At 67.9% G+C, this 55,442-nt stretch carries 54 protein-coding genes, 4 tRNA genes and 1 riboswitch; of the genes, 35 read left to right on the forward strand and 23 right to left on the reverse strand.

Annotated elements, in window-relative coordinates; all coding sequences use genetic code 11:
• Positions 1–46: 46 nt before the first annotated feature.
• Complete coding sequence (gene acnA / locus VI08_RS05635) at positions 47–2,791, reverse strand: aconitate hydratase AcnA (protein WP_045828588.1); 2,745 nt, start codon at positions 2,789–2,791, stop codon at positions 47–49.
• Positions 2,792–2,997: 206 nt separating this feature from the next.
• Here acnA and VI08_RS05640 point away from each other — a divergent pair, with 206 nt between their 5' ends.
• Complete coding sequence (locus VI08_RS05640; RefSeq protein ID WP_084621296.1) at positions 2,998–3,924, forward strand: LysR family transcriptional regulator; 927 nt, start codon at positions 2,998–3,000, stop codon at positions 3,922–3,924.
• A gap of 87 nt (positions 3,925–4,011) precedes the next feature.
• Here the strand turns inward: VI08_RS05640 and hflD are convergent, their stop codons facing one another.
• From hflD to VI08_RS05655, 3 genes are all read right to left on the reverse strand, one after another.
• On the reverse strand, positions 4,012–4,638 hold the full coding sequence (hflD, locus tag VI08_RS05645; RefSeq protein ID WP_045828590.1) for a high frequency lysogenization protein HflD: 627 nt from the start codon (positions 4,636–4,638) through the stop codon (positions 4,012–4,014).
• A 64-nt stretch (positions 4,639–4,702) separates the two neighbouring features.
• Positions 4,703–5,797, reverse strand: a complete 1,095-nt coding sequence (gene mnmA, locus VI08_RS05650) for a tRNA 2-thiouridine(34) synthase MnmA (RefSeq protein WP_045828591.1) — start codon at positions 5,795–5,797, stop codon at positions 4,703–4,705.
• Entirely contained in the window at positions 5,794–6,282 is a 489-nt protein-coding gene (locus tag VI08_RS05655) for an NUDIX hydrolase (RefSeq protein ID WP_045828592.1), read from the reverse strand. The genes mnmA and VI08_RS05655 overlap by 4 nt, the downstream gene beginning before the upstream one ends.
• A 123-nt stretch (positions 6,283–6,405) precedes the next feature.
• On the opposite strand from VI08_RS05655, the gene clpS reads away from it, so the two are divergent.
• The 3 genes from clpS to VI08_RS05670 all read left to right on the forward strand — a co-directional run bounded on the left by clpS (position 6,406) and on the right by VI08_RS05670 (position 9,760).
• Positions 6,406–6,738, forward strand: a complete 333-nt coding sequence (gene clpS / locus VI08_RS05660) for an ATP-dependent Clp protease adapter ClpS (RefSeq protein WP_045828593.1) — start codon at positions 6,406–6,408, stop codon at positions 6,736–6,738.
• Between the two features lie 78 nt (positions 6,739–6,816).
• Positions 6,817–9,084: an ATP-dependent Clp protease ATP-binding subunit ClpA gene (gene clpA / locus VI08_RS05665; protein WP_045828594.1), complete on the forward strand. Its 2,268-nt coding sequence runs from the start codon at positions 6,817–6,819 to the stop codon at positions 9,082–9,084.
• 76 nt (positions 9,085–9,160) lie between these two features.
• Positions 9,161–9,760, forward strand: coding sequence for an ATP-dependent Clp protease proteolytic subunit (locus tag VI08_RS05670; RefSeq protein ID WP_045828595.1), 600 nt, complete (start codon positions 9,161–9,163; stop codon positions 9,758–9,760).
• 71 nt (positions 9,761–9,831) lie between these two features.
• On the opposite strand, the gene infA is transcribed toward VI08_RS05670, so the two are convergent.
• Positions 9,832–10,050: a translation initiation factor IF-1 gene (infA, locus tag VI08_RS05675; protein ID WP_019466733.1), complete on the reverse strand. Its 219-nt coding sequence runs from the start codon at positions 10,048–10,050 to the stop codon at positions 9,832–9,834.
• A gap of 122 nt (positions 10,051–10,172) precedes the next feature.
• Positions 10,173–10,448, reverse strand: a complete 276-nt coding sequence (locus VI08_RS05680) for a polyhydroxyalkanoic acid system family protein (RefSeq protein WP_045828596.1) — start codon at positions 10,446–10,448, stop codon at positions 10,173–10,175.
• Between the two features lie 123 nt (positions 10,449–10,571).
• On the opposite strand from VI08_RS05680, the gene VI08_RS05685 reads away from it, so the two are divergent.
• From VI08_RS05685 to VI08_RS05735, 11 genes are all read left to right on the forward strand, one after another.
• Complete coding sequence (locus VI08_RS05685; RefSeq protein WP_045828597.1) at positions 10,572–11,342, forward strand: FHA domain-containing protein; 771 nt, start codon at positions 10,572–10,574, stop codon at positions 11,340–11,342.
• Positions 11,343–11,403: 61 nt separating this feature from the next.
• Positions 11,404–12,489 (forward strand): 3-phosphoserine/phosphohydroxythreonine transaminase, encoded by a 1,086-nt coding sequence (gene serC / locus VI08_RS05690; protein WP_045828598.1) that lies wholly within the window; start codon positions 11,404–11,406, stop codon positions 12,487–12,489.
• Between the two features lie 79 nt (positions 12,490–12,568).
• A complete protein-coding gene (gene pheA, locus VI08_RS05695) occupies positions 12,569–13,672 on the forward strand; it encodes a prephenate dehydratase (protein ID WP_045828599.1) in 1,104 nt (367 codons plus the stop codon).
• On the forward strand, positions 13,669–14,781 hold the full coding sequence (gene hisC / locus VI08_RS05700) for a histidinol-phosphate transaminase (protein ID WP_045828600.1): 1,113 nt from the start codon (positions 13,669–13,671) through the stop codon (positions 14,779–14,781). The genes pheA and hisC overlap by 4 nt, the downstream gene beginning before the upstream one ends.
• On the forward strand, positions 14,778–16,091 hold the full coding sequence (gene aroA, locus VI08_RS05705; protein WP_045828601.1) for a 3-phosphoshikimate 1-carboxyvinyltransferase: 1,314 nt from the start codon (positions 14,778–14,780) through the stop codon (positions 16,089–16,091). Before hisC ends, aroA begins: the two co-directional genes overlap by 4 nt.
• A gap of 32 nt (positions 16,092–16,123) precedes the next feature.
• Entirely contained in the window at positions 16,124–16,915 is a 792-nt protein-coding gene (gene kdsB, locus VI08_RS05710; protein WP_045828602.1) for a 3-deoxy-manno-octulosonate cytidylyltransferase, read from the forward strand.
• A gap of 315 nt (positions 16,916–17,230) precedes the next feature.
• Positions 17,231–19,054: an excinuclease ABC subunit UvrC gene (gene uvrC / locus VI08_RS05715; RefSeq protein ID WP_045828603.1), complete on the forward strand. Its 1,824-nt coding sequence runs from the start codon at positions 17,231–17,233 to the stop codon at positions 19,052–19,054.
• Positions 19,055–19,070: 16 nt separating this feature from the next.
• On the forward strand, positions 19,071–19,655 hold the full coding sequence (gene pgsA / locus VI08_RS05720) for a CDP-diacylglycerol--glycerol-3-phosphate 3-phosphatidyltransferase (RefSeq protein WP_045828604.1): 585 nt from the start codon (positions 19,071–19,073) through the stop codon (positions 19,653–19,655).
• 46 nt (positions 19,656–19,701) lie between these two features.
• Positions 19,702–19,777 (forward strand) — tRNA-Gly (locus tag VI08_RS05725).
• 77 nt (positions 19,778–19,854) lie between these two features.
• A tRNA-Cys gene (locus VI08_RS05730) sits at positions 19,855–19,928 on the forward strand.
• A gap of 50 nt (positions 19,929–19,978) precedes the next feature.
• Positions 19,979–20,065, forward strand: a tRNA-Leu gene (locus VI08_RS05735).
• A gap of 272 nt (positions 20,066–20,337) precedes the next feature.
• Here the strand turns inward: VI08_RS05735 and VI08_RS05740 are convergent.
• The 6 genes from VI08_RS05740 to VI08_RS05765 form a co-directional block, all read right to left on the reverse strand.
• The gene (locus tag VI08_RS05740) at positions 20,338–20,766 is read right to left on the reverse strand and encodes a hypothetical protein (protein WP_045828605.1); all 429 of its coding nucleotides are present in this window, start codon (positions 20,764–20,766) and stop codon (positions 20,338–20,340) included.
• A 356-nt stretch (positions 20,767–21,122) separates the two neighbouring features.
• A complete protein-coding gene (locus tag VI08_RS05745) occupies positions 21,123–21,884 on the reverse strand; it encodes a DUF3800 domain-containing protein (RefSeq protein WP_045828606.1) in 762 nt (253 codons plus the stop codon).
• 113 nt (positions 21,885–21,997) lie between these two features.
• Positions 21,998–22,627, reverse strand: a complete 630-nt coding sequence (locus VI08_RS05750) for a phosphatase PAP2 family protein (protein WP_045828607.1) — start codon at positions 22,625–22,627, stop codon at positions 21,998–22,000.
• A gap of 84 nt (positions 22,628–22,711) precedes the next feature.
• Positions 22,712–22,942: a hypothetical protein gene (locus VI08_RS05755; protein ID WP_045828608.1), complete on the reverse strand. Its 231-nt coding sequence runs from the start codon at positions 22,940–22,942 to the stop codon at positions 22,712–22,714.
• A 52-nt stretch (positions 22,943–22,994) separates the two neighbouring features.
• Positions 22,995–23,999 carry an alpha/beta hydrolase gene (locus VI08_RS05760; RefSeq protein WP_084621289.1) on the reverse strand — a complete coding sequence of 335 codons (1,005 nt, stop codon included), beginning with the start codon at positions 23,997–23,999 and terminating at the stop codon, positions 22,995–22,997.
• 79 nt (positions 24,000–24,078) lie between these two features.
• Positions 24,079–24,366, reverse strand: coding sequence for a hypothetical protein (locus VI08_RS05765; protein WP_045828609.1), 288 nt, complete (start codon positions 24,364–24,366; stop codon positions 24,079–24,081).
• A 227-nt stretch (positions 24,367–24,593) separates the two neighbouring features.
• Between VI08_RS05765 and VI08_RS05770 the strand changes: the two genes are divergently transcribed.
• The 5 genes from VI08_RS05770 to VI08_RS05790 all read left to right on the forward strand — a co-directional run bounded on the left by VI08_RS05770 (position 24,594) and on the right by VI08_RS05790 (position 31,154).
• Positions 24,594–24,896 (forward strand): hypothetical protein, encoded by a 303-nt coding sequence (locus tag VI08_RS05770; RefSeq protein WP_045828610.1) that lies wholly within the window; start codon positions 24,594–24,596, stop codon positions 24,894–24,896.
• Between the two features lie 155 nt (positions 24,897–25,051).
• Positions 25,052–25,738, forward strand: coding sequence for a FadR/GntR family transcriptional regulator (locus VI08_RS05775; protein ID WP_232309476.1), 687 nt, complete (start codon positions 25,052–25,054; stop codon positions 25,736–25,738).
• Positions 25,739–25,843: 105 nt separating this feature from the next.
• Positions 25,844–26,746, forward strand: a complete 903-nt coding sequence (locus tag VI08_RS05780; protein ID WP_052697709.1) for an aldose 1-epimerase — start codon at positions 25,844–25,846, stop codon at positions 26,744–26,746.
• The gene (locus VI08_RS05785; RefSeq protein WP_232309477.1) at positions 26,743–28,971 is read left to right on the forward strand and encodes an alpha-galactosidase; all 2,229 of its coding nucleotides are present in this window, start codon (positions 26,743–26,745) and stop codon (positions 28,969–28,971) included. Before VI08_RS05780 ends, VI08_RS05785 begins: the two co-directional genes overlap by 4 nt.
• 23 nt (positions 28,972–28,994) lie before the next feature.
• Positions 28,995–31,154 carry an alpha-galactosidase D gene (locus tag VI08_RS05790; RefSeq protein ID WP_045828612.1) on the forward strand — a complete coding sequence of 720 codons (2,160 nt, stop codon included), beginning with the start codon at positions 28,995–28,997 and terminating at the stop codon, positions 31,152–31,154.
• A gap of 99 nt (positions 31,155–31,253) precedes the next feature.
• On the opposite strand, the gene VI08_RS05795 is transcribed toward VI08_RS05790, so the two are convergent.
• Positions 31,254–32,027 carry an SDR family NAD(P)-dependent oxidoreductase gene (locus VI08_RS05795; RefSeq protein WP_045828613.1) on the reverse strand — a complete coding sequence of 258 codons (774 nt, stop codon included), beginning with the start codon at positions 32,025–32,027 and terminating at the stop codon, positions 31,254–31,256.
• Between the two features lie 160 nt (positions 32,028–32,187).
• Between VI08_RS05795 and VI08_RS05800 the strand changes: the two genes are divergently transcribed.
• The 5 genes from VI08_RS05800 (at position 32,188) to VI08_RS05820 (ending at position 35,284) form a co-directional block, all read left to right on the forward strand.
• The gene (locus tag VI08_RS05800) at positions 32,188–33,081 is read left to right on the forward strand and encodes an AraC family transcriptional regulator (RefSeq protein WP_045828614.1); all 894 of its coding nucleotides are present in this window, start codon (positions 32,188–32,190) and stop codon (positions 33,079–33,081) included.
• Positions 33,082–33,128: 47 nt separating this feature from the next.
• Positions 33,129–34,283, forward strand: a complete 1,155-nt coding sequence (locus tag VI08_RS05805; RefSeq protein ID WP_045828615.1) for a threonine aldolase family protein — start codon at positions 33,129–33,131, stop codon at positions 34,281–34,283.
• 34 nt (positions 34,284–34,317) lie between these two features.
• Positions 34,318–34,378: riboswitch (Fluoride riboswitch) on the forward strand.
• 75 nt (positions 34,379–34,453) lie between these two features.
• Positions 34,454–34,828 carry a fluoride efflux transporter CrcB gene (gene crcB / locus VI08_RS05810; RefSeq protein ID WP_084621298.1) on the forward strand — a complete coding sequence of 125 codons (375 nt, stop codon included), beginning with the start codon at positions 34,454–34,456 and terminating at the stop codon, positions 34,826–34,828.
• Positions 34,829–34,877: 49 nt separating this feature from the next.
• Positions 34,878–34,953, forward strand: a tRNA-Gly gene (locus VI08_RS05815).
• Positions 34,954–35,086: 133 nt separating this feature from the next.
• Positions 35,087–35,284, forward strand: a complete 198-nt coding sequence (locus VI08_RS05820) for a hypothetical protein (protein WP_045828616.1) — start codon at positions 35,087–35,089, stop codon at positions 35,282–35,284.
• A gap of 17 nt (positions 35,285–35,301) precedes the next feature.
• Here VI08_RS05820 and VI08_RS05825 read toward each other — a convergent pair whose 3' ends face one another.
• The gene (locus VI08_RS05825) at positions 35,302–35,562 is read right to left on the reverse strand and encodes a hypothetical protein (RefSeq protein WP_045828617.1); all 261 of its coding nucleotides are present in this window, start codon (positions 35,560–35,562) and stop codon (positions 35,302–35,304) included.
• A gap of 218 nt (positions 35,563–35,780) precedes the next feature.
• Between VI08_RS05825 and VI08_RS05830 the strand changes: the two genes are divergently transcribed.
• Complete coding sequence (locus tag VI08_RS05830; RefSeq protein WP_045828618.1) at positions 35,781–36,434, forward strand: response regulator; 654 nt, start codon at positions 35,781–35,783, stop codon at positions 36,432–36,434.
• A 54-nt stretch (positions 36,435–36,488) separates the two neighbouring features.
• Here VI08_RS05830 and VI08_RS05835 read toward each other — a convergent pair whose 3' ends face one another.
• Positions 36,489–39,749 carry an Rne/Rng family ribonuclease gene (locus tag VI08_RS05835; protein WP_084621290.1) on the reverse strand — a complete coding sequence of 1,087 codons (3,261 nt, stop codon included), beginning with the start codon at positions 39,747–39,749 and terminating at the stop codon, positions 36,489–36,491.
• Between the two features lie 349 nt (positions 39,750–40,098).
• On the opposite strand from VI08_RS05835, the gene VI08_RS05840 reads away from it, so the two are divergent.
• A complete protein-coding gene (locus tag VI08_RS05840) occupies positions 40,099–41,046 on the forward strand; it encodes an RluA family pseudouridine synthase (protein ID WP_084621292.1) in 948 nt (315 codons plus the stop codon).
• Positions 41,047–41,079: 33 nt separating this feature from the next.
• Here the strand turns inward: VI08_RS05840 and VI08_RS05845 are convergent, their stop codons facing one another.
• Positions 41,080–42,477, reverse strand: coding sequence for a CPBP family glutamic-type intramembrane protease (locus tag VI08_RS05845; RefSeq protein WP_045828619.1), 1,398 nt, complete (start codon positions 42,475–42,477; stop codon positions 41,080–41,082).
• Position 42,478: 1 nt separating this feature from the next.
• Positions 42,479–42,820, reverse strand: coding sequence for a 4a-hydroxytetrahydrobiopterin dehydratase (locus tag VI08_RS05850; RefSeq protein ID WP_045828620.1), 342 nt, complete (start codon positions 42,818–42,820; stop codon positions 42,479–42,481).
• A gap of 144 nt (positions 42,821–42,964) precedes the next feature.
• Here VI08_RS05850 and VI08_RS05855 point away from each other — a divergent pair, with 144 nt between their 5' ends.
• Positions 42,965–43,558 carry an NfuA family Fe-S biogenesis protein gene (locus tag VI08_RS05855; protein ID WP_045828621.1) on the forward strand — a complete coding sequence of 198 codons (594 nt, stop codon included), beginning with the start codon at positions 42,965–42,967 and terminating at the stop codon, positions 43,556–43,558.
• A 71-nt stretch (positions 43,559–43,629) separates the two neighbouring features.
• Here the strand turns inward: VI08_RS05855 and VI08_RS05860 are convergent, their stop codons facing one another.
• From VI08_RS05860 to VI08_RS05885, 6 genes are all read right to left on the reverse strand, one after another.
• Complete coding sequence (locus VI08_RS05860) at positions 43,630–43,980, reverse strand: c-type cytochrome (RefSeq protein WP_045828622.1); 351 nt, start codon at positions 43,978–43,980, stop codon at positions 43,630–43,632.
• Between the two features lie 17 nt (positions 43,981–43,997).
• A complete protein-coding gene (locus VI08_RS05865; protein ID WP_084621293.1) occupies positions 43,998–44,333 on the reverse strand; it encodes a c-type cytochrome in 336 nt (111 codons plus the stop codon).
• 155 nt (positions 44,334–44,488) lie between these two features.
• Complete coding sequence (locus tag VI08_RS05870) at positions 44,489–45,724, reverse strand: TraB/GumN family protein (protein ID WP_045828624.1); 1,236 nt, start codon at positions 45,722–45,724, stop codon at positions 44,489–44,491.
• 21 nt (positions 45,725–45,745) lie between these two features.
• Positions 45,746–46,636 (reverse strand): carbon-nitrogen hydrolase, encoded by an 891-nt coding sequence (locus VI08_RS05875; protein WP_045828625.1) that lies wholly within the window; start codon positions 46,634–46,636, stop codon positions 45,746–45,748.
• Positions 46,637–46,654: 18 nt separating this feature from the next.
• On the reverse strand, positions 46,655–47,692 hold the full coding sequence (locus VI08_RS05880; RefSeq protein ID WP_045828662.1) for an agmatine deiminase family protein: 1,038 nt from the start codon (positions 47,690–47,692) through the stop codon (positions 46,655–46,657).
• A gap of 66 nt (positions 47,693–47,758) precedes the next feature.
• Entirely contained in the window at positions 47,759–48,100 is a 342-nt protein-coding gene (locus VI08_RS05885; RefSeq protein ID WP_045828626.1) for a hypothetical protein, read from the reverse strand.
• Between the two features lie 176 nt (positions 48,101–48,276).
• Between VI08_RS05885 and VI08_RS05890 the strand changes: the two genes are divergently transcribed.
• The 7 genes from VI08_RS05890 (at position 48,277) to VI08_RS05920 (ending at position 55,377) form a co-directional block, all read left to right on the forward strand.
• The gene (locus VI08_RS05890) at positions 48,277–50,166 is read left to right on the forward strand and encodes an ABC-F family ATP-binding cassette domain-containing protein (protein WP_045828627.1); all 1,890 of its coding nucleotides are present in this window, start codon (positions 48,277–48,279) and stop codon (positions 50,164–50,166) included.
• A gap of 4 nt (positions 50,167–50,170) precedes the next feature.
• Entirely contained in the window at positions 50,171–51,112 is a 942-nt protein-coding gene (locus tag VI08_RS05895; RefSeq protein WP_052697711.1) for a hypothetical protein, read from the forward strand.
• The gene (recJ, locus tag VI08_RS05900; protein ID WP_045828628.1) at positions 51,109–52,815 is read left to right on the forward strand and encodes a single-stranded-DNA-specific exonuclease RecJ; all 1,707 of its coding nucleotides are present in this window, start codon (positions 51,109–51,111) and stop codon (positions 52,813–52,815) included. The genes VI08_RS05895 and recJ overlap by 4 nt, the downstream gene beginning before the upstream one ends.
• Positions 52,816–52,827: 12 nt before the next feature.
• Complete coding sequence (locus VI08_RS05905; protein WP_045828629.1) at positions 52,828–53,334, forward strand: hypothetical protein; 507 nt, start codon at positions 52,828–52,830, stop codon at positions 53,332–53,334.
• A complete protein-coding gene (locus VI08_RS21645; protein WP_157006364.1) occupies positions 53,312–54,055 on the forward strand; it encodes a hypothetical protein in 744 nt (247 codons plus the stop codon). The genes VI08_RS05905 and VI08_RS21645 overlap by 23 nt, the downstream gene beginning before the upstream one ends.
• A gap of 11 nt (positions 54,056–54,066) precedes the next feature.
• Positions 54,067–54,942, forward strand: coding sequence for a bestrophin family protein (locus VI08_RS05915; RefSeq protein WP_045828631.1), 876 nt, complete (start codon positions 54,067–54,069; stop codon positions 54,940–54,942).
• A gap of 87 nt (positions 54,943–55,029) precedes the next feature.
• Positions 55,030–55,377: a hypothetical protein gene (locus VI08_RS05920; protein WP_045828632.1), complete on the forward strand. Its 348-nt coding sequence runs from the start codon at positions 55,030–55,032 to the stop codon at positions 55,375–55,377.
• Positions 55,378–55,442: the final 65 nt, after the last annotated feature.

Consider the following 55,442-nt stretch of genomic DNA (forward strand, 5'->3'; position numbering starts at 1 on the left):
CCGCGAAGAACCAAAAAAAAGCCCCGGGTTACCCCGGGGCTTGTTCTTATGCGGCCTTCGCCAGCTGGCGAAGCACGTACTGCAGGATGCCGCCGTGGCGGAAGAACTCGCGTTCCTTCGGGGTGAGCAGCAGCACCTTGACGGTGAACTCCTTCACCGAGCCATCGGGGCGCGTGGCCTTCACCTGCGCGGTCTTCGACTCGCCGCCGTTGAGGCCGGTGATGTCGAACACTTCGTCGCCCTTCAGGCCGAGCGTCTGCGCGTTCTCGCCGTCCTGGAACTGGCAGGGCAGCACGCCCATGCCGACCAGGTTGGAGCGGTGGATGCGCTCGAAGCTCTCGGTGATGACGGCCTTGACGCCCAGCAGCAGGGTGCCCTTGGCGGCCCAGTCACGCGACGAACCGGTGCCGTACTCCTTGCCACCCAGCACGACCAGCGGGGTGCCGTCGGCCTTGTACTTCATGGCGGCGTCGTAGATCGCCATCTGCTCGCCGGTCGGGATGTACTTGGTGTAGCCACCCTCGACGCCATCGAGCATCAGGTTCTTGATACGGATGTTGGCGAACGTGCCGCGGACCATCACGTCGTCGTTGCCGCGACGCGAGCCGTAGGAGTTGAAGTCCTTCGGTTCGACGCCACGCGAGATGAGGAAGCGGCCCGCCGGGCTGTCCTTCTTGATCGAGCCGGCCGGCGAGATGTGGTCGGTGGTGATCGAGTCACCGAAGATGCCCATGGCGCGCGCACCGTGGATGTCTTCGATGGTGCCGGCCTCGGCGGCCATGCCGTCGAAGTAGGGCGGGTTCTTGATGTAGGTGGAATCATCCCACGCGTAGGTCTGGCCATCCGGCGAGGCGATCTGGTTCCAGCGGCTGTCGCCCTTGAACACGTCGGCGTAGCTGGCCTTGAACATCTCGGGGCTGATGGCGCCGGCGATGAGGTCGGAGATTTCCTGGTTGCTCGGCCAGATGTCCTTCAGGTACACCGGCTGGCCATCGCTGCCCGTGCCGATCGCATCCTTGGTCAGGTCGATGTTGAGCGTGCCGGCCAGGGCGTAGGCGACCACCAGCGGCGGCGAGGCCAGGTAGTTCATCTTCACCTCGGGGTGCACGCGGCCTTCGAAGTTGCGGTTGCCCGAGAGCACCGACGCCACGGCCAGGTCGCCTTCGGCGATGCCCTTGCTGATCTCGGCCGGCAGCGGGCCGGAGTTACCGATGCAGGTGGTGCAGCCGTAGCCGACCACGTAGAAGTTCACCTTCTCGAGTTCCTCGAGCAGGCCGGTCTTCTTCAGGTAATCGGTGACCACGAGCGAACCCGGGCCGAGCGAGGGCTTGACCCACGGCTTGGCGGTGAGGCCGCGCGCGGCGGCCTTCTTCGCCACCAGGCCGGCGGCGAGCATGACGGCCGGGTTCGAGGTGTTGGTGCACGAGGTGATGGCGGCGATGACCACCGAGCCATCGTTGATGCGGAAATCCTTGCCGTCCTTGTGGACGTGCACGCCCTCCTCGTTGATGCCGTTGGCTTCGTTGCCGATGGCGGTGCCGCCGCCTTCATTGCTGAAGCGCGAGGTGTCGCCGTTCTTGGTCTTGCGGTTGGCGGTGAGCGGGCCGACCACGTCGAGGAAGCTCTGCTGCACGCCTTCGAGCAGCACGCGATCCTGCGGGCGCTTGGGGCCGGCCAGCGACGGCTTGACGTCGGCCATGTCCAGCTCGAGCACCGTGGTGAACTCGGCTTCAGGCGTGTTCGCGTCGTGCCACAGGTTCTGGGCCTTCGCGTAGGTTTCCACCAGCTTGATCTGGCCCTCGTCGCGACCCGACAGGCGCATGTAGTTCAGCGCCTCCTGGTCGATCGGGAAGATGCCGCAGGTGGCGCCGTATTCCGGGGCCATGTTGGCGATGGTGGCGCGGTCGGCCAGGGGCAGGTTCTGCAGGCCCGGGCCGAAGAACTCGACGAACTTGCCGACGACGCCGAGCTTGCGCAGCATCTGGGTGACGGTGAGCACGAGGTCGGTGGCGGTGACGCCTTCGCCCAGCTTGCCCTTGAGGCGGAAACCGACGACCTGCGGGATGAGCATCGACGAGGGCTGGCCGAGCATGGCCGCTTCGGCTTCGATGCCGCCCACGCCCCAGCCCAGCACGCCGATGCCGTTGATCATCGTGGTGTGCGAGTCGGTGCCGAACACGGTATCGGGGTAGGCGAACGACTCGCCGTCCACGTCATTGGTGAAGACGACGCGGGCGAGGTTTTCCAGGTTCACCTGGTGGACGATGCCCGTGCGCGGCGGCACGACCTTGAAGTTGTTGAAGGCCTTCTGGCCCCAGCGCAGGAACGAGTAACGCTCCTGGTTGCGCTCGAACTCGATCTCGACGTTCTGCTCCAGCGCGTTGTCCGAACCGAACGCGTCGACCTGCACCGAGTGGTCGATGACCAGTTCGGCGGGCGCCAGCGGGTTGATCTTGTCGGGGTTGCCGCCGAGCTTCTTCACGGCGTCGCGCATGGCGGCGAGGTCGACCACGCACGGCACGCCGGTGAAGTCCTGCAGGACCACGCGGGCGGGCATGAACGAAATCTCGGTATCCGGCTCGGCCTTGGCGTCCCACTTGGCCACGGCTTCGATTTCCTTCGCCGTGACGTTCACGCCGTCTTCCTGGCGGAGCAGGTTCTCGAGCAGGATTTTCATCGAGAAGGGCAGGCGCTTCAGGTCGAACTGCTGGCCCAGCTTGGCCAGGCTGGCGATCTTGTGGCGCTTGCCGTTGACTTCGATATGGTCTGCGACTGAGAACGAGTCTTTCATGCTGTACTCCTGGCGTGGCTATCTTTAGCTGGGGAGGCCTGGCGGCCCCGGGCGGGGCGCGCCAAAGCGTCGATTATCGCGCAGTCCGTGGCTGGTATGCGACCGCCGTGAGACGTGGGGTCCGTTACAATGCGCGAAATTCGGCGGCAAAAGGATGAGGGCGGGGGCGGATGGGTGCAAACGCATTTGATGGCACGCAGCGTTCGATGATTTCGATGGCCCTGTCATCGGTCTCCCTGCGCGACCTGGCCCTGGTGCAGGCCGTGGCCCGCGAGGGCAGTTTCAACAGCGCCGCCCGCGCCATGTACATCAGCCCCTCGGGCCTCTCCCACCAGGTGCAGAAGGTGGAACAGGCGCTGGGCATGCCCCTGTTCGAGCGCGGCGGGCGCCGCATCGTGCCCACCACCGCGGGCCAGCGGCTGCTGGGCTACATCGAGGCCGTGCTGAACGCCGCCGAGCACCTGGAACACGCGGCCCGTGCCGGCGATATCGCCTTTGGCGGCGAGCTGCGCGTTGGCGTGCCGTCCACGCTCGGGCCCTATTTCCTGCCGCACGTGATCGAGCCGTTCCCGCAGCGGTTCCCCGGCGCGCGGCTCACCATTTCCGAAGGCAAGCCCCGCGGGCTGCTGCGCCGGCTCGGCGAGGGCGAGCTCGACGCCGTGCTGGCGCCGCCCAGCGCCACCATCACCGGGCTGGATTCCACGGCGCTGTTCTTCGAACCGTACGAGCTGATGCTGCACAAGGGCCACCCCCTGGCGGGGCAGGCCGAGGTGGCGCTCACCGAACTGGACGCCTCGGATGCCACGCTCATGGCCGAAAGCCACGGCAACGGGGTGTCCGATCTCGGCATGCCTGGGGCGGCGCGGCCCGAGCGCATCCAGGATCTTTCGATCGAAAGCCTGGCCACCCTGGTGGCCCTGCGCGGCGGCTACACCCTGGTGCCCGTCCTGGCGCACGAGCGGCTGCAGTCGATCCCGAACGTGGTGCTGGCCGGCGTGGCTGGCGCGCGGCCCGGCCGGCATATCGCCCTCTACTGGCGCAGCGCCTCGCCCTGGCGCGACGACCTGCTGGGTTTCGCCGCGCTGCTGAAGCAGCTGGCCGTGACCATCCCGGGCCTCGACGCCGCGACGTAACGCTTAATGTAGGAGCCCACCCCTGTGGGCGAAGGCTCCTCGCGAAAAGCTGTCGCCCACGGTGTGGGCTCCTACATGGGCGTGTTTTCAGAACCCGTTGTCGAGGGTGGAGCCGGTCAACAAGCCCCGCGCCAGCATCGCCGTCTGCTTGCCCTGGAACAGCATGTGCCACTGCCTGCCACCCAGCTGGTGCCACAGCACCGCGGAGCGGACGGCTGCCAGCAGGCTGGCGCGCACCCGGTCGACGTTGGCCTTCTGCTGCAGGTGGGTGGGGTTGCCCGTGACCATGACCCGCGGCTTGAGGGTCGAAAGGGTGTTGGCGTAGACCTCGGCCAGGCGCGCGGCCACGTTGGGGTGCGTGATGCCGAAATGCTCCACCTGCCGCTGCGTGGCCACGATGCCATCGTGCAGGCTGTCGAGCAGGGCGCGGTGGCGCGACAGCGAGCGCTCGAGGCGCAGCACCGTGACGCCCATGCGCATGACGGCCACGTCGCGCGTCTGTTCCTCGAACTGGTTCACCAGCGTGCGCAGGCCACGGCGCACGCCGGCCACGTTGCCGTACACGCCCGCCACCGTATCGGAATCGATGCGGAAGACGCTGGCGATGCTGGCTTCATACGCGGCCTCGTCGCAGCGGCCCTCGGTGGCCATCTGCTGGGCGAGGGCCGCGCCCTGGAATACGCCGGCCAGGGCCAGGACGCGCTCTTCATTCATGCGGAACAGCTCTTGTAGGAGCGCGCTTGCGCGCGATCGGGGGTGGTGCGATGGGTGGGGCGCGTCATGCGAGGCCGCCATACGCGGCATCGGTGGACGCGATGACGGCGCCGCCCAGGCAGGCCTCGCCGTCGTACAGCACCACCGACTGGCCGGGCGTGACGGCGCGCTGCGGGTCGTCGAAGGTGACGTGAAGGGTGTCGCCGCGGACGTCGACGCTGCAGGCCTGGTCGGCCTGGCGGTAGCGCGTCTTCGCGGTGCAGCGGAAGGATAGCCCCGGCGGCTCGCCCGCCACCCACGTGGCGTCGGTGGCGAACAGGCGGGTGGATTGCAGCCAGTGGTTCTCGCCGCCTTGCGCCACGATGAGGGTGTTGCCGGGCACGTCCTTGCCCACGACATACCAGGGTTCGTTGGGCGCATCGGCGCGGCCACCGATGCCCAGGCCGTTGCGCTGGCCCAGCGTGTAATACATGACGCCCTGGTGCTCGCCGACGGCGCGGCCAGCGGGGTCGACCATGGCGCCGGGCTTCGCGGGCAGGTACTGCGCCAGGAACGCGCGGAAATCGCGCTCGCCGATGAAGCAGATGCCGGTGGAATCCTTCTTCGCGGCCGTGGGCAGCCCCGCGTCGCGGGCCATCTCGCGGACTAGCGGTTTCTCGATCTCGCCCACCGGGAACAGCGTGGCCGAGAGCTGGCGCTGGCCCAGGGCGTGGAGGAAGTAGGTCTGGTCCTTCGCGGCGTCGACCGCGCGGAGCAGGCGGTAGCGGCCGGCCTGGAGGTCGACCCGCGCGTAGTGGCCCGTCGCGATCTTCTCCGCGCCGAGGGCCTGGGCATGCTCCAGGAAGGTCTTGAACTTGATCTCGCGGTTGCAGAGCACGTCGGGGTTGGGCGTGCGGCCGGCCGCGTACTCCGCCAGGAAATGCGCGAACACGCCGTCCCAGTACTCGCTGGCGAAGTTGCGGGCGTGGAAGGGGATGCCCAGCCGGCCGCAGACGGCAACGGCGTCGCGGCGGTCGTCGTCGGTGGTGCAGGGGCCGCTGCGGTCGTCCTCCTCCCAGTTCTGCATGAACATGCCCTCCACGTCGTGGCCGGCCTGTTGCAGCAGGATGGCGGCGACGGAGGAATCCACGCCGCCAGAGACGCCGAGAATCACCTTCACGGCCGCGCCCCCGGCAGGAGGCTGGCCACGGTATCGAGCGGCAGCCGGCGCCCGGCCAGCCAGGCATCGATGGTGTCGAGGATGAGGGGGCTGCGCAGGCGCGGCCCGAGGGCCGCGATCTCGTCGCGGCGGAGCCACAGCGCGCGGCGGATGCCGGTGTCGAGGGCCCGTGCCGGGTCGTGGGCCACCGCGCGGCCACTGAACGCGAAGCGCAGCACCTGCTCGCCGTGCTCGGGGCTTAGCCACTGCCAGGCGCCCAGGAAGGCCTCCAGCACCACGGTGTGGCCGGTTTCCTCCAAGGCCTCGCGCACGGTGGCGGCCTGCAGGGTCTCGCCCGGGTCGAGATGGCCGGCGGGCTGGTTGTAGGCGACCTCGCCAAACACCTCTTCTTCCACCATCAGGTAGCGGTCGCCGCGCGCGACGACGCACGCCACGGTCACACGCGGGCACCACACGTTTTCGGCCGGGGATGCGGTCTGGGTCATCTGACGAATGGGAGGGGTGGCTCTGGAAAAAGACATATTGTGCCATCACCTGTGGAAATCGACCCCGAAAGGGGGCGAAGTCCGGTGTATATAATCGAATCGCGTACCGAAGGTTCTCAATTAATGTCCCAGGAACACGAACACGATCAGGAAAGCGAACGCGGCACCGGCCTGGCCATTGAGACGTCTCGCCCCGAGACGGCCAAGCCGCCCCTGTTCCAGGTCGTCCTGCTGAACGACGACTTCACGCCCATGGATTTCGTGGTCGAGGTGCTGCGGAGCTTCTTCGGGATGGACCAGGAGCGGGCGGTGCAGGTCATGCTGCATGTCCACACCCGCGGCAAGGGCGTGTGCGGCGTGTTCACCCGCGAGGTGGCAGAAACGAAGGTGACCCAGGTCAACGAGTACTCACGGTCCCATCAACACCCGCTGTTGTGCACTATGGAAAAGATGTAGCAGATCCCCCATCTGGAGTTCATGCGGCACTCACAAGGGCTAAGAACCCGCCGCCCACAGCTATCGGAGACGGTCCGTATGTTCAGCAAGGATCTCGAAGTCACCATCGGGCACTGCTACAAGCAGGCCCGGGAGCAGCGCCACGAGTTCATGACCGTGGAGCACCTCCTGCTCGCCCTCACCGAAAACACCTCCGCCCTGGCCGCCCTGCGCGCCTGTGGCGTCGATCTCCCGCGTCTTGCGGCCGATCTGCAGCGCATCATCGCCGAAACCGTCCCGGTCCTCCCCGCTGGCGACGAGCGCGATACCCAGCCCACGCTGGGCTTCCAGCGCGTGCTCCAGCGCGCCGTGTACCACGTGCAATCGTCGGGCCGTAAGGAAGTCACCGGGGCCAACGTCCTGGTCGCCATCTTCGGCGAAAAGGACAGCCACGCCGTCTATTTCCTGCACCAGCAGGAAATCACGCGCCTCGACGTGGTGAATTACATCTCGCACGGCATCGCCAAGATCAGCGATGAATCCGCCGCGGCGCCCTCCAGCGCCGAGCGCGACGGCGAGGAAGGCGGCGAGGGCAAGGGCAACCCGCTCAGCGAGTACGCCAGCAACCTCAACGAACTGGCCATCCAGGGCAAGATCGACCCGCTCATCGGCCGCCAGGACGAGGTGGAGCGCACCATCCAGGTGCTCTGCCGCCGGCGCAAGAACAACCCGCTCTACGTCGGCGAGGCCGGCGTGGGCAAGACCGCGCTGGCCGAGGGCCTGGCCAAGCGCATCGTCGAAGGGCAGGTGCCCGAAGTGCTCGAGGACTGCACCATCTGGTCGCTCGACCTCGGCGCGCTGGTGGCCGGCACCAAGTACCGCGGCGATTTTGAGAAGCGCCTCAAGGCCGTCATCGGCCAGCTGAAGAAGCAGCCGAACGCCATTCTCTTCATCGACGAGATCCACACCATCATCGGCGCCGGCTCGGCGTCGGGTGGCACCATGGATGCCTCGAACCTCATCAAGCCCATGCTGGCCTCGGGCGAGCTGCGCTGCATCGGCTCCACCACGTTCCAGGAATTCCGCGGCATCTTCGAGAAGGACCGCGCCCTGGCCCGTCGCTTCCAGAAAATCGACGTGGTCGAGCCCACCGTGGCCGATTCCATCGAGATCCTGAAGGGCCTGAAGACCCGCTTCGAAGAGCACCACTCGGTGGAATACACCGGCGAAGCCCTGCGCGCGGCCGTCGACCTCTCGGTGAAACACATCCCCGACCGCCTGCTGCCCGACAAGGCCATCGACGTCATCGACGAGGCCGGCGCCCGCCAGCGCCTGCTGCCGGAGGAAGAGCGCACCGGCAAGATCGACGTGGCCGAGATCGAGTACATCGTGGCCAAGATGGCCCGCATCCCCGCCAAGCAGGTCTCGGCGTCGGATCGCGACGTGCTGCGCAACCTTGAGCGCAACCTCAAGATGGTCGTGTTCGGCCAAGATGCCGCCATCGAGGCGCTGTCGTCGTCGATCAAGATGGCGCGCTCGGGCCTGGGCGATCCGTCCAAGCCCATCGGCAGCTTCCTGCTCGCCGGCCCCACGGGCGTTGGCAAGACCGAGGTGACCCGCCAGCTCGCCATGCAGCTCGGCATCGAGATGGTTCGCTTCGACATGTCCGAGTACATGGAAGCCCATTCGGTGTCGCGCCTGGTCGGTGCGCCCCCGGGCTACGTGGGCTTCGACCAGGGTGGCCTGCTCACCGAGCAGATCACCAAGCACCCGCACTGCGTGCTGCTGCTGGACGAAATCGAGAAGGCACACCCGGATGTGTACAACATCCTGCTGCAGGTGATGGACCGCGGCGTGCTCACCGATACCAACGGCCGCGAGGCGAACTTCAAGAACGTCATCGTGATCATGACGACGAACGCCGGCGCCGCGCTGGCCTCGCGTCGCGGCATCGGCTTCGTCAAGCAGAATCATTCGCCGGATGCCATGGAGACCATCCGCCGCATGTTCACGCCCGAGTTCCGCAACCGCCTGGATGCCGTCATCCAGTTCAACCCGCTCGACTTCGACCACATCCTGCGCGTGGTGGACAAGTTCCTCATCGAACTCGAAACCCAGCTGGCCGAGAAGAAGGTCAGCGTCGATGTCACGCCGGAGGCCCGCCGCTGGCTGGCCGAGCACGGCTTCGACCCGCAGATGGGCGCACGCCCCATGGCCCGCGTCATCCAGGACAAGGTGAAGCGCGCCCTGGCCGACGAGCTGCTGTTCGGCAAGCTGGCCGAGGGTGGCAAGGTGACCCTCTCGGTCGATGGCGACGAGCTGCACGTGGAAACCGAGTCGGCGGAACCGGCCACGGCGGAAGCGTAAGATGCCTGCGTGACCCGAAGAGCCGCGGCGCCCGCCGCGGCTTTTCTTTGCAACCGATACCCCACGGAGATCCTGGATGTTCAACCACGAAACCCCCACCGCGTCGCCGGCCTCGCAGGGCCAGGACAGCAACTTCCTTGAGGAGAAGGCTTTCCGCGCGCGCACCGTGCTGCTGTTCGGCACGATCTCCCACAGCACGGCCGCCGAGACGGTGCGCCGCCTGCTGGCGCTCGATGCCGAATCCGCCGCGCCGATCAACATGATCGTGTCGTCGCCGGGTGGCCACCTCGAGTCGGGCGACGTCATCCACGACGTGCTCCGCTTCATCACCGCCCCCGTGAACATGGTCGGCACCGGCTGGGTCGGCAGTGCCGCCACTCACCTGTTCCTGGGCGTGCCGCGCGAGCGCCGCGTGTGCCTGCCGCAGACCCGCTTCCTCATCCACCAGCCCAGCGGCGGGGCAGGCGGCCAGGCCACCGACATCGCCATCCAGGCCAAGGAAATCATGAAGGCCCGCGAGCGCATCGCCGCCGTCATCGCCCGCGAGACCGGCCAGCCGATCGAGCGCGTGCGCACGGATATCGAGCGCGACCTGTGGATGTCGGCGGAAGAAGCCATCACCTATGGCCTCGTGTCGCGCATCATCGAGCGCCGCACGGAGCTGGCCCAGGCCTAAAACGTCCGGGCATGAAAAAAGCCGCGGCAGGCGCCGCGGCTTTTTTTGTACCTGCACGTGGCGCTGGGCGCTTACTTCATGCGGTAGGTGATGCGCCCCTTCGTGAGGTCGTAGGGGGTCATTTCGACCTTCACCTTGTCGCCCGTGAGGATGCGGATGTAATGCTTGCGCATGCGCCCCGAGATGTGGGCCGTGATGACGTGCCCGTTCTCGAGCTGCACGCGGAACATGGTGTTGGGCAGGGTCTCCTGGACCGTGCCTTCCATTTCGATGACGTCGTCTTTTGCCATGTGTTCCGGTCAGGTAAGGGGCCAGCGTGGCCACAATAGTCCCCTATTATGGCATGCCCCCCGCCCCAAGGCCACCCAGCCCCCCGCCCCCCTTGTGGGAGCGCGCTTGCGCGCGATGCCCCTCAAACAAAGTACTGATCAAGCTTCCCCCTGATCTCGTCCTCGATCTTCGCTTTGAACGCCGACAACATCAGCCCCAACTCCGCCGTGACATGCACCTCCGCGTCGGAAACAGCGATGCCACCCTTCACGCCGGTGCCCGAGAACGCGTAGGTATCACCCTGCCAGGCGCCCTTGGTGCCGAACTTCTCGGCCATGCGGGCCCCCACCTTGTCCACCACCGCCCTGGCTTCGGCGGCGCTCTTGCCGTGCGCGCGGCGGATGTCGATCTTGGCCATGAGGGTCTCCCGGGTTAAAAAGGCGAGTCTAGCAGCGGCCCCCGATGAACCGCGGCGAATTCTTTGCGTTCAATCAGATACCGCACTCTGCTAAAGTCGCGTCGTCATCCGTCCGGTCCCTCCATGCGCATCGAATTCGTCAGCTCGGCTCGCGGTGATTTCCACTGGTCACGGCCCGTGCTCACCATCGGCCGCGCGGAGGACAACGACCTCGTCGTTTCCGAAGTGCAGGTGGCCCCGCGCCACGTCACGATCCACCGCGACCGCCGCGGCATGGTGCTCGACGTGGCCGCCGGCGTCGGCCGCGTCTACGTCAACGCGCGGCCCGTCCGCGAGAAAGCGCTGCTGCGCCCAGGCGACAGCCTGTCGCTGGGCGATTGCCGCATGCTCATCCGCGACGACGACGACCTCGAAACCCGTGACCGCATCGACCCCACCGACGCCCGCTGCACGGCGGCGCTGCGCCCGGTGGCCGGCCCGCTCTCGGGCCGCCTGGTGGCCATCGGCGACCGCCTCGAACTCGGGGCCACCCACGGCGCCATGCCGCTGGAGCTGCCGGGCAACGACGCCGCGCTGCTCACGGTGGCGTGGCAAGACGACGAGCTGGTGCTCGATGCCTCGCGCGTGCCCACCCGGCACGCGGTTCGGGTGAATGGCGTGCGTACGGTCCGCGCCGTGCTGCAGCCAGGCGACCAGATCGGGCTGGCCACGCACCGCTTCATCGTCGAGGCCCCGGGCTGGTCGGCCGAGCCGGTGGTGGCGCTGCCCGAGCCCGAGCCCGAAACCCACGACGACGATGACGCGCCCGCGCCGCGCGGCGACGTGTGGTGGCTCATCCTCACCGCCGCGCTGCTCGCCGCCGGCATCGCCGTGGTGTTGTTCGCGCCGTTCTAGGCCCCCGTTTCGCCCGCAGGGGGCGGCATAATGCCCGCTCACCCATGCGATAGGACGACACGTGAGCAGAGCCTGGAATTTCAGCGCCGGACCCGCGGCGCTGCCGGAAGCGGTACTCGAACGCGCACAGGCCGAACTGCTCGAGTGGAACGGTTCCGGGGCCTCCGTCATGGAGCTGTCCCACCGCGGCAAGCCGTTCATGGCGCTCGCCGCCGCCGCCGAAGCGCGCCTGCGCCGCCTCTTGGGCGTACCGGCGAACTACAAGGTGCTGTTCCTGCAGGGCGGCGCCACGCAGCATTTCGCGCAGATCCCCATGAACCTCGCCGGCCCCGGCGACCACGCCGACTACATCGTCACGGGCCACTGGGGCGAGAAGGCCGTGCGCGAGGCGGCGCCCTATATCGACGCGCGCGTGGCCGCCACGTCGGAAGCCGCCCACTACCTCGCGCTGCCGCCGCGCGCGTCGTGGCAGCTCAGCCCCGGCGCGGCCTACGTGCACTACACGCCGAACGAGACCATCCACGGCGTGGAATTCCACGACGTGCCCGACGTGGGCGGCGTGCCGCTGGTAGCCGACATGTCGTCGAACATCCTGAGTGAACCCGTCGACGTATCGCGCTTCGGCCTCATCTATGCGGGCGCGCAGAAAAACATCGGCCCATCGGGCCTCGTGGTGATGGTGGTGCGCGACGACCTGCTCGAGCGCGCCGGCCGCCCCATGGCGAAGATCTTCCGCTACGCCGAGCACGCCGCGAACGATTCGATGCTCAACACACCCAACACGTGGGGCTGGTACCTCGCAGGCCTCACCTTCGAATGGCTGGAAGCGCAGGGCGGCCTCGCGGCCATGGGTGCGCGCAACGCGCTGAAGGCGAAGACGCTGTACGACGCGATCGATGGCTCGGGCGGTTTTTACCGCAGCCCCGTCGAGCTTGCGTCGCGCTCGCGCATGAACGTGCCATTCACCTTGCACGACAGCATGCTCGATGCAGCGTTCCTGCAGGAGTCCGAGGCCGCGGGCCTGCTCGCGCTCAAGGGCCACAAGGCCGTCGGCGGCATGCGCGCATCGTTGTACAACGCCGTCCCGCCCGAGGCCGTGGATGTGCTTGTGAAATTCATGCGGGACTTTGCAACGCGGCACGGTTAAAGTCGGGGATCACCGCAATGCAGCATGGGTTTGCGGTGATAACCGTTTCAATTGCAACCACTTAGCCGCCTGGACGTCCATGAGTAAGCCGAGCTCCACCGATAAACAAGCCACGCTGACCGAGGCGCGCCAGCGCATCGACAGCATCGACCAGCAACTGCAGTCGCTCATCAGCGAGCGCGCCCGTTGGGCACAGCAGGTCGGCCGGGCCAAGGGCCCGTTGAAGGCGGCGGTGGAGTATTACCGACCCGAGCGCGAGGCCCAGGTGTTGCGCGGCGTCATCGATCGTAACGACGGCCCCCTGCCCAACGCGGAGCTGGTGCGCCTGTTCCGCGAGATCATGTCGTCGTGCCTGTCACAGCAACAGCCGTTGAAGATCGGCTTCCTCGGCCCCGAGGGCACCTTCAGCGAGCAGGCCGTGCGCAAGCAGTTCGGCCACGCCGCCTACGGGCTGCCGCTGGGCAGCATCGAGGAGGTGTTCCAGGAAGTGGCCGCGGGCAACGCCGATTTCGGCGTGGTGCCGGTGGAGAACTCGGGGCAGGGCATGATCCAAATGACGCTCGACATGTTCCTCGTGTCGAAAGCCACCATCTGCGGCGAAGTGGAACTTCGCGTGCACCAGAACCTCATGTCGCTCAGCGGTGAGCTGAAGGACGTGAAACGCGTCTACTCGCATCCGCAATCGCTGCAGCAGTGCCAGGCGTGGCTGCGCGTGAACCTGCCGAACGCCGAGCGCATCCCGGTCTCCAGCAACGCCGAGGCCGCGCGCATGGCGCGCCTCGCGCCGGAATCCGCCGCCATCGCCGGCGACGCCGCCGCCCGCGTCTATGGCCTGAAGATCGTCGCCGGCCCCATCGAGGACCGCAGCGACAACACCACCCGCTTCCTCGTCATCGGCCGCAGCATCTTCCCGCGCTCGGGCAACGACCGCACCTCGCTGCTGGTATCCGTGCGCGACAAGCCCGGCGCGTTGTACGACGTGCTCAAGCCGCTCGCCGAGCACGGCATCAGCATGAACCGCATCGAGTCGCGCCCCGCGCACACGGGTAAGTGGCAGTACGCGTTCTTCATCGATATCTCCGGCCACGTCGACGACGAAGCGCTGCAGGCCGCGCTGGACGAAATGAAGCCGGCGGCCGCGGATGTCCGCGTGCTCGGTTCCTACCCCGTCGCGCTGCCATGACCGCCGCGTTCGATGCCGCCGCGCTCGCCAACCGGGCGACGTCGGCCCTGCGTGCCTACGATCCCGGCCACGATCTCCCCGCGCTGCGCATCCGCTTCGGCGCCGTGCTCTCCGAGCTGGGTTCCAACGAGAACCCCCTGGGCCCGAGCCCGCACGCCACGCGTGCGGCCACCCGCGTGCTGGAGGATATCTGGCGCTACCCCGATCCGGTCGGTGCGTCGCTGAAGCAGCGCCTCTCCGGTGAGCTCGGCATCGCCACGCGCAGCATCACGCTGGGCAACGGCTCGCACGAACTGCTGATGCTGCTCGCGCAGTGCTTCGCCGATGCGGAACACCCGGTGGTGCATTCGCAGTACGGTTTCGCGGTATTCCCGATCGCGGCGGCCGCCGCGGGCGCACCCGCCGTCGCCGTGCCGGCGTTGCCCGCCGACCACGCCACCGCGCCCTATGGGCACGACCTGGAGGCCATCGCCGCCGCGATCACGCCCGCCACGCGCCTGGTCTACCTCGCCAACCCGAACAACCCGACCGGCACGTGGTTCACCGATGCCGAACTCGAGCAGTTCCTCGCGAAGGTGCCGGCCGAGACGCTGGTGGTGGTCGACGAGGCTTACCACGAGTACGTCGACGCGGCCGGCCTCAGCACCGCGCTGCACCTGCTGGGGCGTTTCCCCAACCTCATCGTGACGCGCACGTTCTCGAAGGCCTACGGCCTCGCGGGCCTGCGCATCGGCTACATGCTCAGCCACCCCACGGTGGCGGCCGTGGCCGAGCGGCTGCGCGAGTCGTTCAACGTCAACGGCGTGGCGCTGGCCGCCGCCGAGGCGGCACTGGGCGACCACGAGCACCGTGCACGCGTCCGCGACACCAACCGCCGCGACCGCGCGTGGCTGGCCGACGAGCTCACCGCCCGCGGCCTGCGCGTGCTGCCGTCGCAAACCAACTTCCTGCTCGTCGACCTGGGCCAGGATGCCGCCGCGTTCGAGGCCTACCTCTTCGAACAGGGCGTCATCGTCCGGCCCATGGGCGGCTACGGCCTGCCGCACACCGTGCGCGTCAGCGTCGGCAGCCGTGGCGAACTGAAACGTTTCCTGGAGAACCTGCCATGACCCGCCTGGATTGGGTAAGCCGCGCGGGAGGTCCCGTGCGCGGCGACATCGCCGTGCCTGGCGACAAATCCGTGTCGCACCGCGCGCTGATGTTCGGCGCCATCGCCGAAGGCACCACGCACATCCGCGGCTTCCTCGAAGGCGAGGACACCCGCGCCACCGCCGCCATCCTCGGCAAGCTCGGCGTCCGCTTCGACACGCCCGCACCGGGCGAGCGCGTGGTGCACGGCGTGGGCCTGCACGGCCTGCGCGGTACCACGGAGCCCCTCGATTGTGGCAACGCCGGCACCGGCATGCGCCTGCTTGCCGGCTTGCTGGCGGGGCAGGGCTTCGATGCCACGCTGGTGGGCGATGCGTCGCTGTCGGGCCGGCCCATGCGCCGCGTCACCGACCCGCTCGGCCAGATGGGCGCCCAGATCGACACCCACGACGGCAAGCCGCCGCTGCGCATCCATGGCGGCCGCCCGCTCAAGGGCATCACGTACCACTCCCCGGTGGCCAGCGCGCAGATCAAGTCCGCGCTGCTGCTGGCGGGGTTGTACGCCGAGGGCACGACGGAAGTGATCGAGCCGCACCCGACGCGCGACTACACCGAGAGCATGCTGAAGGCCTTTGGCTGGCCCATCGAGTATTCGCCAGGCAAGGCGAAAGTGCAGGGCGGCCACGCGCTGCGCGCCGTCGACGTGGACGTGCCGGCGGATTTCTCGTCAGCCGCGTTCTTCATCGTCGCCGCGTGCGTCGTGCCGGGTTCCGCGCTGCGCCTGAAGGGCGTGGGCCTCAACCCGCGCCGCACCGGCCTGCTGGCCGCGCTGGAGCTGATGGGCGCCGATATCGCGGTGGAAAACGAACGCCATAGCGGCGGCGAAGCCATCGCCGACCTCGTGGTACGCCACCGCCCGCTGCACGGCGTGGCGCTGCCGCTCGACATCGTCCCCGACATGATCGACGAGTTCCCCGCGCTGTTCGTGGCCGCGGCATGCGCCGAGGGCATGACGACCATCCGCGGCGCCGCCGAGCTGCGGGTGAAGGAATCCGACCGCATCGCCACCATGGCCAACGGCCTGAAGGCCTGCGGCGTGATGATCGACGAGCTGCCCGATGGCGCGATGATCCGTGGCGGCCCCATCGGCGGCGGCAGCGTCGACAGCCACGGCGATCACCGCATCGCGATGAGCTTCGCCATCGCCGGGCTGGTGGCCACGGCGCCGATCACGATCGGCGATTGCGCGAACGTGGCCACGTCGTTTCCGGGGTTTGTTGAGCTTGCGAATGGGGTGGGTTTCAATTTGGGGCCTGCTCTTCCCCCATAATGTGCCCCCGACCCGGCCCCGGACCGCACAGCATGGCCCCCAAGACTCCCCCCTACGTCGTCGTCGTCCCCGCCCGATACGCCTCCACGCGCCTGCCGGGCAAGCCGCTGCTACCGATCGGGGGCGTGTCGATGATCCGCCGCGTGGCCATGCGCGCCGCCAGCGCCGGCGCGGCGCAGGTGGTGGTGGCGACCGATGACGCCCGCGTCGCCGCGGAAATGCACGGCTGCCAGGGCGATATCCTTGTCTGCATGACGAGCCCCGACCACGCGTCGGGCACCGATCGTATCGCGGAGGTGGCCAGCCACTACGGCTGGCCCGAGGCCACCGTGGTCGTGAACCTGCAGGGCGACGAACCGTTCGCCCCGGCGGCGGGCATCCGTGCCGTGGTCGATACCCTGGCGGGCGACGACGCCCCCATGGCCACCCTGGCCACGCCCATCGCTGACGCCGAGGAATTCTTCAACCCGAACGTGGTGAAGGTGGTGCGCGGCGGCAACGGCCGGGCCCTGTATTTCACCCGTGCCCCGGCGCCGTGGGCGCGTGACGCGCTGGCAAAGGATCGCCACGTGCTGCCGCCGGGCGTGCCGTTCCTGCGCCACATCGGCATTTACGCGTACCGCGCCGGCTTCCTGCGCCGGCTGGCCGCGCTGCCGCGCACGCCGCTGGAGCAGGCCGAGTCGCTGGAACAGCTGCGCGCGCTGGAGCATGGCCACGCCATCTCGGTGAACCTCACCCCCGAGCCGTTCCCGGCGGGCATCGATACCCCGGACGACCTGGCCCGCGCCGAGCGCTGGCTGCAGGGGCAGGGCGGCGCTGTGTAGCCTCTCCCGGCGTGCCTGTGGGAGCCAGCATGCCAGGCATGCCTGTGGGAGCCAGCTTGCTGGCGATGCTTGTCCCTGCCTTGGCATGAGGCCATGCTTGTAGGGTTTATCTGACACGCGCCGTCGAGCGGCGCCGACACGTTTTGCCGGGCTTCGCCGGGCGCGCCCGCAGGCCCGGATCCGTAACCTATCCCTGTCGCCGGTAGCACCAAGGACGGAAGGCGACGAACCCCCAAGGAAGGTCGGCGCCGGCATGTCCCCATCATGCCGGCGCTTTTTCATTCACGGTTGGCGTTCAGCGGCTAAAATGCCGGCATGGAGCCATCTGAGTCGCACCCGTTCGACGGCAAGGCCTTCGTCCGCCACCTCACCACGTCCGCCGGCGTCTACCGCTACTTCGACGCGGACGACGAGCTGCTGTACGTCGGCAAGGCCGCGAACCTCAAGAAGCGCGTCGGCAACTATTTCCTCAAGCCCCCCATGGATCCGCGCATCGCCTCCATGGTGTCGCAGATCGCCCGCGCCGAGGTCACGCTCACCCGCACCGCGGGCGAGGCGCTGCTGCTCGAGTCGCAGCTCATCAAGTCGCTCAAGCCGCGCTACAACATCGTCCTGCGCGACGACAAGAGCTACCCCTACATTTATCTGTCCGGCGGCGAGGACTACCCGCGGCTCGCGTTCCACCGCGGTGCTAAGAGCGGGGCGGGGCGTTACTTCGGGCCGTACCCCAGCACGTTCGCTGTGCGCGAGAGCCTTGGGCTCATGCAGAAGCTGTTCAAGGTGCGCCAGTGCGAGGACAGCTATTTCAGGAACCGCTCGCGGCCCTGCCTGCAGCACCAGATCGGCCGGTGCAGTGCGCCGTGTGTCCAGCTCATCAGCGTCGACGATTACAAGAACGACGTGCGCCACGCCGAGATGTTCCTCGAGGGCCGTAGCAGCGCCGTGATCGACGAACTGGCCAAGGCCATGGAGCAGGCCAGCGCCTCGCTCCATTTCGAGCGCGCGGCCAGCCTGCGCGACCAGGTCGCCGCCCTGCGCAAGCTGCAGGCCCAGCACTTCGTCCAGGGCGCCAGCGCCGACATGGATGTCATCGCCTGCTGCATGGACGGCGGCATGGCCTGCGTCAGCGTGCTGTTCTTCCGCAACGGCGTGAGCCTGGGCTCGCGCGATTTCTTCCCGCGCCTGGGCACCGATGCCGCAGTGGGTGATGTGCTCTCGCAGTTCATCGCGCAGTACTACCTCGAGCGCCAGGTGCCGCGCGAGCTGGTGCTGAGCGACCCGGTGGAGGACATGGAGGTGCTCGCCGACGTGCTGTCCCAGCACGCGGGTTACACGGTGCAGCTGAAGCCCAGCGTCCGTGGCGACCGGGCCCGGTTCCTCGAGATGGCACAGCGCAACGCCAGCGCGGCGCTGACCTCGCGCCTCGCCAGCCGGCATACCCTGCTAGCCCGCTTCGACGACCTGCAGAAGGTGCTGGCGCTGGACGAACCGCCGCGTCGCCTTGAGTGCTTCGACATCAGCCACACCCGCGGCGAGGCCACGGTGGCCTCCTGCGTCGTCTTTGGCCCGGAGGGCCCGGAGAAGTCGCACTACCGCCGCTTCAACATCACCGGCATCACCCCGGGCGACGACTACGCGGCCATGCACCAGGCGCTGACCCGTCGTTTCAGGAAGGTGGTGGAGGGCGGGGCGCGCCCTGACATCCTCCTCATCGACGGTGGCACCGGCCAGGTGGCCCAGGCCATGGACGTGCTGCGCGAGCTGGGCGTCGAGGGCATCCGCGTGGTGGGCGTGGCGAAGGGCCCCGGGCGCCGTGCGGGCGAAGAGACCCTCGTGCTGGCCGATAGCGGCGAGACCCTGCACCCCGGCACCTCATCTCCCGCGTTGCACCTCGTGGCGGCCGTGCGTGACGAAGCGCATCGTTTCGCCATCAGCGGCCACCGGCGCAAGCGCGAAGCCGCCCGCGAGCGCAGTACGCTCGAGGACGTGGCCGGCGTGGGCGCACGGCGCCGCGCGGCCTTGCTCAAGGCCTTCGGTGGCCTGGCCGGTGTCGAGGCCGCAGGCGTCGAGGAACTCATGAGCGTCAAGGGTATTGATCGCGGGCTCGCCGAACGCATCTATGCCATGCTGCACCCCTGATTGAACGGCTGAATCCATGCGCATCAACCTGCCCACCTGGCTCACCCTTTTCCGCGTGCTGTTACTGCCGGTGATGGTGGTCGTCTTCTACCTGCCGTTCCGCGGCGCCAACCTCGCCGCCGCCGTGGTGTTCGTGCTCGCCGCGTTCACCGACTGGCTCGATGGCTACCTGGCCCGCCGCCTGGACATGACCTCGGCTTTCGGCGCCTTCCTCGACCCGGTGGCCGACAAGCTCATGGTGGCCATCACCCTGTTCCTGCTGGTGCAGTCCGCGCCCGAGGGCTGGCCGGGCATCCTGCTGGCCATCACGGCGGCGGTCATCGTGGGGCGCGAGATCAGCGTCTCGGCGCTGCGTGAGTGGATGGCCGAGATAGGCGAGCGCTCAAAGGTGAAAGTGGCCTTCCTGGGCAAGCTGAAAACCATGATGCAAATGGTGGCCCTGGTGGTGCTCCTGCTCCAGCACGATGCCGAAACCCTGCGCCTGTACCACATCGGCGAGGCCCTGCTAGTTATCGCGGGCATCCTCACCATCTGGTCGGGCCTGGACTACCTCCGCGCCGCATGGCCCGCGCTGCGGGGCGATCCGCGCGACGTGAAATAATTAGTTGACACCATCGCCCGTTTCCATAAAATGACGGGACTACGACGCGGGAATAGCTCAGTTGGTAGAGCACGACCTTGCCAAGGTCGGGGTCGCGAGTTCGAGTCTCGTTTCCCGCTCCAGGATTTCGCAAAGCCTCGGGTAACCGAGGTTTTGTTTTTTAAGCGCCATGCGGCTAATCTCCGCGTGCGCAAGCGATGGCCGGGTGGCAGAGTGGTCATGCAGCGGACTGCAAATCCGCGTACGCCGGTTCGATTCCGACCTCGGCCTCCATCGCATTCCCAAGGCGCATCCGCTCACGCGGTGCGCCTTTTTTCTTTCCTGCCCGGATGGCGAAACCGGTAGACGCAAGGGACTTAAAATCCCTCATCCGAAAGGGTATGTGGGTTCGAGTCCCACTCCGGGCACCAATTCATTCAACGGGTAACGCGAGCAATTCGTGGCGTACCATTCTTACCCTTGAAAATCACCGTAAAAATCACTGCTTTTCGGTCGTCTTCACGAACGGCAGGTCGAAGTCGTAGACGTCCAGCATCTAAGGCGGCGCGCGTCGGCGACCAGGTCTTCGACGATCGCCGTATCGAGCAGGGGCGAGCAACGCAATGTGTCATCCCTTGACCAGCGGCTATCACGGAGCGCGAGCGGTGTGAAACGAGCGCCGGTGTGGCCGGCGCTCCTGGAATCACGGGAAGGTCGGGTTCCCCTGATTGTCGTAGCCGCTGCCGGGATACACCGGCCACCCCATCCCGGGCAGCATGTCGGGCCCCTGCACGCCTTCGCAGTAGCCTTCTAGCTGCGAGCACATCGTGGGCAGGTTCACGCCAGGCGGGAATGTGGCTTGAACGACGACTGTTCCCGGATAGAGACGTGAGGCGCCGCTCGGCTTGCCGTCTGGGCAGGACCACTGGAGCATGACGTGGTACGGCTGGTGCACATCGCCCATGTGGGCAATGTCGCTTGTGCAGTAGGTGACCTGCTGGCCCACCACGACACCGCTGGAATTAAAGTAGATCGCCGAGGAGGCGTTACGTACCGCGGCGCTCGCATCGGCCGCGGCGACCGTTGCGATCAATGCAATGGAAGATGCAGCGAGAAACTTGTTCAGGAACATGGAAACCTCGCGTTAGACCGACATCATGCCGGCAACGCATCCTCGGCTTAGCGACCGCCCATGTATGTAGGCGAATCGCCCGACCTATGTAGGGTTTCACCTACAACCTGTCATGGACATCTTCGAAGGTATTCAGCGAGCCGCGCGTGCTTCAGACCGACATCACACACGCCCGCGAAGCGGCCCGATGCCGCCCGATCGTAGGCGCGGAACCTGAAACTATTGACTTGAATGTCTTCAGATACAGCTCACATTGACACATCGCCTTTGGTGCGCAATCCTCCATATGGGTCTGAAAGCCAGCCAGTCTGGTCGGTAGGACCCACCCGGGACGCCTCTTAGGCGTCCCTTTTTATTTAGAGACGCACCAAGCCTTGCACGTCGCCACCGTCGGCGGCCGGGTCGAGGATGGGTGCCAGGCGCTTGAAGTATGCCTTTCCGCCGGTTTTCCTCATGTAGGCGTTGGGCGTCTCCTGTTGGAGCAGGAAGTAGGCCGCTACATCTGCCGCCTGGATCATCATTGAGTGCCTGCTATCGCGGAAGACGGGATCTTCGATGATGTGGTGCGTGGGCCTGTTCTCCGACGCGCCTCCATGCGTGCATGGAACGTGATTCACGTGCCTCATTCGGCGCACTAGCGAAACGAGGCGACCCGATTGATCCCCGTCGACAATGACCATGCCGCGCTCGTGTCGCGGCATGGCGCCAGAGAAACGTGCATTGGACAGCGTGCTGTCGAATCGTTGCAACAGGGCCTCCCATGCTTTCCGGTGCGGGTCGTAATGCATGGGCTTGTCCGATTTGTCGACGACAACGCCGGTGATCGAAATGCCCGGCAGCGCTGCGATGGTGTCCAAGAAATGACGCAGGATTGCGAGCCTGTCATTTCTTGGAATTCGGACGAGATCGCCAGGCTTGTTGATTAGCGGCGATGCGTGGATTTCCTCTCGGATCTTGAGGCCGAACCTATCCCTCATGTGGTATCTGTACGCGAGAATCCCGCTCATGGTTTCTCGCCAGCGAGCCTCGTGCAGCATCAGTCCAGTCAACGCAAAGACTGACGTCGGCGAATTGACAAGGCCAGGGTCTCCGCTTTCATCCACGTACATCATGTACATCGTCGCTCGTTCCAGATCGCCCAAAGGGCGAGGCAGTCAACAAAGCGACATCGTGTTCTTTCAGCGAACGGCGGTATGCAGGCGAACGCCTCTGGTTTTCGTAGGGGAAATCCCTACTTGAACCGATGGATAAACCCCACCCGGAACCCACCCGGCAACCACCCAAGGATGATCGGCGAATCGCTGCGCCGCGCGCTCCACAAGCCGATCGTCGTGCCAACGGCGGCGCCCACGAGCACATCGCTTTGCCAGTGCCCGCGCACCTTCATGCGCGCCACCGCGTCGTAGGCGGGCAGCAAGGCTAGTGCGTAGACCATCGGGTGTTCATCGGCATAGGTGGCGATGAATGGCGTGACGGCGGCGGACATAAGGGCGACTTCGCCGCTGGGGAAACTATCCGCATGGCCACTCTTGAACCATCGGTTGGGGTTGTCGGTGTCCCTGGGCCGCTCGCGGCGGAATGCATGCTTCATCACCGTCGTGGTCAGCGACGTGGCGACCATGGCGTCGACGGTGCGCCACATCGTGTCACCCAGCGGGTCGTCGCCACCGAGCGCCAGTGCACTGGTGCCCACCGTGAGTATCGTGCCGTAGAGCAGGACGTTCTGGTGCGAGCGTTTCCATATGCCGCTGTTGTCGTAATGCAGGCGGTGGTCGATACCGAACGGGCCGTTGCCTGCGAAGGCGCAGGACGGGGCGACGGCGAGCAGCAGGAGGGCGAGGCAAGTGCGGGCGCGGTGCATGGCGATTCCCTCCCGGTGAGGCAGGCACGGACGCTACGACCGGCTTAGTAAACCGCGATTGCCTTAGTGCAGGCTGAGGGCAGGTCAGCGCCCGCGGGCGCGCACCACCTGGCGGACCCGGCCGCGCTGCAGACGGCCCATGCCCTGGCGAGCCAGGGCGATGCCGGCGAAGGCGCCGACCGCGAAACCGAGCGGGTAGATGCGCAGGTGCATCAGGTCGCCGACGACCATGCCGTAGATGGAAAATCCGCAGAAGAAGCCGATCAGCGTGGCGAACCGCATGTCGAGGCGGGTGGCACCGTGAACAATGTCCATATTGTGTCCCCATCAAAGTGATGAAGGGTTATCGGCTGGCCTGCCGCCCGCTTTAGCGGGTGGGCACGCCCCTGGAAAGGATCCCGAGGCGGAGCATCCAACCTTCCGCGAGCCCCGTCCAGTGCGAAATCGGCTTATCCGTCGGGCGTACCCCGAAGGCGTGGCCGCCCTCGGGATAAAGGTGCATTTCCACGGGTACGCTGGCCTGCTGCAGGGCGAGGTAGTAGGTGAGCGATTCGCGCACATCGTCCGTGGCGTCGTCACCCGCCTGGGCGATGAAGGTGGGCGGCGCCTTGGGGTCGATCGCCACCTCTTTCGTCAGTGCTATGCCACCAGGCTCCCCGTCCCAAAGGTGCCCGGGGTAGAGCGCCATGGCGAAGTCCGGGCGGCTGGGCAAGCGGTCGGCGGCGTCCACCGGCGTGTAGGCGCGTGCCGGGTGGTTGCTGATGTCGGCCACCATGCGGCCGCCCGCGGAGAAGCCCACCACGCCCACCCTGGCCGGGTTGAACCGGAACTGGGCGGCGCGTTCGCGCAACAGGCCCATGGCCCTTTGGGCGTCCTGCAGCGCCATCGGCGCTGGCGGGTCGCGGCGGCAGTGGCACTCGTCGTTCCAGTAAGGGCCGGAGCCCGGCACGCGGTACTTCAGCACGGCGCAGGTGATGCCTTTCGCCGTCGCCCAGTCGCAGATCTCCGTACCTTCCAGGTCGATGGCCAGTACGCGGTAGCCGCCACCCGGGAAGACGAGCAGGGCCGCGCCGCTGTTCACGCCCTTGGCGGGGTAGATCGCCATCGTGGGCCGGGAGACATGCTGCACCATCTGGATGGGCTTGCCAGCGATGGTGCCCTTGCTGAAACCGAACACTTCGGGGCCCGGGTAGGCCGGTGGCGTGATGGCCATGCCCGTCGGCCATAAAGGCACCTCGATGCCTGGGGCGCCGGGTTGCCATGGTCGCCGCTGGAGGCCATCCAGTGGTTCGCTTCCGGTGGTGGCGAGCGCGGCGGCGGGCAGGAGCAGGGCGGCGAGGCCGAACCAGCGGGCGAGTGTCATGGCATGCATCCTTTCCGGGGCGTGGCAAGAAAGCATGCACGGCGGCTCTGGCGTTTCCCTGACACCGGGCGGGCACCCGGCGTGAACGTCATAGGGGATCCGGCACGGCGTCGTCGTGCCGCACCAGGCGCACGGGTAGCAGCGGCATGTCGTTGTAGGGCAAGTCCATCCACCCACGTTTCAGCTCGAGGGCGTGCTCGGCGCCCCGGGCGAACAGCGAGGGCACGTCGCCGCCCTGGATCATGCGGATCAGCTTGCGGCCGGTGACGATGTTGCCCAGCGCACCCGCCTGGGTGTGGGGGCAGGGGTAGCCGGCGAATTCGAGGGTGGAGAGGATAAGGGCGAGATTCTGGCGACGGTGGATCTGGCGGATCATGGAGCCTGCTGCGTGGAGCGCGATACGTTACGGGTGACGCGGTTATACCGAAGGCCGCGCGGCAGGTAACGGTCCGGGTGTATGAAAGTTCGGCAGATATTTGAACCCGGCTTTTCGCCGTGCCGGGTGCGTAGAAAACGCAGGGTTGCATGTCGACTTCACGAGCCGTGGGCGCGGTGGTGATGGTGCCCGTCGCAAGGTGGGCACACCGCTAAAGGAGACCCACCATGCGCCTGTTCACCCTCGCCATCACGGCCAGCCTGGCACTCAGCGCCATGGCGGCACCCCAGGAAACACCGGTCGAAACGAAGACCCAGACGGCCAATTCCGCGCCGCAGAAGGTCGACGAGACCGCACGCTCGCGCCAGCAGGAACAGAAGCAACACTGGAACGACGCGATGAATACGACCGGCTCGAAAGACCCACGCCAGAAAGACGAGTACGGCACGCCCGTGCCACCGCAAACGAAGGGGCAGGGTACGAATTCAAGCACGGACGCACAGCGTGCGGCGGACCCGAAAAAACATTGATGAAGCGCTTGCCGGGGCAGCGTGTCGCCAGCGTGTCGCGCAGGGCAGGGTTCTGAACGGCCGCGGCCGTTGACTGTGGCGCGAGCTTGCCACGCCACCGGCTTGGCGAATAACGTGTGTGCGGACCTGACAAGGAGCGCACCCCGTTGAAGCCCGTGGCAGCACGCAACCTGCATAGCCAGGTGGTCCAGCAGCTTGGCCAGCTCATCGTGGGCGGCCAGCTGGCGCCCGGCGAGGGCCTGCCCCGCGAGGATGTCCTTGCCGAGAAACTCGACGTCAGCCGCACGGCGCTGCGCGAGGCCATGAAGGTGCTGGTGGCCAAAGGCCTCATCGAGTCACGCCAGCGCACCGGCGCCCGGGTGCGCGAGGAAGTGCACTGGAAGCAGCTGGACCAGGACGTGCTGGCGTGGCGCTGCGCCTCCATGCCCACCAGCGATTTCGTCGAGAAACTGGTCGAGATGCGCGAGCTGATCGAGCCAGGCGCCGCCGCGGCCGCCGCCCGGCGGCGCACCACCGAGCAGCTCGCGGCGCTCAAGGTGGCGTATGAGGCCATGGCGGCGGCGGAAGACCTCGATGCCTGGGCCGAAGCGGACCTGGCGTTCCACGAGACCATGCTGCTCGCCACCAACAACGAGCTCATGGTGTCGCTGTTCACGGTGATCGAAACGGCGCTGGGCCAGTATTTCCTGCTTTCGGCGCGCAATTCCGCCGACTTCAAGGCGGCCCTGCCGCAGCATTTCGAGGTGTTCGACGCCATCCGCAGGAAGCAGCCCACCGCGGCGCGCGACGCCATGCTGTCGATGGTCCAGACCTCGCGCCGCAATATCCGCCGGCGCCTCTAGGCGGCACCCGCGGCGCATGCTGCGCCGCAGCTTGCGGTCGGATAATCATAAAATACTACAATTGATCCCCAGGGGCTGACGTGGGTGCCGGGGGACGGTAGGGTGATGGTGCGGCTGGAGAACGCGCGGCTTGGCGTGACAGTGGTCCCTGCCATGGGCGGTGGCCTCGCATGCTTCGACTGGCTGGCCGGTGGTTCGGGCCCTGTCGCCCTGATGCGGGCCGTCGAGCCCGGCGAGGTCGCCACGCCCACGGGCTTCGAGCCGAACCGGCTGGCCTGCTACCCGCTGGTGCCGTGGAGCAACCGCGTCACGGGCGGCGGCTTCACGCACGGCGGCGAGCGCATCACGTTGCCGCTGAACCGCGCGGATGACGATTACCCCATCCATGGCAGCGGCTGGCAGCGCGCGTGGCGCGTGGTGCGGCAGGCCGCCATGTCGGTCACGCTGGCATTGCACGACACCATCGCGGGCGCCTACGACTACGAGGCCACGCTCGCCTATGCGCTCGACGACGATGCGCTGCGCGTCGAGCTCGGCGTGACCAACACCGGCAGCGCAGCGCGGCCCTTTGGCCTGGGGCTGCATCCTTTCTTTCCCTGCCACGACAGCGTGCGCCTGCACGCCCCGGCGCGCACCGTGTGGTTGAACGACTCGCGGAACCTCGCCCCGCGTGTTCGCGACGCGGTGCCGCCGGCGTGGGATTTTTCTACCGACACCGATCTGCCCACCGGCGGCCTCAATAACGGCTTCCAGGGGTGGACGGGTAGGGCGCGCATCACCTGGCCCGCCAGGGGCCTTGCGCTCGACGTCTCGGGGGACGTCGATACCTACATCCTCTACGTGCCCGAAGGCGAAGGTTTCTTCTGCTTCGAGCCCGTGGACCATCCCGTGGATGCCTTGAACCTGCCGGGCGGTGCCACCGCCCATGGCATGGCCGTGCTCGCGCCGGGGCAGGCGTTGGCGCGATCCTTTGCCTTCCGTGTTTCCGAAGAGGGGTACGACCGTTGAACCAGCACGCCACCACCGCCCGGCTCGCCTTTGCCCTGGCCGCCGCGCTCGCCATGCCGCTGGCCGCCGCACCGGCGCCGCGCAGTGCCACGCCGCGCTACGACGCGGCATCGCATGTGTTCCGCCTCGACGCGGGCAAGGTCACCTACGCGATGGGCGTGGATGAAGACGGCCGGCTGCAGACGCTGTACTGGGGCGCCCGGCTCGCCGGCGACGACCCGCTGGGCCCGGCCATGCCGGCGCGCGAGCGTTCGTCGTTCGACCCGAAGGGCGCGCTATCGCGCCAGGAATACGCCGGCTGGGGCGGCAACATCACCGCCATGCCCGCGCTCAAGGTGAAGTTCGACGATGGCAATCGCGACCTGGTCCTGCGTTACGACAGTTACACCATCGACCACGGCGCGCTCGCCATCGTGCTGCGCGACAAACAGGCCGGCGTGGATGTCACGTTGCGCTACACCGCCGACGAGGCCACCGGCATCATCGGCCGCTCGGCCCGCATCGAGAACAAGGGCAAGCAGCCGCTGACGATCGACAGCGCGGCGGCCGCGACGTGGAGCCTCCCGGCCGGCAGTGACTACTCGCTGCGCTACCTCACGGGCACGTGGGCGGGCGAGTGGCACCTGCAGACACGTGCGATCACGCCGGGCGCCACGGTGCTGGAAAGCCGGCGTGGTTCCACCAGCGACGAGAACAACCCGTGGTTCGCCATCAACCGTGGCGGCGCATGGGACGAGGCCAGTGGCGACGTGTGGTTCGGCGCGCTGGCGTGGAGCGGCTCGTGGCGCATCCGCGTGGACGAGGACATCCTGGGCCAGGTGCGGGTCACCGGCGGCTTCAACCCGTTCGACTTCGGCTACCGCCTCAAGCCGGGCGAAGCGCTCGAGACGCCCGTGTTTTACGGCGGCTACACCGGTGGCGGCATGGGTGAGGCATCGCGGCTACTGCACCGCTTCGAGAAGACCGCCATCCTGCCGCATGGCGATGAAGCGAAGCTGCGGCCCGTGCTCTACAACTCGTGGGAGGCCACGGAGTTCAAGGTGGACGATGCCGGCCAGCAGCGGCTCGCCGAGAAGGCAGCCGCGCTGGGCGTCGAGCGTTTCGTCGTCGACGATGGCTGGTTCGGCGCGCGCAACAACGACCACGCCGGCCTCGGCGACTGGACGGTGAACCGCACCAAGTTCCCGAATGGCCTGAAGCCGCTCATCGACAAGGTGCATGGCCTGAAGATGAGCTTCGGCCTATGGGTGGAGCCGGAGATGGTGAACCCGGACAGCGACCTCTACCGTGCGCACCCGGACTGGGTGCTCAACTTCCCCGACCGCCAGCGCAGCGAGGGCCGCAACCAGCTGGTGCTGAACCTGGCGCGCGAGGACGTGAAGGCGCATCTCTTCGAGGTGCTCGACAAGCTGCTTACCGAGAACGACATCCAGTTCCTGAAGTGGGATTACAACCGCAACTGGAGCGAGCCGGGCTGGCCGCAAATGGCGCCGGACGAGCAGCAGAAGGTGTACGTCGCGTACACGCACAACCTCTACGACATCCTGCGCCGGCTGCGCGAGAAGCACCCGGGCGTTGAAATCGAATCGTGCTCCGGTGGCGGCGCGCGCGTCGACCTCGGCGTGATGGCGCTGACCGATGAAGTGTGGCCCTCCGACAACACCGATGCCTCCGATCGCCTGTCGATCCAGGATGGCTTTACCCAGGCCTATACGCCCGCCGCGATGATGGCATGGGTGACAGGCTCGCCCAGCGGCATGAACCAGCGGCCCACGACACTCGATTTCCGTTTCCTCTCCGCGATGCAGGGCGGCCTCGGCATCGGGGCGAACCTGCTCGACTGGACCGCGACCGACGACGCGACGGCGAAACGCTACGTGGCGGAGTACAAGACCATCCGCGCCACGGTGCAGCGGGGCGACCTTTACCGGTTGCTCTCGCCGCAGGGCAGGGCGCCATGGTCGGCGACGAACTCGGTATCCGCCGACCGCCGGCAGGCCGTGTTGTTCGCGTTCCAGCGCCAGGCCGAAGAGGCGCGCGCGTTCCCGACGCTGCGCCTGCAGGGCCTCGACCCGGCCGCGCGTTACCGCGTGCGCTACATCCACGGCAGCGCCGTCCCGGGCACGCCCGACGCCGCGAGCGGCGCGTACTGGATGCAACACGGCATCGACCTGGCGCTGAAGGGCGACTTCGATGCCGCGGGTGTCGTCTTCGAAAAACGCTAGTTTCCCCCGCCAGGAGTCGCGTCATGCCCGTACGTCGTGCCCCGTCGCTCCGCTACCTCGCGCTGGCCTGTGGCCTCACCGCCCTCGCCAGCACCGCCACCGCCCAGGTCAACGGGGTGGCGCAACGGCCTTACCTCGGCTGGAGCAGTTTCAGCCAGCAGACGCTCGACCCTGCGTTCCTGACGCAGGCCAACATGGTGAAGCAGTCCGACGCGCTGGCCGCGTCGGGGCTGCAGGCCCACGGTTACACATACATCAACCTCGACTCGGGGTGGATGGGTGGCTTCGATGCGAACGGCCGGCCGATCCCCGATCCGGCGACGTTCCCGGATATCAAGGCGCTGATCGACCACATCCATGCCAATGGCCAGAAGGCCGGCATTTACTGGATCCCGGGCGTGGAAGAACCGGCGGTGCAGGGGAATTTCCCCATCCTGGGCAGCGACCGGCATATCCAGGACATCCTTGCGCTGCCGCACCGCGCGGGCAACGCGTTCGGCGGGCCCGGCGAGTCGCCGTACCACTACAAGATCGATTTCTCCAAGCCCGGCGCGCAGGCGTACATGGACTCCGTCGTCGCGCTGTTCGCGTCATGGGGCGTGGATTTCATCAAGCTCGACGGCGTGACGCCGGGCTCGTACAGCGACGACCTCAGCATCGATAACCGCGACGACGTCGTCGCGTGGTCCAGGGCCATCGCGAAAAGCGGCCGGCCCATGTGGTTCACGGTGTCGTGGCAGGTCGACAAAGATTACAACGGCATCTGGTCCACGTGGGCCAACGCCCGCCGCATCGACGACGACGTGGAATGCGAGGGCCGCTGCGCCACGCTCACCAACTGGCCGCGCATCGAGAAACGCTTCCGCGACCTGCCGTCGTGGCAGGATGCCGCCGGCCCCGCGAAGGGCTGGAACGACCTGGATACGCTCGACATCGCCGATGGCGAACTCGATGGGCTCACGCTCGACGAAAAGCGCTCGGCCATGACGATCTGGGCCATGGCGAACGCGCCGATCTACCTGGGTGGCGACCTGACCCGGACCGACCCGGATGGCCTGCGCATCGCGACCAACGACGAGGTGCTCGCGATCGACCAGTCCGGGCGCCCGGCCACGCAGTTGCTCGGCGGCGACCAGCAGGTGTGGGTGTCCGACCAGGGCAACGGCCGCGCCTACGTCGCGCTGTTCAACATGACCGGCGCCCCCGCGACGGTGACGCTGCCGTGGCACCTGCTCGGCACGGCCGGCACGTGGCGCACGCGCGACCTGTGGACGCACAAGGAGCTCGGCCCATCGATCGGGCAGCACAGCGTGGTGCTGCCCGCGCATGGCACGCAGCTGCTGCTCGTGGAGCGTTTCCCGGGCGCGATCCCGCAGGGGCCGTCGAAGGCCTATGAGGCGGAAGCGGCGACGCTCGGGGGTACGGCGCAGGTGTTCGCGTGCGAAGGCTGTGCCGGTGGCAACAAGGTTGGCGGGCTGGGCCTTGGTACGAACAATACGGTGTCGTTCAACAACGTCGTGGCGCCGCGCGATGGCGTGTACCTGATGCAAGTGGATTCGCTGACGCTGGGCCTGCGCTCGTATCTGTACCGCGTGAACGATGGCCCATACCACACGTTCAATTCGGGCGGCGGCAGCTTCCAGCTCCCCTCGTCGAGCACGTTGCCGATATGCCTGCGCCGTGGCGTGAACCGCATCCGCTTCGGCAACGACGTGAGCTACCCGCCTGACCTCGACCGCATCGTCATCCGCGATGGCCTGGGCGTGCCCGCGCCGGCGGCGGATGTGTACGAGGCCGAATCCGCGACGCTGGGCGGCACGGTCACGGCGGGCTTCAGCAACTACTTCTCCGGGCTTGCCAAGGCCGGCAACATCGGTGGCGGCGCGGCGAACGGCGTCACGTTCACCAGGGTCACCGCCCCGCGCGCCGGCGCGTACCAGCTGGAGATCGATTACGCGACCAAGGGGCCACGCTCGCTGTTCCTGACCATCAACGGGCGCAACACGCAGCAGCTCGACCTCGACGGCAGCAGCTTCGACGACCCGGTGGCGAAGGTGCTGGTGGTGTCGCTGCAAAAAGGCAGCAATACCATCCAGCTAGGCAACCCCTCGGGCTTCGCGCCGGATCTCGATCGCATCGTGGTCAGCCCGCGCGTGGGCGCCCCCGCGCCTGGCTGCCCCTGACCCCCTGAACTCCCCGAACTCCCAGTGGGAGCGCGCTTGCGCGCGATGGGCTCACTGCACAACCCATCGCGCGCAAGCGCGCTCCCACAAGGTTCGGTCTTAGACGAACATACCGCCGGAGGCCTCGATGCGCTGGCCATTCACCCAGCGGTTCTCGTCGGAGAGCAGGGCGGCGATCATCGGGCCGATGTCGTCGGGCTCGCCGACGCGGCCCAGGGCGGTGAAGCTGGCCACGCGCTTGTTGATCTCCGGGTTGTCGCGCACCATGCCGCCGCTGAAATCGGTGGCGATGGCGCCCGGCGCCACGGTGTTGGCCGTGATGCCGCGCGGGCCGAACTCGGCGGCGAAGTAACGCGTCAGTACCTCGATCGCGCCCTTCATCGCCGCGTACGGCGCGCTGCCCGGCATCGAGAAGCGGGCCAGGCCACTGGAGATGTTCACGATGCGGCCGCCATCGTTCATCAGCGGCAGCAGCTTCTGGGTGAGGAAGAACACGCCCTTGAAGTGCACGTTGTACAGCGCGTCGACCTGGGCCTCGGTGGTTTCCGCGATCGGCGTGTGGTGCGAGGTGCCGGCGTTGTTCACGAGATAGTCGAAGCGCTCGGCGCCAAGGGTGGCCAGTGCTTCGCGCACCTGCCCGATGAAGGCGTCGAACGTGGCGGTGTTGCCCGTATCGAGCTGCAGGGCCACGGCGCGCGCGCCCAGGGCGGCCACGGCATCGACGGCGGCGTGCGCCTCTTTCTCGTTCGAGTGGTAGGTGAAGAGGCTGTCGACCCCGCGGCGGGCGAGGTTTTCGATGGTGTTGCGGCCAAGGCCGCGGCTGCCGCCGGTGACGATGGCGATGCGGCGGGTGGGGTTCTGGCTGGCGCTCATGGGGTCACTCCGGGTGGGAAGGGGTTGCCCTGAAAGGTAGGGCTGGCCTGGCCCCCGGCGAATGCCGGAACCCAGCCCGTTCTTGCCTGATCCTGCCCCTGCCCCCATCAAGAGGGCGTAGGCTCGGTACGATCCCGGCCACCACCCCCGGAGCCCTCGCATGTCCCAGGCCCTTGTCGACCTTGTCCATCGGTACACCGAGGCCCACCCCGGCACGAACCCGTGGATGACCGCCATCGATAACGTGGGCATCCTGCGCTCCGACGTGCCGCGCCAGCCGTCGCCGCTACTGTTCCAGCCCTCGCTATGCGTGGTGGCGCAGGGCACCAAGCAGAGTGTCTTTGGCACCCGCCGCTACGAATACGGCCCCGGCCAGGCGCTGGTGGTGAGCGTGGAAATGCCGGCGTTCAGTCGCGTCGCCGCAGCTAGCCCCGAGGAACCTTTCCTTGGCGTGGTGATCGGCCTGGACCGCAAGCTGGTCAGCGAAGTGATGGACAGCCTCGCCGCGCCGCCGAAGATTTCGCCGCAGGTGCCGCGTGGGGTGTTCGTCACCGACTACGACGGCCCGTTGGCCGACTGCGTCATCCGCCTCATGCGGCTGCTGGAGACACCGGAGGCGATCCCGCACGTGGCGCCGTTGGTGATGCGCGAGATCGTGTACTGGCTGCTCAGCGGGCCGCACGCCGCGGACGTGGCGAAGGTGGCGCTCGCCGATGGCCGCACGCACCGCGTGCTGAGCGCGGTGCATGCGTTGCGCGCGAACTTCGCCGAAGCCATCCGTGTCGATGAACTCGCCGCCATCGCGCAGCTCAGCCCCTCGGCGTTCCACCGCCAGTTCAAGGCGCTTACCTCGATGACACCCGTGCAGTTCCAGAAGCAGCTGCGGCTGCTTGAGGCTCGCCACTTGCTGGTGTCCGGCGCCGCCAACGCGGAGACGGCCGCGTTCCGCGTGGGTTACGAGAGCGCATCGCAGTTCAGCCGCGAATACGCCCGCATGTTCGGCGCACCGCCACGGCGCGACGCCGAGGCGTTCCGCCGGCCATTGCCGGGGTGACCGCATCCATGTGACGCTGCGCGCACCACCGCGAAGGGAAGGGTGCCATGGTCAGTCGTCGCGCGTTCCTCCAGGCCGTGCCCGCGGGTGCGTTGTCGCTCGCCGCCGCGGGCACGCCGCTTGCCCTTGGCGCGGCGCCGGCGCCCGCGCCGAAACCCATTGCCGTGGAGAAGGTCGTCGCGCTCGTCGGCGACGACGTGCCAGCGCGCTCCATCACCTTTCCACACCGCCTCGAACAAGCCATCGGCGGTGACGCCGACATCGGCGACATCTACCTGCACGAGGGTGCGGTGACCCAGCTGGAGCAGCGCTTGGCCGCCATGCTGGGCAAGGAGGACGCGGCGTTCATGCCGACCGGCACCATGGCGAACCAGGTGGCCATCCGCATCCTCTGCGGCGATCGCCGGCACCTGTTGCTGCAGAAGGAAAGCCACGTCTACCGCGACGAGGAAGATGCCACGGCCGTGCTCAGCGGCATCAACCCCGTGCCCATCGAAGGCGGCACCGGCGAGCAGCTCGTCGCTTCCATCGACGCCGCGTACAACCAGCGCTCCGAGGATCCGTATCCGCTGGAAGTTGGCGCCATCTCGCTCGAAAGCCCGGTGCGCCGGCTCGATGGTTCCACCATCGCCCTCGACACGATCCTGCGCATCGCGGCGATCGCGAAGCGCAACGGCACGGGCCTGCACCTCGATGGCGCGCGGCTGCTGCTGATGTCGGGCATGCCGGGCTTCGATCCCAAGGCCTACGCCGCGCCGTTCGATACGGTGTACGTGTCGCTCTACAAATACCTGGGCGCGCCGTTCGGCGCGATCCTGGCAGGCGACAAGGCGCGCATCGACCGCGCGCGGCACGTGCGGCACATCTTCGGCGGCACGATCTTCCGCGGCTTCCCCGCGGCGGCGATGGCGTTGCATGGGCTCGACGGTTTCGGCGACATGTTCGCGCGCGTGCGCAAGGCGGGCGATGCGTTGCTGGCGGCGCTGGAGGCGATGCCGGGCATACGCATCGAGCGCGTGGAGCGGGCCAGCAATATCGCCGTGGCGGTGCTCGAGCCACGCGTGGCAGAGGGGCTGCAGGAACGCGCGCGCCATGTCGATATCGTGGTGGGCAAGCCGGACAACGGCCGCCTGCACCTCTCCTTCAACGGCACCTTGCTGCGCAAGCCGACCGCGGCCATCGCCAGCGTGTTCGCCGTGTAGCAGGTTGCACGGTGCGCTGGCGCCCTTTACGCTGGCGGCCGATGGGAATGGGGCTTCCCGATAACCGCCAGTTGGCTGATAGCTCCTGCCGTAGTGGCCGCGACGCGGTGCCACGGTAGGCCTGCGTCTACCCCACGCGCGTCGCCCTGTATCCTGGACGCGAGGTGTTCGTGGGTTATTTACTGGTTTTCATCGGCGGCGGCCTGGGCTCCATGGCCCGTTACGGCCTCAGTGCGTTCGGCATGCGCCTGGTCGGGCAGGGCTTCCCCTGGCCCACCCTGGTCATCAACATCCTCGGCTCCGCGCTCATGGGGGCGCTGACGGGCTGGCTGGCCGTGCAGGGCAACGCCCCGCAGTCGCTACGGCTGTTCATCGCCACGGGTATCCTGGGCGGCTTCACCACGTTCTCGACGTTCTCGCTGGAAACCGTGCTGCTCTACCAGCGCGGCCAGCTGGGCCTGGCCGTGGCCTACGTGGCGGCCTCGGTGGCCATCGGCGTCGGCGCGCTGATGCTGGCCATGCGGCTGGCGCGCGCCATGGGGTGACGGGGTCTTGCACATTTCATCGCTGCCCCTATAATGGCCGGCTCACGACGCGGGAATAGCTCAGTTGGTAGAGCACGACCTTGCCAAGGTCGGGGTCGCGAGTTCGAGTCTCGTTTCCCGCTCCAGTTTTCCCCAAAGCCCCGGCCACGCGCCGGGGTTTTGTTTTTCCGGCCCGCGAAGGTTGCCTAACCGCGGGCTTCACGCTCTCCCAATGTGCTGGCGGCGACGCTGTACGCATCGTTTCCCGGGGAGAGCGACATGGCCACCGCGCACACCACCAGCCACGCGAGCGAGATTGGCGCCATGGCGGCAGGCAAGCTGCTGGCCAAGGCCACGGGCGGCAAGCTGTGGCCCACCATCCTCATCCTCGTTGGCATCGTGCTGCTGCGGCGTACCGCGGCGGCGCATGCGGCGAAGAAGGCGCGCGTACACGCCGAGCTCGGCGTCGACGGCTGAGAAGCCACTCAAGCGATCTAGTGAATCCCGCGGCGTGCACATCGCAGCGCCAGGCCGTGCGCGCGCGCAGCGGCGGCGCCCAGCAACGGTGACACGACGGCAAGCCACCCGTCGGCATAGGCACGAAAATCCGCGCCGCGGCGCACATCGCCCGTGTTCGCCATCGCCTTGCACAGCGCAAGCGTGAGCGCTCCAGGCGCGGGATGCGTCGCAATGGCGGCTTCCAGCGCGCATTCGAGGGCGGCAAGCTTGCCGAGCAGGTACGTTCGATCATCCATGACGTTTCCTTCGCCTACATCGTTTCGCGCCGGACGATGACATGAAGATCAGGCGGTGTCACCTCGCCGACGGGGCGGATGCCGCTACAACGCGGCGAGGGCGAGGCTGATGATAGTCGCGCGCTGGTTGTCCCGCCTGCACATCTGGCATTGTATGTACCCGCAGGCCGCGCGCTCGTTGCGTGCAGTAAGTAAAGTCGGCCCAGGGAGGGCAAAGCATGATTAGTGTTGTTCTGGTCGATGACCACGAGTTGGTCAGGACCGGCTTCCGGATGATCCTGGCGCAACAGGCCGACATCCGGATCAGGGGGGAAGCCGGCTCCGCGGAGGAGGGCCTGCGCCTCATCCGCTCTCAGTCCCCTGATATCGCGTTGATCGACGTGCACATGCCGGGCATGAGTGGCGTCGAGCTCACCGAGCGCATCATCCGCGCCAAGTTGCGCACCAACATCGTTATCCTCACCGTGGTCGACGACGCACGCTTTCCCAAGCGCCTGCTCGACGCCGGTGCGCTGGGCTACCTTACGAAGGGATGCAACGCGGATGAACTGGTGGGTGCGGTGCGTGCCGTGGCGGGTGGCCGTCGTTACCTGGCGCCCACGGTGGCGCAGCAGCTGGCGCTGGCCACGCTCGACGGCGCCGATTCCCCGTTCGACGCGTTGTCCACGCGCGAGATGGAAGTGGCCATGATGCTGGTGCGTGGCATGCCGCTCACGGGTATCGGCGAACGGCTCAACCTCAGCCCGAAAACCGTCTCCACGTACAAGCAGCGCCTGATGGAAAAGCTCCACGTCGACCATGTGGTGGGGCTCGCGCACCTCATGACCATCCATGGCCTGCTCGACACGCATAACCACCAGGTGGGCGGCTGAGGCAAAAAAAAAGGAGGCCGCGAGGCCTCCTTTTTCGTTGGCAGCCCGGCTGCCTTAGTGCTGGCCGTCCTGCGGTTCCTGGCGCGGACGCGTCAGCAGGTCGCCCTGCGTCGGCGGGGTCCATGCCGGCTGGCCCGTCGGTGCGGCTGGCGCGTGCGACACGTGGGAGACGTTGGAAGCCTCGGGCGACTTGGGCGTCACCGGCTCGGCCGGTTTGGCAGCCTCGGCAGCCTCGGCGCGACGGGCGGCGTCTTCGGCATCGGCCGTGCCTGCGTCATCCGCCGCGGCGGCGTCCCCAGGGGCGATGCCGTCGTGCTTCGGGGCCTCCGCGGGCACGGGGGCAGGCGCGGGGGCCGCCTCGACAGGGCGGGCTTCGACAGGGCTGGCTTCGACCTTCGGTTCGTCCGCCCGTGCCGGCGCGGCATCGGCCGCCACGGTCGTGGCGAGGTCATCCGGCAGCATGCCGCGAGCCGGTGCATCGAGCGCGGACGCGGCACCCGGTGCTTCGTCCTTCGACGGGTCGCGGGTGGGCTGGTGCGTGGCGAGCGGGTCGGCAGCCGGGGCAGCCGGGGCGGCCTTCAACGGGGCATCGGATTCGGTCTGGCGGCGCTCGCTGGTACGAAGCTCGACCGAATCGGCCGGGCTGGCCGGCTCGTGCGCGGCCACGGCCGGCGCGGCGTCGGCCGTGGCGCCGGGGATCGGCGGCAGCTTCGGCAGCGTGGGCAGGGTGAGCGCCGACGGGACGTGCTCGTCGTCGCCCGGCTCGGCCGGGCGCGTGGCCTCGGCGGCCACCGGCTGCACCTTCACGGCGTTGGCTGCTGCTTCCGGGGTGTCGAGCACCGGCGGCACGCTGGCGCTGTCGCGGCCGGTGCCGATGTCGTCGTCACCGTCCTCGTCGTCGAGATCCGACGCCTCGGCGGCGCCACCGGCGGCACCCGCCTGGGTGCCGTCATCCTGGCGACGGCGGCGGCGGCCACCGCGACGGCCGCGGCGGCGGCGCTGGCCACCTTCACCGGCTTCGCGGGTGCCATCGGCGCCTTCGGCGGCGTCGGCCACGCCCGGGACGGCGACGGCGACATCGCCCTCGGCGGCCGGGGCGGCGTCAGCGGCCACGAGGGTGGTGGCGGCCAGCGTCTCGTCGACGACGGCGGCCGGCGCCACGGGCTTCTCCGGCGCCGGGGCGCGCGGCGGCTGGGCCGGCGTGGCGGCCTTGTCGGCCTTCTCTACCTTTTCGACCTTCTCGCCCTGCGGCTGCTGGCGCTCGTTGCGCGGCGGCTGCTGGCGGCGGTTCTCGTTGCCCTGGCGGTTGCCCTTGGCCTTTTCATCGGCCTGGCGCGGCTGCTGGGGGCCCTTGTCCTGTTTTTCCTGCTTGGGCGGGCGCGCCTGCTGCTGGCCCTGGCGGCCCTGCTGCGTGGCGTCCTTGTCCTTGCGCTGGCCCTGCTGGCCCTGGCGCTCGCCCTTGCCGCGGCCCTCGCCACGGCGCTCGTCGCGGCGGTTGCCACCACGCTCGCTGCGCTCGTTGCGGCCACCACCGCGCGATTCTTCGCGGCGGGCGGGCGCGGGCGCGGCGGCCGGTGCCGGGGTGGGCTGGGCGCCGCCGCCGAACAGGCTGCCGAACAGGCGCGAGAAGAAGCCGCCCGCCGGGGCCGCCGGGGCGGCCACGGGGCGCGCCGGCTGGGCAGGGGCGACGGCCTCGGACTCGTCGTCGCGGATGGGGGCGGGCGACGACGGGACCACGCCGGTGACCAGCGGCTGCTCGCCGCTGCCCAGCATCTGGCCCATCTTGGGCAGGGCCGTGGCGACCACCGGGGTGGTGCGCTCGTAGCTCGGCTTGCTGTGCTCGCCCATGTCCGCTTCGCGGATGCGGGTGATCTCGAGGTGCGGGGTTTCGAGCTTGTCGTCGGCCACCACCACCACGTGCACGTTATGGCGCAGCTCGATCTCGACGATGCTGGCGCGCTTCTCGTTGAGCATGAAGTTGGCCACCGACGGCGGGGCCTGCACCAGGACCTGCCCGGTGTTTTCCTTCATGGCGTGCTCCTCGATGAGGCGCAGCGTGGAGAGGCCCAGCGACTCGACGCTGCGGATGTGGCCGTGGCCTTCGCAACGCGGGCAGACGTTCTGCGTGGCCTCGCCCAGGCTGGGGCGCAGGCGCTGGCGCGACATCTCGAGCAGGCCGAAGCGGCTGATGCGGCCGATCTGGACGCGCGCGCGGTCGGCCTTGAGGGCGTCCTTCAGGCGCTCTTCCACCTCGCGCTGGTGGCGCGGGCTGTCCATGTCGATGAAGTCGATGACGATGAGGCCGCCGGCATCGCGGATGCGCAGCTGGCGGGCGATCTCGGTGGCAGCTTCGAGGTTGGTGTTGAACGCCGTCTCTTCGATATCGCTGCCCTTGGTGGCCTTCGACGAGTTGATGTCGATGGCGGTGAGGGCTTCGGTCTGGTCGATGACGATGGAGCCGCCCGAGGGAAGGCGGACATTGCGCTCGAAGATCGATTCGATCTGGGTCTCGATCTGGTAGCGCGAGAAGAGCGGGGTGGGATCCTGGTAGAGCTTGAGCTTGCGCAGGTTGTTCGGCATCACCTGCTGGACGAAATCGCGGGCGTCCTTGTAGAGCGACTCCTCGTCGACAAGGATCTCGCCGATATCGTTGCGCAGGTAATCGCGCAGGGCGCGGATGAACAGCTTCGATTCCTGGTAGATCAGGAACGGTGCCTTCTGCGACGTGGCGGCGGCCGAGATCGACTTCCACAGCTGCAGCAGGTAGTCGAGATCCCACTGGAGTTCTTCGGCGTCGCGGCCCATGCCGGCGGTGCGCACGATGAGGCCCATCTCGTCGGGCACCGAGAGGTGCTCCAGGGCTTCCTTGAGGGCCTGGCGGTCTTCGCCCTCGATGCGACGCGACACGCCACCGGCGCGCGGGTTGTTCGGCATCAGCACCATGTAGCGGCCGGCGAGGCTGATGAACGTGGTGAGGGCGGCGCCCTTGTTACCGCGTTCTTCCTTCTCGACCTGGACGATGATCTCCTGGCCTTCCTTCAGCAGCTCGCGGATATTCGATTTACCTTCCGCGTTCGGGTTGAAGTAATCGCGGGAGATTTCCTTCAGCGGCAGGAAGCCGTGGCGTTCGGCACCGTAATCGACGAAGCAGGCTTCGAGGGAGGGTTCGACGCGGGTGATGCGGCCTTTGTAGATATTGGCCTTTTTCTGCTCCCGGGACGGGATTTCGATGTCGAGGTCGTAAAGGTTCTGGCCGTCGACGATAGCAACGCGCAACTCTTCGCGCTGAGTCGCGTTGATCAACATACGCTTCATTGTGGGTTCCTCGGCCTTGCCGCGCGGCCGCGCGCCGCGGTGGCGCCCAAGTGGCGGCCTGCCGGGGATCGCGCCGCAGCGGTAAGGCTTCAAGCGGCATGGTTTCCGGGGCCGATACCTGGCCTCGGCGTGATTCGTGAATAAGCGCCTTGCAACCGGCCCGTTTCCTTACGGATAACCGGACAACTGCAACCCGAACCATTACGATATGGGGTGTCTTCCACCTCCCGACCCCTCGGACGGGATAGCGTGAACTCGCCTTACGCGACGGAACCGGCACCCCGCGAGAGATAAGTCTTCAGCGGAGCCTGACGCTCGCCGAGTATCCTATCAATTTCGAGTTTTATCAATGCAGACGGCAACTTCCCTCGACGGCGGCCAAGGTGTGCGGCTGGTCGAAATCGGCCCCGAGAGGGACGGCCAGCGCGTGGACAACGCCCTGATGACCCTGTGCAAGGGCGTGCCCAAGAGCCTGGTCTACCGCATCCTGAGAACGGGCCAGGTCCGCATCAATGGCAAGCGGGCCAAGCCGGATACGCGCCTGGCCGCCGGCGACATGCTGCGCATCCCGCCCATCCGCATGGCCGAGAAGGAAGAAGGGGCCGCGCCGACGGGCATGGTCAAGGCCGTTACCGATGCCATTATCTTTGAAGACAAGCACTTCCTCGTCATCGATAAGCCGGTTGGCATCGCCGCCCATGGCGGCAGCGGGGTCAGCCATGGCGCCATCGAGCTGATCCGCGCGGCCCGCCCCAATGAGCATATCGAGCTGGTGCACCGCCTCGACCGCGATACCAGCGGCGTCCTCGTGCTTTCCAAGAGCCGGGCCGGCCTCACGGGCCTGCAGGCGCTCATCCGCGACAACCAGGTGGTGAAGCAGTACCTCTGCCTCATGACCGGCACGCCCCGGAAGGCCAAGTTCGATGTGAATGCCCCTTTGCTGAAGTCGGTGATGCATGGCGGCGAGCGCATGGTGCGGGTCGATGACGCAGGCAAGCCCTCGCTCACGTTCTTCCAGGAAGTGGAGCAGTACCCCGGCAGCCGCCTGATGCGGGCCACCCTGGGCACCGGCCGCACCCACCAGATCCGCGTCCACGCGCAGTACATCGGCCACCCGCTGGCGGGTGACCCGAAATACGGCGACCCGGAGGCCAACAAGCGCTTCCGCGCCAAGGGCCTGAAACGGATGTTCCTGCACGCCGCACGCATGAGCTTCGACCTGGACGGCCGCAACTACGACTTTTCCGTCCCGTTGCCCGACGATCTGAAGCTTTTCCTGGACAATCTGCGCGCCTGAGGCACACTCTCTCCCACAGGGGTCTCTTGGCCCTCAGGACAGGAACCGCGCGCTGACCTCCAGGCTGCGCAGCACCGCGCCGGCCACGCAGGCCTGCAGGATGACGGCCGCCCCGGCGTGCGCCACCGCCACCGGCAACAGGGCGCGCTGGTGCAGGTACCACCATGCCCAGCCCAGCTCGGCCACGAAACACAGCTGCATCAGCAGGCCGTTGGGGGTGTGGAGCAGGGCGAAGGCCAGTGCCGTGAGCAGTACGGCGGCCGGGCGAGGCAGGGCCCTGGCCAGCAGGCCGGCCACCACCGCCAGCATCAGCCACTGCTGGAAAAAGGCCCACCCTATATAAAGGAGCGCCCGTGCCGCCGACGGCCACGCCGGCGCATGCCCGGCCACGGCGGCGACGCCGATGGCCACCGGCACGGCCAGCAAGGGCCAGCCAGCCATGCGCCAGCCGCCCCGCCAGTGCCAGCGTGGCAGGGCTCGAACCCACGTGAGGAACACGGCGTAAGCGATTCCGCCCGCGAACATCGCGATAGCAGCGGGGTTCGCGTTTGGCCCAAGGCCCAGCCCCGCGATGAACCAGACCGGGCCGCCCACGACAAGGGCCGCGTTGGTCAGATCGCCTGATGGGGAACGCTCGTCGCGCTGGCGTCGTGCCGCCGCCATACCACCCACCAGCAGGCCGGCGTAAACGGCCACCGGCACCCAGTCGACCCACGTGGGGCTGCCCGGGGCAGGCGGTGCGGCGTTCCCGAAGGTGGCCAGGGGGTCCAGTAGGCGTTGCCTGTCCCGCCATCGAAGCAGCCCTTCGGCGGCAAGGCCGGAAGGGATCGGCTTGCCGGTGTCGGGCATCGGCCCCCCGGCGCGGGCCAGGCCCGCCCCGCGGAGCGTGAACCCCGCACCCGGCGGGAGCGTGAAGGCGAGCCGCAGCATCGCGGCCCGCGACGGGGCCGGCACCGCGGCCCCGGATGCGTCATGCCAGTGGAGCTTGCCCAGGTGCACCGGGGCGGCGAGCGTGGGCACGTCGGCACGGAGCAGCGGCGCGGTGAGCTCGGTTCGGACGGCGACCGAGAACGCACCCTGCGCAGTGGACGCGTCCACCCGGAGCAGGTCCAGCCGCGCGAGGTCGGCCTGGCGGGTGAGCGGGAAGCCCACCTCCCCATGGCCGGTGCCGTGGGCGGTGATCCGCAGCCCATCCGCGGCGGCCGCGGCGGTGGCATCACCGAAGGCCTTGCCAGCGACGATGTCGTCCGGGCCGCGGAAGCGCCACGACCACGGCGATGCGCCCGCGGCGTACGCGGCGCGATCGGAAGCGCCCGCGGCGGCGATGGCCCCGCGCGTGACCTGGGCGGCCAGCAACGGCAGCAGGAAGAACGCGGCAAGGGCCAGGGCGGCCACCGCCAGCGCGACGAGGCGTTCGCGGCGCGTCGGCACGTCAGCGGTCGAGCAGGGCCTCGACGCGCGCGGCGCAGATGAAATCGTTGAGCGAGAGGCCGCCCACGTCGTGGGTGGACCAGAGCACCTGGCAGTGGCCATAGCCAGCTTCCAGGTCGGGGTGGTGGTCTTCCTGGTTGGCCATGAAGCCCACCGCGTTGATGAAGCCGAGCGTGTGGTGGAAATCCTTAAACGGGAAATCCTTCACGATGGCCTTGCCATCGGCGCTCAGCGTCCAGCCCGGCAGGCCCTTGAGATGGCCGTCGACGGCGGCGCGGTCGAGCGCGTGTTCGGCGCCCTTGCGCGGCTGGCAGTGCTGGGTGGCGAGGGGGGAGAGCGACATGGCGGGGCGTCCATCCGGGGAAAAGTGGGAAGCGTCCGTGGTCGCGGTTGAATTGTCAAAAGGGCGCGCCCACCTCGAAACCGTACTAAAATGGTCTTGTTTCCGGCGCATCCCCACGCTGGCCCGTCTTTCCGGAGCTCCTCCATGATCGATATCTCGGAACGCGCCCAGGCGCATTTCCAGCGCCTCATCGCCCAGCAGGGCGAGGAAGGCCTCGGCGTGCGCCTGCGCGTGGTGGCCGCCGGCACGCCCGCCGCGCAGTGCGAGCTGGAGTTCTGCGCCACCACCGAGCTCACGGGCGATGAGTGGACCATCGAGTGCCAGGGCTTCAACCTGTATGTCGACGGCGAGAGCATGCCGTGGCTGGATCCGGCCAACATCGACTACGAGGTCACGCCAACGGGTAGCCAGCTCAACATCCGCGCGCCGCGCATCAAGGGCGAGGCCCCGGGCGAGGGCGCCGGCGTGGTCGAACGGGTGAAATACGTGCTCGAGACGGAAATCGCGCCTGGCATCGCCTCGCACGGCGGCCGCATCTCGCTGGTCGAGGTCACGGCCGCGGGCGTGGTGGTGCTGCGCTTCGGTGGTGGCTGCCACGGCTGTGGCATGGTCGACGTCACCCTGAAGAACGGCGTGGAGAAGACGCTGCGCGAGCGCGTGCCCGAGGTCACCGAGGTGCGCGACGTCACCGACCACGCGACGGGCGAGAAACCCTATTTCGAGCGGAAAGCCGGATAAGAGCTTGCTGTCGTTTTGTGGGAGCGCGCTTGCGCGCGATCGCGCGCAAGCGCGCTCCCACATGGCCTGCTTTAGTCGCCCTGCACGTGGCCTTCGAGGCCGCTGAGCTTCGTCGGCATGGTGTGGAAGTAGGCCGAGATGTCTTCGATGTCCTGGTCGGAGAGCGTGGCGACGAAGCCCTTCATGATGGCGTTGTCGCGCTTGCCGCTCTTGTATTCGTGCAGGGCCTGCGACAGGTAATCGGCGTACTGGCCCGCCAGGCGGGGGTATTGCGGGTCGACCGAATTGCCGTCCTTGCCGTGGCACGACACGCAGGTGGCGACCTTCTTGGCGCCCGCGGCCGGGTCACCGGCGGCGATGGACTGGGTAGCGGTCAGCGCCAGGGCGGCGCCGATGAGAGTCAGGGTGAACCCACGGATCATCATGCGTCCTCGGCGGCTTACTTGGCGAGACTGGAGAGGTAGGCGGCGATGTCGGCGATGTCTTTATCCGACAGGCTGGCGGCCTGGGCCCCCATGGTGGGGTGCGTGCGGCCCGTGCCAGGCGCCTTGAAGCCCTTCTGGTAGTCCTTCAGCGCGTTGACGATGTACTGCTCGTTCTGGCCGGCGATGTGCGGCACGTGGTACGACGGGTAGACATTGGAATAACCGGGAACGCCGTGGCAACCCTGGCAGGTGTACACGAGCTGGCGGCCCCTGTTCTTGTCCCCTTCGGCATGCGCCGTGGTGGCGCACATGGCTACAGCGATCAGACCGTACAGATACAGACGCTTCATCAATGGTTCCCTGGGTACCGGGCGGGGCCGGGGGTGAAAGCAGCCGTTGGAGTATAGAGGCGGGTTCCAGCGTGCGACAACCGGGTAGCACTGGGCGGGGGTATCGCGCGCAAGCGCGCTCCCACAGGGGAGCGGGCACACTGAAGCGGGGCGGGTTACAGAAGCGAGCGGATGATGTGGATGCCGGCGATGTATTCGCCCGCGATGGTGCCGATGCACACCAGGAAGAAGTTGAGCAGCGTGCGCGCCACGCGGTTCTTCCACCAGCCGGTCCAGTGGGTGATGTCATCGCGCAGCTGCTCGAAGTCCACCACGCGCGGCTTGCGGATCCATGCCTCGACCATGGCGCTGACGGCGCCGGAGGGAATGCCAGGGCGGAACGGCTTGACCGGCCCGGCCACGAACGCGGCGACGATGCTGAGCGGGTGCGCGCCCGCGATGAGCGCGCCCAGTGCCGAAAGGCCGCCCGTGAGCAGCACCCAGTTAAGCAGCGCATCCTTGCCGAGGCTGGGGTTGCGGTAGAACGCGTAGCCGATGACGGCGAAGATCGCCAGCACGATGCCGACGGCCAGCACCTTGGGCCACTTCGCCGCGGGCGGCGTCACGGCCAGGTCGTCGGCGAGCGGGCCGGGCGCACCGTGCTGGTGGCCCAGCTCATGGCTCATGCCCTTGAGGTGCCCTGCGCCGATCACCACCAGCACCTTGCGGCTGGGCGCGGCCGGGTCCATGCGTTCGCCATGCTCGCGCAGGCGCGCGGCCATGAATTCATCGCGCTCGGCGATCAGCGCGCGATACAGCGGCGCGGAACCCTTGGCGAAATCGCTGAAGGCACTTTCGAGCAGGTCGGCTTGCTTCAGTTTCTCGATGTCTTCTTCGGCGATGTCCTCGCGCTCGAACACGCTGCCGAGCATGCCGGCCATGAGGCCGAAGCGCTGGAAGAAGCCGACGCTGCGCCACGCCCGTTTCAGCGTGGTGCCCACCTCGCGGTCGACCAGCCACACCGGCAGCCCGCGCGCGTCCGCGCCATCCATCGCCGCCTTCATCTCCGCGCCCGGCTCGATGCCGTACTGCGCGGCCAGCCGTTTCTGGAACGAGCCGAGCACCAGGCTGGCCGCGACCATGCCGGCCTTGCCCTGGCGGATGACCTGGAAGAGGTCCATCTGCTTGAAGGCTTCCGGGTCGCGGATGCCGTGCGCGCGGCTGGCGCACAGTTCCACCGCCACCGCGTCGAAGTGCTCGGTGTCGAGCAGCGCGTTCACCGCCTCGACGCTGGCGCGCGAAACGTGCGCGGTGCCCAGGATGACGTAATCCACGCCGTCGCGACGCAGGCGTTCGATGGGCTGGCCTTCCAGGGCCGGGTGGGGCGGTGCGTCGTGCTCGGCGGGCTGCATGCGCGGCGGATGTCCTTGGGGTTAGTCGCGGTAACGCTTGGTGAGGTCGCCGTAGGCGTCGATGCGGCGGTCGCGCAGGAACGGCCAGATGCGGCGGACGTGCTCGCTGCGCTCCATGTCGATGTCGACGATGAGCAGCTCGCGGGCTTCCGTGCCCGCCTGGGCCAGGAACTCGCCCTGTGGGCCAGCGACGAAGCTGGAGCCCCAGAACTGGATGCCCGCGCCCACGCCGGAGGGGTCGGCTTCGTAGCCCGTGCGGTTGCACGACAGCAGCGGCAGGCCGTTGGCCACGGCATGGCCTCGCTGCACGGTGATCCAGGCTTCGCGCTGGCGGGCCTTCTCGTCGTCGCTGTCGTTCGGGTCCCAGCCGATGGCCGTGGGGTAGAACAGCAGGTCGGCACCGGCCAGCGCCATCAGGCGCGCGGCTTCCGGATACCACTGGTCCCAGCACACCAGCACGCCGAGCTTGCCCACCGAGGTCTCGATGGGGTCGAAGCCCAGGTCGCCCGGGGTGAAGTAGAACTTCTCGTAGAACGCCGGGTCGTCGGGGATGTGCATCTTGCGGTACTTGCCCGCGATGGTGGCCGAGCGATCGAAGACCACGGCCGTGTTGTGGTACAGGCCGGTGGCGCGCTTCTCGAAGATGGACGCCACGACGACGAGCTTGAGCTCCGCCGCCAGCTTGCCGATGCGCTCGGTGCCCGGGCCGGGGATGGTTTCGGCCAGGTCGAACTCGCCCACGCTCTCGTGCTGGCAGAAGTACGGGCCGTTGTGCAGTTCCTGCAGCAGCACGAGCTCCACGCCGGCCCTGGCCGCCTCGCGCAGGCCGGCCTCGATGGCGTCGAGGTTGGCGTCGCGGGTGCCGCGGTGGGTTTCCTGGAGGAGGGCGACCTTGAGGGTCTTGCGGGCCATGGTGTCTTTCCTTCCGGGTTACTGGGCGATAGCTGCGGGCAACTGCATGGTGATGCAATGCAGGCTGCCGTTTTGCCAGATGAGCGGGCGGCACGGCACCTGCACCACTTCGCGGCCCGGGTGGGCCAGCCCGATGATGCGGGCCGCCTCGGCGTCGGCGCGGTCGCCATAGGCCGGCACCAGCACCGCGCCGTTCACGATCAGGTAGTTCGCGTAGGACGCTGCCAGGCGGCGGCCTTCATCGAGGATCGGTTGGGCCCAGGGCAGGGGGTGCAGCGGGTACGGCTCGCCCGCCGGCGAACGCAGTTCGGCGAGTTCCGCGGCCATCTGGCCCAGTTCGGCGAAGTGCGGATCGCTGGCGTCGTCGCAGGCCTGGTAGACGATGCCGCCATCCGGGCTGAAACGCGCGAGCGTGTCGATATGGGCGTCGGTGTCGTCGCCTTCAAGGTAGCCGTGCTCGAGCCACAGCACGCGGCTGGCGTGCAGGGTGGTGGCCAGCGTATCGGTCATCGACTCGCGGCTGAGCTCCGGGTGGCGCTGGGCGAGGCACTTCCACGTGGTGAGGATGGTGCCCTGGCCGTCGCTTTCGATGCCGCCGCCCTCGAGCGCCCAGTCGATGCGCTTGTGCGGCAGGCCGCTGAGCACGCCGCGCTGGAGCAGGCCGGCGATAATGGCGTCATCCTGCTCGGCGCCGAACTTGCCGCCCCAGCCGGTGAAGCGGTAGTCGTTGAGCAGCACGCCATCGGGGCCAGTGAGCGTGATGGGGCCCGAATCGCGCAGCCAGGTGTCGTCGTAGGGCAGCTCGATGAAGTGGACGCGCGCCATGTCGGCGCCGGCTTCCTCGATGGCGAGGCGCGCGCGTTCGCGCAGCGCGGCGTCGGCCACGATGATGTGCAGCGGTTCGAAGCGGGTGACGGCGGCCGCCAGGGCCACGTAGGTGGTTTCGACCCCGGCCAGGCGATCGGCCCAGTCGGTACCGGCGTGCGGCCAGGCGATGAGGACGCCGGCCTGCGGCTCCCATTCGGCGGGGAGGCGATAGTTCGCGGTGTGGGTCATGGCGGGCTTGGGTCGCTGGGGAAGCCCGCTATTGTAGGGCTTCCCGATGACCATTGCCCGACCGGGTTATTTCGGCGACTGCGGGTTCGTGTTGTTGCCCGCCGGCGTGTTGAGCACGGCGTGGATGACGTGGCTCTTCTCGAAATAGACGATATAGCCCGGGTACATCCAGCGGTTGATGACCGGCTGCTTGTGGCTGCCGCCACCGCGGGAATCGAGCTTCTGCGTGGGCGCGCCGAACTTGCGCTCCACCTCGGCCATGCTCATGCCCTTCCTGGGCAGGTTCATGGCCTGCTCCTGCTGCACGCGCTGCATGAGCAGGGTATCGCCCGCGCGGGCGGCCGGGGCCATGGCGGTGGCGACGGCGGCCAGCGCGATCGCGGTGAAAACAGGCTTGAAGGTGTTCATGACGGCTCCGACGCGCTCCCCATGCGGCGCTGGACAGCGTTTTAACAGATCGCCCGATGCCGCGCCATGGGCGGCGGCAAAGCGCCTTCACGGTTGTGCCCCAGGTCTCGTTCGCGCGACGGGGGTGGGGCGGGGCGGCTATCATGTGCAGTCGCCTCCAGCCGCCTTGGCCCGCCATGATCTCGTTCCGCAACCTCGCCCTGCGCCGGGGCACCCGTACCCTGCTCGATAACATGGACCTCACCATCCAGACCGGGTGGAGCCTGGCGGTCATCGGCCGCAACGGCTGCGGCAAGTCCACCCTGTTCGCCGCGCTGAAGCGCGAGCTCGAGCCGGAGAAGGGCGACCTCGACATGCCGTCGAAGGTCCGCATGGCCTCGGTGGCGCAGGAAACCCCCGCGCTGCCGGATGCCGCCATCGACTACGTGCTGGGTGGCGACGTCGAGGTCGCGGCCGCGCTAAAGGCCGAGCAGGACGCCTACGATGCCGAGGACATGGAAGCCGTGGCGATGGCCCACCTGCGCATCGAGGAAGTGAACGGCTATGACGGCCGTGCCCGTGCCGGGCGCCTGCTGCACGGCCTGGGCTTCTCGCCGGAAACCCACGAACAGGCCGTGGCCTCGTTCTCGGGTGGCTGGCGCGTGCGCCTGAACCTGGCCCGCGCGCTGATGGCGCCGTCCGACCTGCTGCTGCTCGACGAGCCCACCAACCACCTCGACCTCGACGCCGTGCTGTGGCTCGAGGAATGGCTGCGCCGCTACCAGGGCACGCTGCTCATCATCTCGCACGATCGCGAATTCCTCGACGCGGTGACCACGCATACGCTGCACCTGCACGACGGCACCGCCAAGCTCTACACCGGTAATTACTCGCAGTTCGAGCGCCAGCGCGCCGAGCACCTGCGCCAGCAGCAGATCGCGCACGTGCGCGAGCAGGCCGAGCGCGCGCACCTGCAGTCGTTCATCGACCGCTTCAAGGCGAAGGCCAGCAAGGCCAAGCAGGCGCAGTCGCGCATGAAGCGCCTGGAGAAGATGAGCGGCACCGAGGCCGTCCGCGCCGAGCGCCCCTTCAGCTTCAGTTTCCCCAAGCCCGAGCGCCTGCCCACCTCCATGTTGCGCCTCGACCACGTCGACGCCGGCTACGGCGAGCGCGTGGTGCTGAACGACATCGCCTTCGGCCTCGAGGCCGGCGACCGCATCGGCCTGCTCGGCCCGAACGGCGCGGGTAAATCCACGATGGTGAAGTCCCTCGTCGGCGAGCTCGCGCCGATGAGCGGCGAGCGCCCGTTCCACAAGGACCTGCGCATCGGCTACTTCGCGCAGCACACGGTCGAAAGCCTGCACGACGGCTGGAGCGCCTTCGACCACCTGCAGGACAAGGCGCCGAACGCCGGCCAGCAGGTGCTGCGCGACTACCTCGGCACATGGAATTTCCCGGCCGACCGTGTGTTCGAACACGTCGACGCCTTCTCCGGTGGCGAGCGCGCGCGCCTGGCGCTGGCGCTCATCGCGTGGGACAAGCCGAACCTGCTGCTGCTCGACGAGCCCACCAACCATCTCGACCTCGACATGCGCGAGGCGCTGGCCGATGCGCTGTCCGATTTCGACGGCGCCCTGGTGCTGGTCTCGCATGACCGCCACCTGCTCGGCATGGTGTGCGATGAGTTCTGGCGCGTGGCCGATGGCGAAGTGGCCCCCTTCGATGGCGACCTGGACGATTACGCGAAGTGGCTGCGCACGCGCGCCACCACGCGCAAGACCGCCGCCGTCGCCTCCGCGCCGGCCGATGCGCCGGTGAAGGAAAAACCGCAGGAGAAGCGCAAGCTCACGGCGGAGGAGCGCGAGAAGGAAAAACCGTTGCGCGCGCGGGTGAAGAAGATCGAATCGCTCGTCGAGGCCATGGACAAGGAGCTCGGCGCGATCGAAACGAAGCTCGCCGACCCGGCCGTCTACGGCGGCCCCACGGCCGAGCTTGCCCGCCTGGGCCAGCGCCAGGCCGAGCTGCGTGGCGAGAAGGAATCGCTCGAGTTCGAATGGATGGAACTGCTCGAACAGATCGAGGCCTGAGCGCATGGCCCATGTCCTGAACGTGCTGCTGCCGGGCCGCGACAAGCTGTCGTTCGTCGCGGCATTCAACGCCTGGCTGGCGCGCGGTACCGCGCTGCCGTCCGCCACGCCCGGCTACCTCCACGCCTTGGCGGAGTTCTTCCGCTGGCCCGCGGGGCCGTTGCCCGCGGCGGCGCTTATCCGCCAGAGCGTGGCCGGCGACGCCGGCGACGCGCAGTGGGTGTGCGCCGACCCGGCATGGGTGCAGCCTGAGCTCAGCGGCGCGCGCCTGCTCGGTTGCGGCAACCTCGGCGTCAGCAGCGCCGATGCCGCCAGCCTGGTGGCCGCGCTGGGCGAGACATTCGCTGAAGCCGGCATGAGCCTGCACGTGGGCGACCCCCAGCACTGGCAGCTGAAGGTGCCTGGCTACATCAGCGTGCCCGCGCTGCCCGATCCGGAAGAGGCCCTGGGCGCCGACCTGTTCGAGCAACTGCCCCAGGGCGAGGACGGCCGCCGCTGGCGCGCGCTGATCAACGAAGCGCAGGTGGTGTTGCACAACCACCCCGCCAATGGCGCGCGGCGCTACGACAACCTGCCGCCCATCAACAGCGTATGGCTGTGGGGCGCCGGCACGCTCCCCGCCTGGGTCGAATGCGGCCAGTCCGGCATCTACAGCGACGACCTCCTGGTCTGGGCGCTAGGCCACAAAGCCGGCGTAGACGTCCAACACCGCGCGGCTCTTGTGGGAGCGCGCTCGCGCGCGATTCCCGCCACAGGCGGGCACCCCGCCGCAGAACTCCTGGATCTGCAAGACACCCAACCCACCGACTTCGCCCAAACCTGGTGGCCCTACCTCCTGGCCCGCCTCGAAGCCGGCACCGAACTGCGCCTGGCCTTCGCCGACGGCACCCGCACCCTGCTGCGCAAGGCCCACCGCCTGCGCTTCTGGCGCAAGGCGAAGGCATGAAGCGCTGGCGCCAGCGCGTCGCGGAGACGGCGCCCAGCGGCTGGCCCGCGCACGTTCACCCGGTGATCCAGCGCATCTATGCCGCCCGCGGCGTCTGCACGCCCGCGGGCGCGACGCACCGCCTGGCGCTTTTGCATCCGCCCGCGCTGCTCGGCGGCATGGACAAGGCGGTGGCGTTGCTCATCGACGCGATCGACCAGGGCCAGCGCATCGTCATTGCCGGTGACTACGACTGCGATGGCGCCACCGGCGCCGCCGTGGCCGAACGCGGCCTGCGCCTGCTCGGTGCCGCGCAAGTCAGCCACGTGGTGCCCAACCGTTTCGTCCACGGCTACGGCCTCAGCGAAGCGCTGGTGGCGTCGCTCGAGCCCGCGCCCGACCTCATCGTCACCGTCGACAACGGCGTGGCCAGCGTGGACGGCGTGGCCGCGGCGCATGCCCGCGGCATCCGCGTGCTGGTCACCGACCACCACCTGCCGGGCGATGCCCTGCCCGATGCCGATGCGATGGTGAACCCCAACCTCGACGGCGACGCGTTCCCGAGCAAGGCGCTCGCGGGCGTCGGTGTCATGTTCTATTTGCTGCTGGCCGTGCGCGCCGCGATGCGCGACGCCGGGCGTTTCGCCGAAGGCGCCGAGCCCGACCTCGGCGCGCTGCTGGATCTCGTCGCCCTGGGCACCGTCGCCGACCTGGTGCCGCTGGACTTCAACAACCGCGTGCTGGTCGACGCCGGCCTGAAGCGCATGCGCGCAGGCAAGGCGTGCGCGGGCATCACGGCGCTGATCGAAGCCAGCAACCGCGCCATCGCCACCATCACGGCCACTGACCTGGCCTTCGCCATCGGCCCGCGGCTGAACGCGGCGGGGCGCCTCGAAGACATGTCGCTCGGCGTGGCGTGCCTGCTCACCGACGACACCGGCATCGCGCGGCGCTACGCCGAGCAGCTCACCGCCATCAACCAGGAACGCCGCGAGATGCAGGCCGGCATGGTGGAGGAGGCCGAAGCGATGGTCGCGAAGGCGTCCTACGGCGATGCCGTGGGCGTCGCGCTGTTCGACCGTGGCTGGCACGCGGGCATCGTCGGCCTCGTGGCCTCGAAGCTGAAGGACAAGCTGCACCGCCCCGTGCTCGCCTTCGCGCCCGCGGGCGATGAGACCGACGAACTGCGCGGCTCCGCGCGTTCCATCCCCGGCTTCCACATCCGCGACGCCCTGGCCGAGATCGACGCGAAGCACCCCGGCCTCATCCTTCGCTTCGGTGGCCACGCCATGGCCGCCGGCCTCAGCATGCAGGCCAGCGAGTTCGCCCGCTTCGCCGCCATCTTCGATGCCACGGCGCGTGCCCACCTCGACGAGGAGCGCCTGCAGGCGCTGGTGCAGACCGATGGCGAACTCGACTACCGCGACCACACCCTCGACCTGGCCCGCCAGCTGCGCTTCGCCGGCCCCTGGGGCCAGGCCTTCCCGGCGCCGGTGTTCGAGAACGTGTTCGAATGCGCGTCGTGGAAGCCCATGGGCGGCAAGCACCTCCGCTTCCAGCTGCGCCACGAGCAAGGTGGGGCCCCACTCGACGCCGTGATGTTCAGCTGCTTCGACGGCACGCCGCCACCGGCACGCTTCCGCGCCGCCTACGAACTGACCGTCAACGACTGGCAGGGGCGCGAGAGCGTCCGCCTGCTGATTACCCACCTCGAGCCCATGTAGCGAGCCCCGCCCATGCACGGACGCCTTCTTTTCCTCTGCCTGGCCGCGGTGCCCTGGGGCGCCCATGGCGCCGCCAAGTGCCATGGCCGTCGCTTCGGTGACACGACGCAGCGCTTCAACGACACGACGCCACCGAACGCGGTCCTGTACGGCATGCCCGAGGGTGTGCCCCCACCGATCCACCTGGTCGCGGCGATGGGTGGCAGTTTCGGGTGCTCCACCGCATGGGCCGTCGACCTGGATACCGGCAAGGCCTGGCTGCGCGCGCGTTGCCAGAGTGCGGAGCCGTTCCGGGATTTCGTGGCATCGATGCATTGGGCCGGCGCGCGCTTCGGCAGCTTCACCGCGTTCGATGGCTCGCCTGCCCCCGAGGCGGTGATAGAAGGCACCATCGTGCTCAAGGACGGTGAAACCACGCGGACGCTTGGGCAGTACTACTACCCGCAGGCGTCGAATGCCGATGGCAAGCTGCAAACCGCGATCGTCGATGCGGTGAATGCCGCGACGACGCACGAATAGCCTCAAGGCTTGCGAACGCGGTGAGGATGATCTCACCGAGCGCGCACAACGCATGCGTGTGGATGCCGTATGCAAACCTAAACGTGCCCGGATTTATTTCGCTGGGCGGTGGTGCCTCGCGTATTCGTCTCAATCCATTGCGCTGCAACATTCTCATGCGATTTCCGCGGTGGAAATGGCGCGCGCCGAATATGAATTCAGACGGCCAAAGCGAAATCAATTCGCTGCAAAGGGTTGCAAGGCCACCCCTGCTCGTTCCAGTTTTTGTCCCGACGCAAGAAAACAAACGAACGGGCAGGCCATGTATCCAGAGTATGCAGATGCAGCGCTGCGGGAGCGATTCCGCCGGCGGATGAGAGATAACGCCATCACCGCGGCAACCGTAGTGACATGCGCGTTGGTCGCGGTGTGTTTGAACCCGCCCCATCGCCTCGATTTGTGGGTGGCCGAATTCGCCGGCACCGCCATTGTCATTGGCGCCGCGCCCCTCGTGCTTGCCCGCGTGTTCCGCGTTCGCGACGCCTCGCTGCTGCTTGGCTCCGCCGTGGTGGCCGCCTTGCTGATGGTGTCGCCGGACATGCGCGACCGCGGCATGGGGCAGGGCATGGAATCCGCGGCGCCCGTGCGCGCCGGCCAGCCGCTGCCGACGGCCTCCGATGGTTTCGGGGCCTATACGCGCGAGCACGCCGAGTCGCAGAAGCCCATTACCCATTCCCTCTAGGAGAAACGGCCATGCTCGTTCCAGGCCATGCGCATGCGAGTCATTTATGGCGATATATCAGCGGGCCGCTGATCATCCTGTTTTGCTGGGACGTGCTGGTTACCGCCGCGTGGTATTTCGGCGAATCGTCGTGGGATGGTTTCCCGGCACTGCCGGTGACGTTGTTCGGCACGGCGGTGGCCATTTATCTCAGTTTCCGCAATGCCACGGCGTATGCCCGGTGGTGGGAGGCACGCATCTTGTGGGGTGCGATGGTCAATTGCTCGCGCACGCTGGTGCGTGATGCGCGCACCTTGCTAACGGATGAAGGGCTGGCGCGCCAGATCTTCTATCGGCAGATCGCCTATGTGCATTCGTTGCGCTTCCATCTTCGCCGCCAGAAAGGCTGGGACGAACTTTCCGGCCTCCTTTCCGAATCGGAAGTCGCGTACCTGCGCACGGTGGCGAACCCGCCCAATGCCATCGCCATGGAAACGGGCGCGTTGCTGAGCGCGGCCGCGCCGGATTCGATCATCCGCGCCACCTTCGCGAAGACCCTGGCCGATATCTCGAATGCACAGGGCGGCATGGAGCGGATCAAGAACACGCCGCTGCCGCAGCAGTACGCGGTGTACCCCGTGGTGTTCACCCACATCTTCTGCGCGCTGCTACCGTTCGGCCTTGTCGAGCAGCTTGGCCTCTACACGCCGCTGGGCTCGACCGTCGCCGGCATCCTCTTCCTCGGCCTGCTGCAATCGGGCAACGACCTGCAGGATCCGTTCGAGGATGGCGTGAACGATGTGCCGATGACCGCCGTCACCCGCGGTATCGAGATCGACCTGCGCGACGGCCTGCGCGAAGACCACGAACTGCGGCCGTTCCCGATCGAGGCGGGTGTATTGAAATAAGGCGATCAAGCGCTTGCCGCAGGCTGGTGAGAAACCAGGCGCACGCTGTCCACATATCTGAGACTGGCGGCGCGTACCGTCCGCCCCATGGCCATGGTGCACTGGGTACAGATGGGGGAACGGCAATACGCGATCCTGGAAGGGACGACGCGGGCGTTCGCCCGCGTCAGCCCGCAGGGCGATCGCTGGGTGGTGCGGTGGCGGTATGGGCCCAAGGCCGGGCAGGGCATGGCGCTGAAGGGCGTCTCGCTCATGCAGCGGATGATCATGCGCTGGGCCGAGCATAACGAGGCGTCGCTGCGTAAGCGGATCCCGGCGGCGAGCAAGCCCTACGAGCCGCCCACGGCGCAGGAGCGCTACTTCTACGACGCGGTGTGGCCGGGGTACGTGCCTGCCCACCGCCGGCCGCGGCGCATGAACCGGGAAAACCACTAGCCGGCCGGGGGGAGATTGAGTCCGCGCCGGGCGGCTCCATCTATGGGGCATCCCCATCCCCTGGT

It is taken from the genome of Luteibacter yeojuensis (assembly GCF_000964085.1).
Lineage (GTDB): Bacteria > Pseudomonadota > Gammaproteobacteria > Xanthomonadales > Rhodanobacteraceae > Luteibacter > Luteibacter yeojuensis_A.

Excerpts from the sequence above, each read along its gene's own strand:
- hflD (WP_045828590.1), bottom strand. The coding sequence starts at position 4,638 with ATGAATGAAGAGCGCGTCCTGGCCCTGGCCGGCGTATTCCAGGGCGCG.
- VI08_RS05685 (WP_045828597.1), top strand. The coding sequence starts at position 10,572 with ATGCGCATCGAATTCGTCAGCTCGGCTCGCGGTGATTTCCACTGGTCA.
- VI08_RS05750 (WP_045828607.1), bottom strand. The coding sequence starts at position 22,627 with ATGCACCGCGCCCGCACTTGCCTCGCCCTCCTGCTGCTCGCCGTCGCC.
- VI08_RS05655 (WP_045828592.1), bottom strand. The coding sequence starts at position 6,282 with ATGACCCAGACCGCATCCCCGGCCGAAAACGTGTGGTGCCCGCGTGTG.
- aroA (WP_045828601.1), top strand. The coding sequence starts at position 14,778 with ATGACCCGCCTGGATTGGGTAAGCCGCGCGGGAGGTCCCGTGCGCGGC.
- VI08_RS05755 (WP_045828608.1), bottom strand. The coding sequence starts at position 22,942 with ATGGACATTGTTCACGGTGCCACCCGCCTCGACATGCGGTTCGCCACG.
- VI08_RS21645 (WP_157006364.1), top strand. The coding sequence starts at position 53,312 with ATGCCGCGACGACGCACGAATAGCCTCAAGGCTTGCGAACGCGGTGAG.
- VI08_RS05640 (WP_084621296.1), top strand. The coding sequence starts at position 2,998 with ATGATTTCGATGGCCCTGTCATCGGTCTCCCTGCGCGACCTGGCCCTG.
- VI08_RS05895 (WP_052697711.1), top strand. The coding sequence starts at position 50,171 with ATGGCCCATGTCCTGAACGTGCTGCTGCCGGGCCGCGACAAGCTGTCG.
- VI08_RS05905 (WP_045828629.1), top strand. The coding sequence starts at position 52,828 with ATGCACGGACGCCTTCTTTTCCTCTGCCTGGCCGCGGTGCCCTGGGGC.
- VI08_RS05830 (WP_045828618.1), top strand. The coding sequence starts at position 35,781 with ATGATTAGTGTTGTTCTGGTCGATGACCACGAGTTGGTCAGGACCGGC.
- VI08_RS05790 (WP_045828612.1), top strand. The coding sequence starts at position 28,995 with ATGCCCGTACGTCGTGCCCCGTCGCTCCGCTACCTCGCGCTGGCCTGT.
- VI08_RS05770 (WP_045828610.1), top strand. The coding sequence starts at position 24,594 with ATGCGCCTGTTCACCCTCGCCATCACGGCCAGCCTGGCACTCAGCGCC.
- VI08_RS05795 (WP_045828613.1), bottom strand. The coding sequence starts at position 32,027 with ATGAGCGCCAGCCAGAACCCCACCCGCCGCATCGCCATCGTCACCGGC.
- VI08_RS05740 (WP_045828605.1), bottom strand. The coding sequence starts at position 20,766 with ATGTTCCTGAACAAGTTTCTCGCTGCATCTTCCATTGCATTGATCGCA.
- VI08_RS05800 (WP_045828614.1), top strand. The coding sequence starts at position 32,188 with ATGTCCCAGGCCCTTGTCGACCTTGTCCATCGGTACACCGAGGCCCAC.
- VI08_RS05915 (WP_045828631.1), top strand. The coding sequence starts at position 54,067 with ATGCTCGTTCCAGGCCATGCGCATGCGAGTCATTTATGGCGATATATC.
- clpS (WP_045828593.1), top strand. The coding sequence starts at position 6,406 with ATGTCCCAGGAACACGAACACGATCAGGAAAGCGAACGCGGCACCGGC.
- recJ (WP_045828628.1), top strand. The coding sequence starts at position 51,109 with ATGAAGCGCTGGCGCCAGCGCGTCGCGGAGACGGCGCCCAGCGGCTGG.
- uvrC (WP_045828603.1), top strand. The coding sequence starts at position 17,231 with ATGGAGCCATCTGAGTCGCACCCGTTCGACGGCAAGGCCTTCGTCCGC.
- kdsB (WP_045828602.1), top strand. The coding sequence starts at position 16,124 with ATGGCCCCCAAGACTCCCCCCTACGTCGTCGTCGTCCCCGCCCGATAC.
- VI08_RS05850 (WP_045828620.1), bottom strand. The coding sequence starts at position 42,820 with ATGTCGCTCTCCCCCCTCGCCACCCAGCACTGCCAGCCGCGCAAGGGC.
- VI08_RS05885 (WP_045828626.1), bottom strand. The coding sequence starts at position 48,100 with ATGAACACCTTCAAGCCTGTTTTCACCGCGATCGCGCTGGCCGCCGTC.
- clpA (WP_045828594.1), top strand. The coding sequence starts at position 6,817 with ATGTTCAGCAAGGATCTCGAAGTCACCATCGGGCACTGCTACAAGCAG.
- VI08_RS05920 (WP_045828632.1), top strand. The coding sequence starts at position 55,030 with ATGGCCATGGTGCACTGGGTACAGATGGGGGAACGGCAATACGCGATC.
- acnA (WP_045828588.1), bottom strand. The coding sequence starts at position 2,791 with ATGAAAGACTCGTTCTCAGTCGCAGACCATATCGAAGTCAACGGCAAG.
- VI08_RS05870 (WP_045828624.1), bottom strand. The coding sequence starts at position 45,724 with ATGCAGCCCGCCGAGCACGACGCACCGCCCCACCCGGCCCTGGAAGGC.
- VI08_RS05880 (WP_045828662.1), bottom strand. The coding sequence starts at position 47,692 with ATGACCCACACCGCGAACTATCGCCTCCCCGCCGAATGGGAGCCGCAG.
- infA (WP_019466733.1), bottom strand. The coding sequence starts at position 10,050 with ATGGCAAAAGACGACGTCATCGAAATGGAAGGCACGGTCCAGGAGACC.
- VI08_RS05865 (WP_084621293.1), bottom strand. The coding sequence starts at position 44,333 with ATGAAGCGTCTGTATCTGTACGGTCTGATCGCTGTAGCCATGTGCGCC.
- VI08_RS05760 (WP_084621289.1), bottom strand. The coding sequence starts at position 23,999 with ATGCATGCCATGACACTCGCCCGCTGGTTCGGCCTCGCCGCCCTGCTC.
- VI08_RS05825 (WP_045828617.1), bottom strand. The coding sequence starts at position 35,562 with ATGGATGATCGAACGTACCTGCTCGGCAAGCTTGCCGCCCTCGAATGC.
- VI08_RS05780 (WP_052697709.1), top strand. The coding sequence starts at position 25,844 with ATGGTGCGGCTGGAGAACGCGCGGCTTGGCGTGACAGTGGTCCCTGCC.
- VI08_RS05855 (WP_045828621.1), top strand. The coding sequence starts at position 42,965 with ATGATCGATATCTCGGAACGCGCCCAGGCGCATTTCCAGCGCCTCATC.
- hisC (WP_045828600.1), top strand. The coding sequence starts at position 13,669 with ATGACCGCCGCGTTCGATGCCGCCGCGCTCGCCAACCGGGCGACGTCG.
- VI08_RS05745 (WP_045828606.1), bottom strand. The coding sequence starts at position 21,884 with ATGTACATGATGTACGTGGATGAAAGCGGAGACCCTGGCCTTGTCAAT.
- VI08_RS05680 (WP_045828596.1), bottom strand. The coding sequence starts at position 10,448 with ATGGCCAAGATCGACATCCGCCGCGCGCACGGCAAGAGCGCCGCCGAA.
- VI08_RS05765 (WP_045828609.1), bottom strand. The coding sequence starts at position 24,366 with ATGATCCGCCAGATCCACCGTCGCCAGAATCTCGCCCTTATCCTCTCC.
- VI08_RS05840 (WP_084621292.1), top strand. The coding sequence starts at position 40,099 with ATGCAGACGGCAACTTCCCTCGACGGCGGCCAAGGTGTGCGGCTGGTC.
- VI08_RS05875 (WP_045828625.1), bottom strand. The coding sequence starts at position 46,636 with ATGGCCCGCAAGACCCTCAAGGTCGCCCTCCTCCAGGAAACCCACCGC.
- pgsA (WP_045828604.1), top strand. The coding sequence starts at position 19,071 with ATGCGCATCAACCTGCCCACCTGGCTCACCCTTTTCCGCGTGCTGTTA.
- VI08_RS05860 (WP_045828622.1), bottom strand. The coding sequence starts at position 43,980 with ATGATCCGTGGGTTCACCCTGACTCTCATCGGCGCCGCCCTGGCGCTG.
- pheA (WP_045828599.1), top strand. The coding sequence starts at position 12,569 with ATGAGTAAGCCGAGCTCCACCGATAAACAAGCCACGCTGACCGAGGCG.
- VI08_RS05805 (WP_045828615.1), top strand. The coding sequence starts at position 33,129 with ATGGTCAGTCGTCGCGCGTTCCTCCAGGCCGTGCCCGCGGGTGCGTTG.
- VI08_RS05820 (WP_045828616.1), top strand. The coding sequence starts at position 35,087 with ATGGCCACCGCGCACACCACCAGCCACGCGAGCGAGATTGGCGCCATG.
- VI08_RS05890 (WP_045828627.1), top strand. The coding sequence starts at position 48,277 with ATGATCTCGTTCCGCAACCTCGCCCTGCGCCGGGGCACCCGTACCCTG.
- VI08_RS05835 (WP_084621290.1), bottom strand. The coding sequence starts at position 39,749 with ATGAAGCGTATGTTGATCAACGCGACTCAGCGCGAAGAGTTGCGCGTT.
- VI08_RS05670 (WP_045828595.1), top strand. The coding sequence starts at position 9,161 with ATGTTCAACCACGAAACCCCCACCGCGTCGCCGGCCTCGCAGGGCCAG.